This window comes from uncultured Lactobacillus sp. (assembly GCF_947367125.1).
Taxonomy (GTDB): domain Bacteria; phylum Bacillota; class Bacilli; order Lactobacillales; family Lactobacillaceae; genus Lactobacillus.
Map to the genome: position 1 here is coordinate 1 of NZ_CANBCQ010000003.1, position 57,671 is coordinate 57,671.

A 57,671-nucleotide genomic window follows, 5' to 3' on the forward strand; every position below is an offset into this window, starting at 1 on the left:
TCCTACTTTGATTAAATAAATAATTAAAAAATCAATTTACGAGAAAGATCTATTTACACAAAAGATTTGACAGTTTCTTTTTATTACACTGGGGACAACGATAATTATCCTGATTTAATTTTTTCTGTTTATTATTGACCAAATAAGCCTCATTAACAGCTAATACTAATTTTTTATTCAACATGGCTGCATACATATTTCTCACCCATGTTTTATTACGCAAAAAAGAGGCGGAATTTTGTTCCGTCTCTTTTTCTTTAATAAATCTTAACAAATTAGTCTAATTTAAAAAGTAATGCCGAATTTGTCCTAAAGCATCTTGTAATAACAAGCACTTACCTGTTTCTTCAACTACCCGCATCTTATCACGATCAACTTTAAATCCAAATTCATTGGCTATCGCCCATGCATCAGCTGGTTTAAGTTCTGCATATTCTTCATCAAGAAATGCTAACTCTAAGAAATATTTTCCATTCAAGTAATATATACTGGAAGCCAAATCACTTGCCTTGAGATTATCTGCCAACTCAATTAGACTATTTAAATCATCAAAATAATAGGCTTGAGTTTTACGAGATTTCCAATCTGGATGCTCATCATTTTTATCATCTGATTTAAAATTATGGATAGTTGATCCCTGAGACACAGAATTTGAGTCTGTAGTATCTTCATCTAAATCAAAGAAACTTTGTGAGTCCTTGGCATTTGATGATGATTCCTCACCTTTAGGAAAATTACCACCCATCAATTTTCTTAGCTTCTCTGTATCATCTGGCTTAACTTTGGTAATCATTAAATCCAGACCACCATTATTAGGCATTACTTGAAATGACACTGGATCGCCATTAGCAAATTCATGATCCTCGTCGACTTCATCAAGAATCTTATAAAAGAAATCTTGAATTTTTTGTCGATTACCTAATAAATCAAGCATTCCCATACCACGATGAGCCAACTCGGTCTTGTCAATTCGCACCCTAATTGTATTTTTATCAATATGATCTATCTGCACAGGATTTCACCTCCATGAATTAATACATCTATTGTAGCGTATTTTTCATTTAAAACAAAAGTGTTAGTTTCGACAACGTCTTGACTAACACCTTTTATCCATTTTATAAATCTGCAATCTTTTGCGCTTCAGCTAATTCTAATCGACGAACCTTACGTGGCAAGAATCGACGAATTTCATCCTCATTGTAACCCACTTGAAGTCGACGATCATCCATAATAATCGGTCTTCTTAATAAGCTAGGATTTTTTTCTACTAAATCAAGTAACTGATCAATTGACAAATCATCTAAATTAACTTTCAATTGTTGAAAAGCTCTTGAACGGGTAGAAATGATTTCTTCAGTACCATTTTCAGTCATCCGCAAAATCCTTAATAACTCTTTTTTGGATAATGGCTCAGAAAAAATGTTTCTTTCTTTAAATGAAATATCATGCTTTTCAAGCCATGCTCTTGCCTTCCGACATGAAGTACAACTAGGAGACACATATAAATCTACCATAAAAAATCACGCTCCTCAGAAAAAATATTTGTATACGTCTTTTGACTCATAGCTAGTATAACACGCATGCTTCCTTTTTATAAGTGCTCATTTTATCGGTTATCATAACTATTTACTTAATACTAAAGATAAAACGTGAATTATTTGTGAAGATTTCGTTTGTTTTCTATAAATTTATGATAATAACCAAAAAAGAGACCCAACGGTCTCTCTTTTGATTTAAATACTATTGATTAAGTTTTTCCATTAAGTCATTAACTAATTTTTCATTGTCTTCAGCAGTTTCTGAAACGTAACAAGCTTGGTTAGCTAATTCCTTAATGTCAGCAGTATTTAACTTCTTCATCAAACTTCTGATACGCAAGATTGAAGTTGCACTCATTGAGTATTCATCAAGTCCCATTGAAAGCAAAATTGGGAACATGACGTTATCACCAGCAGCTTCACCACACATACCACACCAAATACCATTTTCATGAGCCCCATCAATAGTATGCTTAATTAAACGCAATACTGATGGATTATATGGTTGGTATAAGTATGAAACATTATCATTACCACGGTCAGCAGCCATAGTGTATTGAATCAAATCATTAGTACCAATTGAGAAGAAGTCAACTTCCTTAGCAAATTGATCAGCTAACATAGCTGCAGCTGGTACTTCAATCATCATACCAACTTGTAAGTCATCACCGACTTTAACGCCCTTTTCGATCAACTTGTCTTTTTCTTCGTTTAAGATCTTCTTGGCTTTTCTTAATTCTTGCAAGCTACCGATCATTGGGAACATAATGCCCAATGGACCATAAGCTGATGCACGAAGTAAAGCTCTTAATTGGGTTCTAAAGATTTCTGGGTATTGCATTGAAAGACGAATAGCACGAACACCTAAGAATGGGTTCATTTCTTCTGGCAAGTCCCAGTAATCAAGGTGCTTATCACCACCGATATCACAGGTTCTGATAATAGTTTGCTTACCATTCATGCCTTCAATAACTTCTTTATAGGCATCGAATTGAGCATCTTCAGTTGGGAAGTCATTAGAATCCATGTACAAAAATTCTGTTCTGTACAATCCAATAGCTTCAGCTCCATTATCTTTTACACCTGGCATATCGTTAGGCGTACCAATGTTGGCAGCAATAATGAACTTCTTACCATCTGCAGTAACTGATGGTTCATTCTTAAGCTTAGCCCATTCAGCCTTTTGCTTAAGGAATGCTTCACTCTTTTGCTTATAGTCAGTTACTTGAGCATCACTTGGATCAATAATTGCATCACCATCAAGACCATCGGCAATTAACATATCACCATTCTTAACGTCTTTAGTAATTGAATCAGTACCAACGACAGCTGGTAATTCAAGTGAACGAGCCATAATTGCTGAGTGTGCTGTACGACCACCAATATCAGTGACAAAGCCCTTAACAAATTTCTTATTAAGTTGTGCAGTATCACTTGGAGTTAAGTCGTGAGCAACTACAATTACTTCATGATCAATCGAAGCTGGATTTGGTAATTCCTTGCCAAGAAGGTGTGCCATAATACGTTTTGAAACGTCACGTACATCAGCAGCACGTTCTTGCATATAAGGATTATCTGTCATTCCTTCAAAAATAGCGATGAATTTTTGAGCTGTTTCATCAAGAGCGGCTTCTGCATTGATCTTTGAATCCTTAATTTCATTCTCAATGGCTCCAGTAAATTCTGGGTCATTTAAAATCATTAAGTGAGCCTCAAAAACTTGAGCTTCTTCATCGCCCAAGCTTTCCTTAGCAATATCATGTATCTTTTCAACTTCAGCAGTTGAAGCCTTAATAGCATCCTTGTAACGAGCTACTTCTGCATCAACATCATCAATTGAGGACTTTGAGAATGAAAGATCAGGCTCCACAAGAAGATATGCTGGAGCGATAGCAATACCATCACTTGCAGCAATTCCTTTTAAAGTCTTGGTCATTATTCAGCTAAACCTTCTTTTTTCATAGTGTCAGCAATTGCATCTAATGCATCTTTTTCATCGTCACCTTCAGCAGTGATGGTAACATCAGCGTTTTGGCCAACACCAAGTGACATAACACCCATGATTGACTTCAAGTTTACTGACTTGCCGTTGTATTCCAAGTTAACATCTGAACCAAACTTTGAAGCAGCTTGTACTAAAAGAGTAGCTGGACGTGCATGAATACCTGTTTCTGCAATGATATGAAAATCGCGTTTTTCCATTATAAATATCTCCTTTAAATTGAAAAATTAAACTGGTAATAAATACCCATTCGAGTATTAGATTATCATGTTTTTACAAATTAGACAACTGTAATGTAACAGTTTACATCATTTACTCGTCGGTATTCGTAGCGGTATACACAATGGCACCGCCTCTTTCCGCTCTACCAGTAATGTATTGTCTTTTTCCGTAATTTCTAATAGTTTTTTGAAGATCAAATGCATCTTTAGGCTCCACTTTATATTCCTTCAGTTCACCTGAGACTAATTGATCTAGAATTTTTTGATAATCCAAAAATATCACCACTCTTTTCAAATTTTATAATTTTTTCATCGTTAATTCTACTATTTATATTCAATTTTCAAAAATATTAATATTTTATTCACGATAACATATTTCCTTACAAAAAATAAGCTTTTTCAAGCCTTAGCACTTGACTGCAGAGAGTGCTAATAATATAATCTTGTTACAGTTGAAAAGAAAGGCGGTAATGTATTTGCTTTGCCAAAATTGTCATGAACGGCCCGCTTCCATTCACCTTTTCACTAAGGTAAATGGCCAAAGCCGTGAAATAGATTTATGTCAACACTGTTATCAAGAATTAAAAAATCAACAAGGAAATCAAGGAAATATGAATAATAATAATGAATTTTTTGGCGACTTTGATGATTTATTCAACGCATTAAACGGAAATAACAACAATGCCGCAAACAATAATAATGAAATGAGAGGCAACGATCCTCGCATGCAAATGGGTGGTGGAGTCGGTAACGGTGGTCAAGGCGGCAGAAGCTTGCTTGACCAATATGGTACGGACTTAACCGCACTTGCTAAAAAAGGCAAAATTGACCCGGTAATTGGCCGTGATAAAGAAATTGCTCGTGTCATTGAAATTTTAAATAGAAGAACTAAAAATAATCCTGTTTTAATTGGTGAAGCAGGTGTTGGTAAAACTGCTGTTGTCGAAGGCCTAGCCCAAGAAATTGTCGATGGTTCAGTCCCTGCCAAATTGCAAAACAAACGAATTATTTCATTAAATGTTGTTTCACTTGTTCAGGGAACCGGCATTCGCGGTCAATTTGAACAAAGAATGGAACAATTAATCAAAGAATTACAGCAAAATAACGATATTATTCTCTTTATTGATGAAATTCATGAAATCGTCGGCGCTGGTAACGCTGAAGGCGGCATGGATGCCGGCAATATCATTAAGCCAGCTTTAGCCCGTGGCGAATTACAATTAGTAGGTGCCACCACAATTAAAGAATATCGTGATATTGAAAAGGATTCCGCTTTAGCTAGACGTTTCCAGCCAGTTGAAGTTAGAGAACCATCCATTGATGAAACTATTCGTATCTTAAAAGGTATTCAAAAGCGTTACGAAGACTATCATCACGTTCGCTACACTGATGAAGCTATTGAAGCTGCTGCCAAGCTTTCAGCTCGCTATATTCAAGACAGATTTTTACCAGATAAGGCAATTGACCTTCTTGACGAAGCTGGTTCAAGAATGAACTTAACTATTCCTTACATCGATAAAGACAAGATGCAAGAAAGAATCAATGCAGCTGAACAACTAAAAGAAGAAGCTTTAAAGAATGAAGATTACGAAAAAGCAGCCTACTACCGTGATCAAATCGAAAAATACGAGAAGGTCAAGGATCAAAAAGTAGATCCTGATAAGTCACCAGTTATCACCGATAAGATTATGGATAAAATCGTTGAAGAAAAGACTGGTATTCCTGTTGGCGACATTCAAAAGCAAGAAGAAAATCAATTGCAAAACTTGGCTGAAGACTTAAAGGCTCATGTAATTGGTCAAGATAAGGCTGTTGAAAAAGTTGCACGTGCTATTCGCCGTAACCGGATTGGTTTTAACAAATCTGGTCGTCCAATTGGTTCCTTCCTCTTCGTTGGTCCAACTGGTGTCGGTAAAACTGAATTAGCTAAGCAATTAGCTAAGCAAATGTTTGGCTCATCAGACGCAATGATTCGCTTTGATATGTCTGAATATATGGAGCAATACTCAGTTTCTAAACTAATTGGTTCCGCTCCAGGCTACGTTGGCTATGAAGAAGCCGGTCAATTAACCGAACAAGTTCGTCACAATCCATATAGCCTAATCTTACTTGATGAAATTGAAAAAGCTCATCCAGACGTGTTAAACCTCTTCTTACAAATTCTCGATGATGGTCGCTTAACCGACTCACAAGGTAGAACAGTTTCATTCAAGGATACAATTATCATCATGACCTCTAATGCCGGCCAAGGAATCAAAAATGCTAGCGTTGGTTTCACTGCTGAAAACGAAGATGAAGCAAGTGAATCTGCTAGAAACAACATGAGTCAATTCTTTAAACCAGAATTTTTAAACCGTTTAGATGACGTAATCGAGTTTAATGAATTAACTAAACCTGACCTACTTAAGATCGTTGACTTGATGTTGCAAAACACCAACAACATGGTTAAAGACCAAGGCTTACATATTGATGTAACTGACGCTGCTAAAGATAAACTAGTCGATGATGGCTTCAATCCAGCCCTTGGTGCTCGTCCACTTCGTCGTACTATCCAAGAAGAAATCGAAGATAATGTAGCTGACTTTAAGCTAGATCATCCACAAGCTAAAAACTTAAAAGCCGATGTTACTGATGGTAAAATTGTCATCACAGATGAAGCAAATTAAAATCTAGTAATTTAATTTACAAATTATCAAAAAGATTTCGGAAGTAACTTTTCGAAATCTTTTTTCTTAAAAATAAAAATATGCTCCTCAATTTGAGGTATACTAAATTAGAACAAGTAAAGCTAACAGAAACAGGTGAATTCCATGCATTTAATTGATGTAACCAACAACTACTCTAATTTGGTTCACAGTCAGCTCAATACTACCGATGCTAACTTTGTTAAAGTTTATTCTCTTGGTAATACTTCAGTTATCTATACTGAAAGTAAAGATGCTATCGGTATCGTACTTGAAAACCATGACCGCCGTGTTCGTGAAGATGAAATTGAATTTGTAATCAAGCGTTTAATTAAAAACTATGATTCTTCATACACATTGACTGTAGATAAGAGCCGTCATGTAATCGAAATTCACGTTGACAAGTAATCAAATATTTAAATCAAAAAGAGGACTGACACAAAATCAGTCCTCTTTTCGATTTAAAGTTTTTCAGTTAATTTAACATCTGGATATTTATCGTGGAAGAAGCGCTCAGCAAATTCATTTTCAAACAAGAACAATGGATTACCATAGCGATCTTTTACCAATAAGTTACGACTATTGGACATCCGCGGATCAAGTTGCTCTGGATCAATCCAACGAGCTACCCGACGACCTATACTGTTCATCTCAACTTCAGAATTATATTCATTCTTCATTCTGAATTGGAACACTTCAAACTGCAATTGACCAACAGCACCAAGAATATATTCATCCGTTTGATAATTGCGGTAAAGCTGAATCGCACCTTCTTGAACTAACTGGTTCATCCCTTTATGGAATGACTTCTGCTTCATCACATTCTTAGCAGTTACGCGCATAAATAATTCTGGCGTAAATTCTGGCAATGGTGGATAAACAATCTTGCGTTTGCCCGCATAGATACTATCTCCAATTTGGAAATTACCAGTATCGTACAAACCAACAATGTCACCTGCTACAGCATCAGAAACCTGTACTCGTTCACTTGACATAAATTCTGTAGCATTATTTAAACGAATTGGCTTACCTGTTCTAGCTAAAGTTACATCCAACCCCTTTTTAAACTCACCAGATCCAACACGAACAAAGGCAATTCGATCACGGTGATGAGGATTCATGTTAGCCTGAATCTTAAAAACAAAACCAGAAAATTCTGGATCTTCTGGGCTCAATTCTTCATCCCCATTAACAGTATGACTTTCTGGAGCTGGAGCTAAATCAACAAAACTATTTAAAAATGTTTCTACTCCAAAATTAGTTAAGGCTGAACCAAAGAAGACTGGAGTTTGATCACCCATAGCAATCTTTTCTCGGTCAAACTTGTTACCGGCTTCTTTAATCAAGTCAATCTCATCCAAAGTATCTTGGAATTGCGGATCTTGACTAAGAGGTTCACTATCAGGCAACTTACCACCCTGATCAAGCGGTAAAAAGCGATCCTTATCGTCTTTACGATAAAGTTCAACTCGATTATTAGCGATGTCGTATAATCCCTTCAAGGTTTGACCAGAACCAATTGGCCAATCCATTGCCACTCCTTCAATTCCGAGCAAGTCTTCTAATTCCGCAATTAAGTCTAGTGGTGGACGTCCATCACGGTCTAACTTATTCATAAAAGTAAAAATTGGAATACCACGTTGCTTAACAACCTTGAATAGCTTCTTGGTTTGGGGCTCAATACCCTTAGCTGAGTCAATTACCATGACTGCCGAGTCCACTGCCATTAAAGTACGGTACGTATCTTCTGAGAAGTCTTGGTGACCTGGCGTATCCAAAATATTGATCCGCTTGCCTTGATATTCAAACTGCATTACTGAACTAGTAACAGAAATCCCACGTTTTTTTTCGATTTCCATCCAGTCACTAGTAGCAAAGTTTCCAGTCTTTCTTGCTTTAACTGTACCTGCTTTACGAATTACCCCACCGAACAAAAGCATTTGTTCAGTAATTGTTGTCTTACCTGCATCCGGGTGAGAAATAATTGCAAATGTCCTTCTCTTTTTTACTTTATCTGCCAACTCTTTATCCATTAGTTTTCGCTATCTTCTTCCTTTTTTGATTCATTAATTGATAATAATACTGTCAATAAACGTGACCCTTTTATTCTTCTAGTAGTCAAGGTCATCCCATTTCCAAGATCGACTGTTAGTTTTTCTCCTTTAGCTGGAATAACCTTCAAAGTATTGATCACATATCCTGCTACAGTATCAACATCTTCCATCTCAAGATTTGTACCAAACTGTTCATTAAAATCATCTAACGGCATTTTGCCATAGATAATATATTTATTAGGAGCTATTTGATTAAAAAGGATCTCAGTATGATCAACTTCATCGTCAATATCACCAACAATTTCTTCAATCAAATCTTCAATTGTGGCTAATCCTGTTACTCCACCGTATTCATCAGTCAAAATTGCTAGTTGCCGCTGCGTTTGCTGCATTTCCATCAGCAAATCTCCCAGTTCAGCAGTTTCTGGTGCAAATAAGGGTTCAGTCATTACATCTTGATAATCTAGATTGTTGAAGCCTTTTTGTTTAGCCTTACGTAAAACTGTTCTAATATGAATAATTCCGACAATTTTATCCTTATCACGCTGATAAACCGGAATCCTCGAATATGGTTCACGGAGAATCTCATCAAGATTATCCTGAAAACTTACTTCTCTATCAACCATAAAAGCGTCAGTTCGCGGAACCATTACTTCACGAGCAGTCTTACCTTGAAAGTCTAAAATACCTTCCAACATTGAAAATTCAGTATCATCAATTTTATGACTTTCATGTAAATTAATGATTTCTTTTTCTAAATGATCTTTTGTCCCCTCTTTTTTCTCGCCAGATAATTTATTTTTTAAGCGATCAAACAGAGTTCCCGCTCCAGGATCACTACTCATTTTTATACTCTCTTTCTTAAAAAGTTATCTAAATATAGCTATTATAGCATAGAGCCTGCAGCAATTATGTTAAAATAGCACATAAGACTAGGAGGTTCGCCATGAAAAAAAGTCATGTCTTACTCGTTTTTACATTTCTTTTGCTGATTCCTTATATTTGTAGCTTAACGATCATCGGAATCGGTTATAACGCATTAGTTCTGCACTCAGCTGAAATCTTCCGTACTCTAATCGGCTCACTGGTTGGGGCAATTATCATGTTTGCTGTTAAGGCAACAATCCAGCGACCCGTCGATTTATTAGCTGTTCAAACCAACGACGGCTTATTAAAACAACTATTACGCTTTTTTAGTATTAGACGGCGTTACTGGTTCTTAGCTGCTAACATTATTTTAGATTTCATACTTTGTTTTGCTGCAACATATTTAGTTCGTGCAGTACTAACACTAGATCAAATTGTTGGTAGTTCGATCGGCTTCGTTTTATTAATCATGTTCGTCTCAACCTGCCTTGGCGCTTATGTTGAATACGACAACTTATCAATCGATCCTGAACAACACTAATTATTCACTGGCTTTCAAGTACATTACTTGAGTCAGTTTTTTTGTATCCAGATCAAGATCCCAGGTAATATATGGCGTATCACTATCGCCTAAATTTTCATGTACTTCAATCCCACTAGCAACCACCTTTTTAGTAAAATTAGGGACCGTACTAGTTAATGGTAAGTTGAAAAAGACCAAGGTTTGATTTTCCTCTGCTTCCTCAGCTACTTCAGCTGCTGGCAATTCAAACTTCATCAAGCCTGTTGGCACTTCATCCTCAGCTATATCAGCCAAAACGCCATACCAGTACATAAAACTATCTTCACCTGACACTACTAAGACAGAACGCTTATTTTCTAAATCATGATCAGCTAAAAATTTTTGAAAAGTCTCATCGTTTTCCATTTGTTGATTAGCCTCGATGAAACTTTTTTGCGCATTCATTAAACCTGCTGGAAATGGACGTCCGACAAATAATTTTTGTTTAATATTCTTTTTCATTTTTTCTCCTAATATTCTGCCAATTCATCTAAAACAATGATTTCACCATTCAAAAAAGCATCAATCTCTCCTGACGAGAAACCATGGCTAAACAAATACTTTTTCATTTTAAACTTGCGCTCAGTTTCAGCTAAATTTCTAAACCGCTTATAGGCCTTAATCCCCTGCTTTTTTAAAGCCTCTGTTTGTGTAGCTTCATCTTCTTCGAGATCCATTGTATCAATCATCGCGCCAATAAGATCACTGCTAAAACCGTGAGTCAGTAACTTGATCCGCATTTTACGTTCAAGTTCACGCTGGGAGATTTTTCCTACTTGATGACCCACGGATTTAATCACCCGTTGACCAACTTCAATCCAATCTTCTTCGGCGACTTCATCTAATTCAACTTGACTAATTTCAGGATTAACACCTTTTTGAGTTAATTTGCGCAACAAGCTTTGCGGTCCATCAGAGCCAACTCGCAAATTATTTTTGATAAATAATTTAGCATATTGCTGATCATCAAGATAACCTAACTCATTTAACTGATTAACAGCATTATTAGCCGCCTCATCAGAAATCTCATGTTTTTTCAGGTACTGCAACACTTCAAAAATAGTTCGAGGTTCATAACTCAAAAAATGAGCCGCTAAATCACTAGCTTTAGCATCTGCATCAAACTGTTTGATTTTTTCTACTTGTTCGTCATTTAGTTCCTTGCCTTTTAGCAACACAAATTCTGCCACTGTTTTTTCACTAGCCGAAAAAGCATATTTTTCATCTATAAAAATATTATAGCGACCTAGCCGCCGTTGTGCACTTACTTTGGTTATAATCAACTGCTTCACCTCACATATTTTTCTACATCCATGCTAGCAAATTTTGCTAGAGCTTGCTAAGAACTTTTTTTAGGTAGTACAATAATTAAATGTAATTTAGTTTTTAGTAGAAAGAATTAACAATGAACAGAAAATCTTCTCAAAATAAACAAAAGCGTGAAAAAGACGTTATTATTACAATCAAGCGACTCGGAATTAATGGTGAAGGAATCGGCTATTATAAGAAAAAGATCATCTTCATTCCTGGCGCTTTACCAGACGAAGTAGTTGTAGCTAAAATTATTAAATCATATCCTCACTATCTCCAAGGAGAATTAGTTAGAATCAAGGAAAAAAGCCCCGACCGTGTAGCCTTCCCTGAAGGTGTTGATCCAGAAATTGGTGGTTTGGAATTAGCACATTTATCCTATGATAAGCAGCTAGAATTCAAGAAAAATAATATGCTTGAATCTTTACGCAAATACCATCCACGTAACTACAACAAATATAAGGTTAAAAACACAAGCGCTGCTCCTAATCCATGGCATTATCGCAATAAGGCTCAATATCAGATTGAACAAGACCATGGCAAACTTAAATTAGGTCTTTTTGCACCAAATTCACACCGCTTAATTGATTTGCCAAAAATGCCAACTCAAAGTGAAGATACTCAAAAAACTGAACGTGAAATCAAAGCTCTCATTGAAAAATTGCACGTTCCCGTTGCCAACTACCGGCGCCACTTACCTGGTGTAAAAACTGTAGTAGTTCGTCAATCAGAAGCTACTAAGGAAATTCAAGTAACATTAATTACTATTGGTCATAAGATTAAGAACCTAATTCCGCTGACCAAAGAAATTATGAAACTTGACTATGTTGTTTCCGTTTACCAAAACGAAACCGAATGGCAAAATCCACAAGTTTGGGGTAATAAAACTGAAAAACTTTTGGGCAAGAGCCAAATTACCGAAGAAATCTTAGGCAAAAAGTTTGCCCTATCTCCTCGTGCTTTCTTCCAATTGAACCCAGTTCAAACTGTCAATTTATACTCTGAAGCATTAAAATACTTAGACTTAACCCCTGATCAAATCTTAATTGATGCCTACAGTGGTGTTGGTACTTTAGGAATTTTAGCAGCTGATCGGGTCAAGCAAGTTGTCGGCATTGAAACTATTCCTGAAGCGGTAAAAGATGCTCAACATAATGTTGAGCTCAATCACATCAAGAATGCTGACTATATCCAAGGCAGTGTTGAAAAAGTTTTGCCAGAATTACAAAATAGTGGCGTATCAATTGATGCTTTAATTGTCGATCCACCAAGAACCGGTTTAGCTAAAAGTTTGATTAAGACCCTTCTACGTGTTAAACCTGAGACCTTTGTTTACATCTCATGTAACCCTTCAACTTTAGCACAAGATTTAGTTTTACTTAGTGAAGCTTACGATATTCGCGTGATTCAAAATGTCGATATGTTGCCACAAACTCCACGTTGTGAAGCAATTGCTAAATTAGTTCTTAGAAAAGATCGATAAAATAATAGCCTAGTCGTTTGACTAGGTTATTTTTTTACATAAAAAAGCGACTATCAGACAAATCCTGTCTTTTGATAGCCGCAATTTCAAGTGGATGAGGTAGCTCATCAATTGATAGTCACGATCTTTAGTTGTTTGGTATGTATAAACCAATGGCATTATCGCAACCAACATTAACATTCACTTGTTCGGGTCTTTACATAAAACGTAACTTTTAATGAATTGGAGTTTTTGCGAACAGCCAATGATGATTAATCAAATTATTTTTAATTAAAATATTTATGGCTGACACCTCTACACATAGAGAATCTTTCAAGTTTCCAATAATAATACAATTCTGGAGATAAAAACTTACTTATATTTTATAGTTGTTAACTTTAATTTCTACCTCTTCCACACTATTCATTATATCCGCTGATGAAACCGTTTACAAGAATTAACTCACATATTTGGCTAAAAAACTTTTTACTTGCTGGCGATATTGTCCTGGATACATTGGATAAGACAATGCATGACCAGCAAGCGGAGCCAGCCAGATTTTTTTTGGTGCCGTAGTAGCCGTATAATTTTCCCAGACCATTTTAGTCGGTACAAAATGATCCTTGCCTCCATGAATAAACAAAAATGGTCGTGTATTTTTCTTTAATTGTGCAACGGCAGAAGCATTTTTAAGATAAAAACCATTCTTAACTTTATTAATTCCGCTAACAATATCAATTATCGGAAAACGCGGAAAAGCCTTCATATGAAAAAGATTTTGGGCCTGATATTCAATTTCTTCCTTTACAGTCGAATAGCCGCAATCTTCAATAAAGGCCTTTACTTGTGGCGGAAGAAGCAAACCACTAACCATCATCGCGGTTGCGCCGCCCATACTTTGACCCATAATGACAATTTTGCTGTCTTCTCCATTCTGCTCAATTATCTGATAAATCCAGCGTAAAATATCGTCTTTTTCTACCCAACCATAGCCGATATACTTGCCTTCACTGCGGCCTTGCGCGCGAGCATCTGGGAGTAAAACATTATAGCCAAAATCATAAAACATTTTGGCAAAACCGGCCATACTATCACCATCACTCATGAAGCCGTGCAAGAGAATCACGGTCTTTTTAGCCTGATGATCAAGATATTGAGCAAACAGGATCAACCCATTATTACTTTGTAAAGTTAATTTTTTCTTGGGAAAATCCTTAAACCAAACTTTATCACGGTAAAGTGGATCCTTACCAGATAATTTTTTAGAATCAAGCTTTTTGTTAAATGGCGTCATGGCCATCTTAAAAAAGTATTCTCCTGCTGCCAGCATCCCTGCTCCAGCAATTAAAGCTGAAGACAATAAAAGTTTCTTTTTCATGATTTCAACACTTTCAAATACAACTATCTTATTTTTCATTTTATAATTAAAGTAACAAAAATTTATTCAATTTTAACTTAATTATACTGAAAAATGCGTTTAACAGACTTACTTCAATTAATTGATGACCTAAATTTAAATACTTCTTTTTACTTAAAACATGATGATCAACTACTCATGTGGAGCAAATTAACCATCACTGACGGCAAATGCCTTCTTTATCCCGGTCAAAAAGCAATGACTAAACAAAAACTAATTAAATTAGTCGGCCGGATGCGTGGACGGGGCATCCCTTTATTAATGGTAATCGACCAACAAGAATACCCCATTTTTGGTTTACAAATTCATGAAGATACAAATCAAGTTATTTTGATATGAAAAAAAGAGCATTTCAGCTCTTTTTTATTATTTTTGACGATATTGGCGAATATGCTTCTTAGTCCCTGCAAAATACCAGGTTCCTGCTTCATCATCACTAGTTAATTCTCGACCATCTTCAGGATCAAGCAAAGCAGTATTGAAGACATCCTCATATTGTGTAACAGTTAATTTCTTGCGACGATCCAACATTGCCTGGTCAGCTGCAGGATCAATTTGCTTTTCATAACCAGCAACCAATTTACCACTATAAAATTCAGCCATTGCACCTGAACCATATGAAAATAGACCAACCAAGGAATCTGCAGGTAAATCAGCATTTTCAAGTAAACTAAGTAAACTCATATAAAGTGAAGCAGTGTAGATATTACCTACTCGACTTGATAATTGCTTAGAAGCCGCAAAACTGCGTTCTAGTTTAATCATTGTTGCTTGATCTTGCCCTTCAATCGCAAGATTATTAGCCTTTAAGCCCATCTTGGTAAATGGTAAGTGATAAGTAATTGCATCAAAGTCGCTGGTCTTTAAGCCCTTTTGCTTCTTATAGTCAGTAAAAGTCTTCTTAAAGAAGTCTAAATAAACTTGGGTGGAGTACTTACCATCTACCAAAGCTAGACGAGAATCATTTGGTCGCCAAAAGTCATTAATATCCTCGCTATAAGCTGCATGTCCATCATTCAAAGCTAAAATGCTTGGCTCTGCCTTAATCAGCATAGCTACACTACCAGCACCTTGCGTAACTTCACCAGCTGTATTTACCCCGTAACGAGCAATATCACTCCCAATCACAATTGCAGTTTGGTCAGGATGTACTCGAACAAAGTCACGCGCCATCATCAAGGCTGCAGTTAATCCAAAACAAGCTTCCTTAACTTCAAAGGTTCTAACCTCTGGCTTTAACTGCAAGGCCGTTTTTACAAATAAAGAAGCTGATTTTGATTGATCAATACTGCTCTCAGTTCCGAAAATCAATAATCCGACCTTATCTTTGTCAATCTTATCAATGAACTTTAAGGTTGCATTGATTCCCATTGAGACTGCATCTTGCGTAATATCCGCAATACTCATTTCTCTTTGGCCAATTCCAACTAAAAATTTATTAGGGTCTTGCTTACGCGCATTAGCCAAATCGACCATATCAACATACTTATTTGGCGTAAAAAGCCCGATTTTATCGATACCTACTTGCATTAGTTTTCCTCTCTTATTTTTTTTAACAGTTCTTTAGCATGACTTTCAGAATAATTCTTTTCATTGATCATTGCCTTTAAAAGCTGCTTCTGTTCTTTTTCATCATTAGTCAAAGCAGCCGCAATATTTCGTGCCTGCAATTTCATATGACCAGCTTGAATACCAACTGTTGAAATCGCTAGTAAAGCCGCTAAATTATTGGCTAAAGCCACACTAACAATAATCTCTGCTAAAGTCTTACTAGTAATTTTTTGACCCAGAATTGCAAAACTCTGTTGCACATCACGGCGTGCTTTAATTGAACCACCAACAACCCCGATAGCCATTGGCAAGGTCAATTCTCCTAGTAAATAGCCGTCACTCATCGTCCATTTTGATAGGCTGCGATATTGTCCATCTTGACTAGCTAATACTGCAGTTGCCGCTTCAATTGCGCGATAGTCATTCCCAGTTGCTAATAAAGCCGCATCAGCACCATTCATGATTCCTTTATTATTAGTCACTGCACGGTAAGGATCATCAATGCCGATTTGTCCTAACAAAGCGATTCGCTGGGCAATCTGAATTCCACCAATTGTCTTTGGATCAATTTTTACTTTTGCCGTAGTTAATTGACTTGGATAATTGGACAAAATAGCAAACAATTTTTGCTCAATTCCAGCATAATTCTCTAACTTGGCAGCTAAGAATTCTAGAATTGAGTTGGTTTTATTGGCTCCCATTGCTTCAGCTGGATCAACTAAGACCTTTAAATAAAGCAGATTTTCCTTCTGCACAGCAGTAATTTCTTTGGTACCACCACCATGACGCACTAAACTATCAAATTTTTGATTAGCTAACTTAATTAATTCAGGAAATTTTTGTTCTAACTGCTGCAATGAAAAAGAATTATTTACCTGTAAAACAATTTGACCATAAATTCCTTGCCGCTTGCTTTGAGCAATCACACCGCCATTTTTAGCAAAAATATTGGCTCCATGATTGGCGGCCGCAACCACAGAAGGTTCTTCCACTGCCATTGGTACTAAATATTTTTGCCCATTAACTTCTAAGTTCTGAACTATCCCTAAAGGCAGACGTAATTGTCCGATAACATTTTCACTTAATTCATCTAATCTTTTTAAAACTGCGTCATCAATTTGTTCTAAGGCAATCCCTTCATCTTGTAATAGCTTGCGCCTAGCTTCTGGTTTTAATTGATAAAATTTCATTCCACATTCTCGATTTCATAAGCAATTGCTTGCCCACCACCAATACACAAGGTAACTAAGGCACGCTTGCCTGCTCTATGCTTTAGACCACTAATTGCACTAGCTACTAACCGTGTACCGGTTGCTCCCAAAGGATGGCCTAAGGCAATTGCTCCACCCATGATATTAAGTATATCATCTGGAATTTGTAAATCACGCGCTACTGCAACACTTTGAGCAGCAAAAGCTTCATTTAGTTCCACAATATCATAATCAGCAAAAGTACGATCAGTCTTTTTTAGCAATTTTTTAACTGCATAATAAGGCGTATAACCCATTAACGCTGGATCAAAGCCAGCTTCCGCAAATGCACCTAGCTTAGCAATTGGCGTTAAATTTAATTCTGCCACTTTTTCTTTAGTAGCTAAAATCAGCATACTTGCTCCATCTGTCAAAGGAGATGATGTTCCAGCAGTTACTTGACCATCTGCTTTAAAAACTGGCTTCAACTTGCTTAGTGCTTCTAAAGATGTATCTGGTCGAATTGGCTCATCATGATCTAAACTTTGACCATCAAGCTCCACATCAAGAATTTCTCGATCAAAGAAGCCATCCTCAACTGCTGCAGCTGCCTTTTGATGAGAATGTAAAGCAAATGCATCCATTTCTTGGCGGCTAACATCGTATTTCTCAGCAACATTTTCAGCAGTAATCCCCATGTGCTCACCAGAAAAAGCATCCATTAATCCATCATTAAGCATTGTACTTACCAAATGATCAGCTGGATTATCTTTATTCTCTTTACTTACAAAGTAAGGGGCATTAGTCATACTTTCACTGCCACCTACAGCAACTAGGTCATAATCGCCCATTTCCATTTGTCCTTGAGCTAGCCGCAAAGCCTTAAGGCTAGAGCCACAAACCTCATTAACTGTAACAGCATTTGAATCTTCATTCATCCCTGAAGATAAGGCAACTTGGCGAGCCATATTTTCACCTAAGCCAGTCGCCATCACATTTCCCATAAAAAGCGCTTGAACATCACCCGGCTTAATATTTCCCGCCTTCATCGTTCCTTTTAAGGCCATTATTCCCAAATCAATTGCCGAAACATCCTTAAAAAAACCACGGTACTTGCCAAAAGGTGTTCTCTTGGCTGCAACAATATAAATGTCCTTCATATTTTTTCTCTCCATAAATGTGTATTTTTTAACAAGTATGATCATAGCAAAAAAATATTAAGAAAAACATAAAAAGGACTACGCTATCGCGTAGTCCTTTCCAGCATGAATAAGAATTATTTATTGTTCTTCTTCTCTTCTGCTTCAAATTTTTTGCCCAATTGCATAATATAAGCACGCAATTCTTCTTTGATTTCAGGGTGCTTTAAGCCATATTCAATTGAAGTCTCAAGATAGCCTTCCTTGTTACCAACGTCATGACGTTCACCCTTAAAGACATGAGCAAAGACACGTTGGGTCTTATTCATCGTATCAATTGCATCAGTTAATTGAATTTCACCGCCACGACCTGGCTTTTGGTTAGCCAAAATATCAAAAATCTCTGGTGTTAACAAGTAACGACCGATAATTGCATAATCACTAGGTGCCTTATCAATATCCGGCTTTTCCACAAATGATTTAACATTGATTAAACCAGGCATAATTTCATTTTCTGGTTCAATAACACCATATTTTGAAACTTCTTCATGTGGCACCGGCATAACTGCAATCGTTGAAGCATGCGTCTTGTTATAGCGATCGATTAATTGCTTAGTCAATGGAACTTTGTCATCCATCAAGTCATCGCCCAACATTACTACAAATGGTTCATCACCAACGAAACTGCGAGCACGGAAAATTGCATCCCCTAAACCAGCTGGGTGGGGCTGACGAGTGTAATACAAATTAACTCCCAAATCAGTAATTCCTTCAGTTAAGCGAAGCAGTTCTTTTTTGCCCTTTTCTTCCAAATCTTGTTCAAGTTCTGGATTAGAATCAAAGTGATCTTCAATTGGTCGTTTATTCTTGCCAATTACGATCAAAATATCTTCAATTCCTGACTTCTTTGCTTCTTCAACGATAAACTGGATAGTTGGTTTATCTACAATTGGTAACATTTCCTTAGGTAAAGCCTTAGTTGCAGGTAAGAAACGAGTACCCAATCCGGCTGCGGGAATAACAGCTTTTCTTACTTTCATACAAACACACTTTCTTTTACTATTTACGAATAATTATAGCTAATTTTAATTCATTTAACTACTTTATTTTCGCCTTTTTTCCTGGATGTAGCCACCAATTCGACCAGCTGAATATTCAACTTGACCTACACGATTACGGACAATTGTTGCATTAACACCAACACCCAATAAAAGCAGAACCGCGCCGATATTCAACCATAACATAAAGATAATAAAAGTACCTACAATTCCATAATTTTCCCAAGTAATTGGAAAATGATGCAAATAAAAGCTAAATAAAACTGAAAGTGCTAACCAGCCAATTACAGTTACGAATACGCCTGGCCAAATCACCCTTTTTTTTAGCTTAATATTAGGCAAAACATAATTCAAATACCATAAAATAAGCACCATCACCAAAATTATCACTGGATAGCGATAGCTAAAAATCTTGCTTATCTCATTAAGTGGTAAATGAAAAATTGGACCGAAAAAGTTAAGCAATTGTTGCCCAAAAACCAGTGTCAAACAGATCAGCGTAAAAACAAAAATCATTAAACCGGTAAAAATAAAAGTAATGGCACGCGTCCAAATAAAATTAAGCATTGATAATTTCAATTCTACTTGGTGAACCCCATAAAGACGATTCTCGCCTAATCTAATTGCATTTACTAAGTTAGACAAGGACCAAACGGCAAAGATAATACCAAAAGAAATATACCCTGTCGAAGTCGTCTTCAATAGTGAATTAATAATCGGCATAATAAATTTAGAAACCTGGTCCGGAAAAACTAAATTTATATATTCCGCAATTGGCGCTATATCAATCTGAAATAATGGCAAAATATTTCCGATAATAATAATCATTGGAAAAATCGAAAATAGGATATAGTAGGCAATAATGATCGAACTAGCAAAAATCTCGCCTTGTGACAAAATTGTCCGCAAGGTGAGAAAAAATTGTCCTATTTTAAAACCAATTTGGTTTGCCTGACCTTTTTTCATCCATTAGCCTAGTCATCCATCTCATCAAAATGAGGGATGTATTTTTCTAAACCATCATATGGACGTTGCAAGGTCAAAATCTTAGGACCATCCTTAGTAATAGCAAAGGTGTGTTCAAATTGAGCCGCATTTGAACCATCTGGAGTAGCATAGTATACCCAGTCATCATTTGGATCATCAACAGTTCTTTGATCAATATGCCAGTCGCCACCAGCTTCAACCATTGGTTCACAAGTAATAGTCATCCCTTCACGTAAGCGAAGACCATGACCAGCCTTGCCCCAGTGAGGTACTTCTGGATCTTCGTGAATTGATGGTTGAATTCCGTGACCAATTAATTCACGCACATCACCATAATGATTTTCATCTTCAACATAATGTTGAATAGCAGCACCAATATCACCAATTCTGTTACCTAAAACAGCTTGATCAATGCCGAGATACATTGCTTTTTTGGTAACTTCGATTAATTTTTTATCAGCTTCTGAAATTTCACCTACTGGATAAGTAGTGCATGAATCTGATTCATAACCATTTAAGTTGCAAGTTACATCAACCTTAACAATGTCGCCTTCTTTTAAAATGCGATCTTTTCTTGGTGTTTGGTGGGCAATTTCATCATTGACTGAAATACAAGTACCATACTTGTAGCCTTCAAAGCCTTGTTCTGAAAGACGGCCGCCGCGACTCTTGACAAAGTCTTGGCAGAATTCTTCAATTTCCCAAGTAGAAATTCCAGGCTTAATTACGTCACGCAAACCTTCAAACATCGTTGCAAGAAGATGTCCTGAAGCTTGCATCCCTTTAAGTTCACGAATTGATTTAATTGTAATCAAAATCTTTCTCCTTTTTTGATAAATTTTTTATTTAATTTCAGATATTTCTATTATACCGTTTTAACAATTACTTTTAAAAGATTAGATCAAACTTACTATTTATTCTATTTACCAGTTAAAGAAATTTTTTAAAGTTTCCTAAAACTAAGCGCCTTTACACTAGATTCATGTATAATAAGGTGTCGTATAATGCAGTGAAAGGTATGAAAAATCATGAAAGCAAGAATTGTTTATGCCAGCATGACTGGTAATGACGAAGATATGGCTGATATTTTAGAAGAAGATCTCCAAGACTATGGCTTTGACGTAGAAACGAGCGATGTTGGTTTTACTGATGCTAGCGATTACTTAGATAGTGATCTTTGCATCTTTATCACCTACACTTATGGTGAAGGCACAATGACCGACGAATTAGCTGATTTTTACGGTGAACTAAAGGATTTAGACTTAACTGGCAAGCATTTTGCCGTATTGGGCTCTGGCGATAAGACTTACGGCAAACACTTTTGTGAAAATGTCTTTGACTATGAAAAAGCATTTAAAGCTTGTGGTGCAATTGAAATTACTAAACCAGTTACAATTGAAAATGCACCAGACGATGATGCGATTGATGCAATTGACCAAGCTGCAAATGAAATGGCTGATAAGTTAAATGGCTAATAATAAAAAAGAAGTCACGATGGCTGATCAAGCTCAAATACGACGCTTAGGTCAAAAATTAATTAAACGCCACCGTAATCTATGGGTTTATATGATTTTCGGCTTTGTGGCTGCATTAATCAATACCTTAGTTTTTATGATTTTGCATTCATGGTGGCACAACGTAATGGTAATTTCTAACACGATTGCCTTCATCGTTTCCAACTTAGCATCTTTTTGGTTTAATCAAAAAGCTGTTTTTATCAATAACGTTGATCATGAACACAGCACTTGGCATAAATTAGTCGTATTTTTCACTTACCGCGTGATCAGTTTAATTCCTGATACATTGATTATGTTGGTTGGTCTATCTTGGCTACATTTAAATGCCCTCTTAGTCAAAATTATCGATCAAGTTTTAGTTGGTATCTTTAACTACCTAACTACCAGATCAGTCTTTCAAAAGCAAGAACATACCATGATTGAACGCGCTAAAATGCGTATTCAAGAACAAAAAAATAAAAGAAGCAGTAAAAATTAAGCTGCTTCTCTTTTTTATTCAAAATCTTTCGGTTTGCTCTCGCTAGCTTGATTAAAGTAGTAATAAATATCATCCATAATTCGATCAGCTGCATGGCCATCGCCATATGGATTCTTAGCATTAGCCATCCGCTCATACTCAGCTTTATCTTCTAACAAAGCAAGCATTTCTTCGCGGACCTTATCAACTTCGGTTCCCACCAACTTCAAGGTGCCAGCTTTTACGCCTTCTGGACGTTCTGTTGTATCACGTAAAACTAAAACCGGTTTACCTAGACTAGGTGCTTCTTCTTGAACACCACCCGAATCAGTCATAATAAAGTAAGAACGTTTAGCTAAATTATGAAAATCTACTACATCAAGTGGCTCGATCAAATGGATTCTAGGATCACCACCAAGTACTTCATTTGCTACATTCTGTACTCTAGGTGAAAGATGAACGGGATAAATAATTTCCACATCGGGATGAGAGTCAATTACTTGCCGCATTACCTTAAAGACGCGGCGCATTGGCTCGCCTTGATTTTCTCGGCGGTGCATCGTTACCAAAATCACCTTATTACCAGGAGTAATTGCATCCATTACTTCATGATGATAATCTTTTTGCACGGTTTGCTTTAAGGCATCAATTGCCGTATTACCAGTAACAAAAATAAAATCAGGCCGGTGATTTTCCTTAAGCAAGTTTGCCTTACTTAATTCAGTCGGAGCAAAATACAAATCAGCCAAATCATCAGTCATTTGCCGATTCATTTCTTCTGGATATGGCGAGTACTTATTCCAAGTTCGCAACCCAGCTTCTACGTGACCTAAGGTAGTCTGCTCATAAAAAGTAGCCAATGATGCCGCAAAACTAGTCGTCGTATCACCATGAACCAAAACGATATCAGGCTGTTCTTTCTTAATTACCTTGGATAAATCAATCGTTACCTTAGAAGTAATTTCTGCCAAAGTTTGATTTTGATGCATAATATTAAAGTCATAATCTGGCTTAATTTTAAAAATATCTAGTACTTGATCCAACATCTCACGGTGTTGTGCACTAACGACCGTCACTTCTTCAAAACGGTCGTCTTTTTTTAATTTCAAAACAAGTGGTGCCATTTTGATTGCTTCTGGACGCGTTCCAAAAACAGTCATTACCTTAATTTTCTTCATTAAAAAATCCTCCGCTTAACTTATTTTACTATACCTGATTTTAGACTATCTTGCACCCGCTTTCTGTGTTTTAATGGAAGTATTATATTGAAAGTTGGTCGATGCATTGAACTCATCATTACTATTATTAATTACAACTGGTCTAATTATTTTGATTGGGACGTTTTGCCTTGTTTTTGGCATGGACAAAAATAGACCTGCTAAATCGAGAAAATACTTGCTTTATACTGCACTAATCTGTGTTTTCTTAGTTTGGGGCTTAATTACTGCAATTATGCTCCATCCATTGGGATAAAAAAGAGAAGGTCATTGGCCTTCTCTTTTTTATTATTTGCATATCATGACCCCGGTGAGATTCGAACTCACCTCTACGGTTTAGGAGACCATTGTTCTATCCAGATGAACTACGGGGTCAAACCTAAGATTAACTTTACCAAAAAAAGTGGCAATAGTTAATCTTTTTTTAGAATTGTGGATTAAAAAATGTTTTTGATTGGTTAGTATCGGCAATTTTATCGGCTGCTTTAACAAACGGCATCCAAATCAACAAGGCGATAATCATATTTAAAATACTTAATACAATTGCCCGCCAATCATAATTGCAGGCCAAAAATGAATTAATTATTGGTGGCATAATGCTGGGAACTGCTACCTGAACAGGATTAACCAATCCCATTACGCTGACCCAATATGAAAAAGCTACATTCACTAGTGGCGCTAATACAAACGGAATCAAGTAAACGGGATTCAACACTACCGGCAAGCCAAAAAGAATAGGTTCACCAATGTTAAAAATTCCCGGTGCTAATGAAATCTTAGCAATTGTGCGGTAATCACTACGTTTAGAAAACATCAAAATTGCCACAACCAACATTAAAGTTCCGCCCGCACCACCAAACCATGCAAAAATATCAAATGAGCCTCGTACCCACACATATGGTGGAATGTGCCCGTTACTAATTGCTGTGATATTGTCATTTTGCGCTGTTAGCCAAATTGAATCAAGAATTGGTGATAGCACGCCTAAGCCATTAAGACCAAAGAACCAACAAAGCTGAATTAACAAGGTGATCACAATTACTGTGCCAAAGCCTTGGCCCCATTTTATTAATGGCGTTTGAATTGTGGTTAATAGCCAATTGCCAAAATATTTTCCAGTTAGGCTTTGGAATAAATAATTAACCCCACTTACTCCAAAAATTGCAATCATTGCTGGCAACAGTGAATCAAAAGCAGCCTGTTCTGCATGCGGCAGATTCGATGTTACATGCAACATAATTCTAGCTTTATAACAAGCATAATAAATGGCAAAACCCAATGAGCCAAATAAAATAGCCGTAAATAAACCGGTGGTAGAAAACTGGCTAATATCAAATGCATTATGCAGCGTAACATTATCACCGTGGAATTTAATTTTAGCCACATTAGCAATGCTTAATGCAAAAGACGACAGTGACACAATTGCAGCAGCTAATCTATTTCCCTCAAAAGCCTTTGCCAGTTGGTATCCTAGCGCTAATGCTAAAAAGAAAGCAAACAATGAAAATGTCCCGCGCCAAACTAAGTTGCTGATCGCAACTAATGGCTGCATCGCAAAAGCAAAGGTATGCCAGCCCAAATGGTCACGTGCTGCTTCGACTAAGCTTTTAATTAAAACAGCTAATGAACCTGCCATTGTAATCGGCATCAAGGAGACAAATGCATCCCGCAAAGCAACTAGCCATCTTACTTGACCTAATCTACTGGCTATTGGCAAAACATAGTCCTCTAGCCACCTAACTAAACGAATCATTTCTTTCCTTTCAAGTAATGTGGATGATATCCCTTGTTCTTATTACGTTTCTTTCGCTTTTTAATTTTATTCTTTTTAACAGTCTGCTTAACTGTTTTTTCTTGCGTTTGTTCTTTTTCTTTCTTAGTCTTGGGCTTTTTAGTAGTTAAATGATAACCAGCAAAATAAACGCGCTCTACCTTAAGTTGATCTGCCAATAATTTTTTCAAATCACGCAGATCATGGTCATCACCTAAAGTTACTACATATCCTTCCGCATTCATCCGTCCAGTTCTACCGGCCCGGTGCATATAAGTGTTGGTTTCACTTGGAATATCAAAGTTAATGACATAAGTAACACCAGGAATATCCAAACCACGTGCCGCTAAATCAGTTGCCAAAAGCAGCTTAGTTTTACCTGTAGCCAAATCATTTAAGGCTTTTTCACGGCGCTCTTTACCAAATTCATTAGCCAATAGTTCAAATTTAGTTTTAGTGTGGCCAAAAATTCCTGCAAAACGCATCATCGTTTTATTTGAATCAAAGAACAAAATTCCTTTAAAGTGATCTAACTTAGTCATTCGCTGCAAAAATTCAATTTTATGTTGGTTATCCACTTGTAAGAAATAGTGCTTGGTAGTTGATTCCTGCTCATTTCTCACATCAATTAATAAGAAATTCCGATTAAAAACTGTTTCGGCATCCCGCGTAATTTCAGAGTCAGTTGCCCCAAATAGCAAAATCTGACTATCAGAACCAAGATTTTGCCCTAAAGATGATAGTAATTCCATCTTGGTAAACTCTAAAATATCATCCGCCTCATCAATAATCAATGTCTTGATCTGCCCTACTTTAATTCGACCACTTGAGAAGAAATCAAAAAAACGACCCGGTGTCGCCACAACTACCTCAGGATGCTTCTTTTTCAAATTATCTTCTTGTCTTTTGCGATTTCCCGCACCAACTAAACTCACGCCTTTTAAACCTAAAGCATGTATATAAGGATTAATTGCATGACGAATCTGAACCGCTAATTCAGTTGTCGGTGCAATAATAACTACGCTATTGGCATCGCCTTGGTTAGCTCTTTCCAAACTGGGAATAGCATAAGCTAAAGTTTTACCAGTTCCAGTTTTGGCTAAGCCTACTAAGCTAGCGCCATTGCGAATAGCATCATAACTTTCTTTTTGAATTAAAGTCGGCTTTTCTTTATGCTCTTTAATTAAAACTTGTTTGATTTTTTCTTGATACATTATTGTGTTAATTGCCCATATTTTTGTTTATATTGACCAACGGTTCCGTTATACGCATACATTGTTACATGGCTGTCTAAGCCATTAACATTCTTTACGCGTCCGTTAGTAGTATAGCACCAAAAAGAATATTTTATTTGGTGCCTTATTTCCTGATGACATGAACAGCGTTTGTGAATTAAAATACCCCTGATACTTATGATCAAGTTTAACCATTACCTTTTTTCCACTTGCCTGTAGCATAGCGGCAAAACGTGCCATTGACTGCAAATACTTCGGAGAACGAGTCGTTACTGCTGGCACAACTAAGACCGGCAAAGTCCCAGTATTTTGACCAACTTGTTTGAAAAAGTAACGGTAATGCTGCATCGGGGTTGATTCATTGCTGTAATAAACTTCACTACCAAAAGCCAGCTTAGTCCCCAAAACCTGATCACGATAAGATAAATAATTTTCATCAAAATATGATCGTCCTTGAGTTGCTTTCAAATATATAAAGGAAACGCCATTGGATTGTAATTTATGCAAATCAACATAATCAATATCTTGATTCAGCTCAATCCCAATTGCGCTTGAATTAGCGTCTGGCGGTAAAGTTGTTTGCCGTTTAAAATTGAAAAAGCCAACCAAAAGAAATGCAATCGCCAGAATCAATAAAGTTAAAATTGCTGGCAAAGTATATTTATGTCGAAATCTTTTCATTGACCAAATTCCTCCCTTAATTATTTTAACCGAAAAGCCTATCAATACAAACATTTCCAGTGAATGTGCTAAAATTTAAATAATGTAAACGAAGGGCAACAAATAAATATGAAACGACAAATCTCATTCGGCCAAGCATTGGCCACTGTCGTTGGTTCTGTCATCGGAGCCGGCGTCTTTTTCAAGATTGGCACAATTACTGCACAAACAGGCAGCACTTCAATGACCCTGTTTGTATGGATTTTAGCTGGACTCATTTCAATTGCATCCGGACTGACTGTTTCTGAAATCGCAGCTAGTTTAAAAATCAATGGTGCAATCAAGTATCTCGACTATACTTATGGCCGCGTTTGGGGCTTTCTTTTTGGTTGGGCACAAATGATTGTCTATTTTCCTGCGCAAATTGGGGCATTAAGTTCGATTTTTGGCGTCCAATTTGTTTCTTTGTTTGGAATCAAGGCAAAATATGCTAATTTAATTGCGATTTTGCTGGTTTTATTTCTTTTAGGAATCAATCTAATCGGGACTAAATTTTCTAGCAAAATGCAATCGGTTATTACAATTTTGAAAATTATTCCGATTGCCCTCATTATCATTTGGGGAATGTTCAATTCCGCTAAAATTCCAGCGCCTATTTTTCCGCTAACTGTAGGAGCAGGACATTCTTTTCCAAACGCAATTAGTCAAGGCTTGTTATCTGCCCTATTTGCCTTTGAAGGATGGATTGTCGTAACTAATTTAGCAAACGAGGTTAAAAATCCGGAAAAGGATCTTTCACGAGCAATCATTGTTGGCTTGTCGTTAATCACTTTAATCTATGTGCTAATCAATTATACTTTTATGACCATTTTACCCTTAGGCCAATTGGTTAACAATAATAATGCGGCTTTTGAGGCTTCGATCAAATTATTTGGTCAATTTGGCGGAAAACTGATAACTATCGGCATTTTAATTTCAGTTTATGGAGCAGTTAATGCCTTCATGCTAACGGGGATGCGCACGCCCTATATTTTGGCTCAAGATAATCTTTTGCCATTTTCAAATAAAATTGGCAAGGCTAATATTCATACCGGTGTCCCCGTAATCGGTGCAATCATTGTCGATGCAATTGCGATCATCATGATCCTGCTAGGGAACTTTACCGTCTTAACTGACATGTTGGTTTTCGTCATGTGGACCTTTAACACAATGTTGTCAATTGCAGTAATTATTTTGCGCAAGCGTGAACCTGAATTAAAACGACCTTTCAAAGTGCCATGGTATCCAATTATTCCACTTATTTCGATTATTGGTGGAATCTTTATTGTGGTTTCAACAATTATTAACCAATTTATCCTTTCATCCGTCGGTATTGCCTTGACTCTGTTAGGATTACCAATTTATTATTACATGCAAAAGCAAAATAAAGACGAGTGACCAACACTCGTCTTTATTCGTTTACTATTTATTAGCATAATGTTGAATAACTTCTGGCTTTAATACGCCAACGTAAGGAAGGTTACGATACATATTCAAGAAGTCCAAGCCGTAACCTACTACAAATTCATTGCCAACCTTTGAACCATAATATTCTAGTTCAACGTCAGTAGTTCTTCTTGCTTCTTTATTAAGCATCGCACAACACTTAACACTCTTTGCACCGCGTGCCATAATATGTTCTTTCATAAACTTCAAAGTTAAGCCTGTGTCAACGATATCTTCCACAATTAAAACATCGCGATCTTTCACATCAGTTACTAGGTCTGATACTACTCTAACCTTGCCAGTTGATTCAAAGCCATCACCATAACTAGAAACATCAAGGAAATCTAATTGATGTGCAACGTCCATTTGTCTAGTTAAATCAGTCAAGAAATAAATTGCACCCTTTAAAGCGCCGACAACTACCGGCTTTTTACCAACATAGTCTTCACTTAATTGTTTTCCTAAACGAACGCACATTTCATGAATGTCATCTTCTGTGAATAATTTGTGATCTATAATTTGGTCAATATTGTCGCCTTTTGCCATTTAATCTACCCTTCAATTCATTTACACATTTATAATCCTAATAACCAAAATTATATCATTTTTAAGCAAAAAAAGCGTCACTTTCGGCGCTTTCTCTGCTTAATCAATCTTTCTATTTCTTTAATTGATCTTCTTTTTTTCTTTATCTTTAATTGGTTCAACAATAAACCAACGCATAAATCCTTGCTCGATACTGTCCAAGGTAAATTTATATCCTTCAAGCTCTACAGCTTCGCCCTTCTTTAAGTTAGGATAATGTTCCATCATATAGCCACCGATAGTAATAATATCACTATCTTGAAAAGCTTTTAAATCAGTATGGAAGAAACGTTCAAAATCGTACAAGGTAGTCTTACCTGAAACATGAACATTTCCTTCTTTGTCTTTAATGATGTAATCATCAGAAACATCATCAATTTCATCTTTAACAGAACCGAAGAGCTCTTCATAAATATCCTTATCAGTTACGATTCCACTAGTACCACCATATTCATCAACTACCAACACAATTGGCGTATGCTTAGAGATCATCAAATGTAAGATATCTTGGATTGGCATTGATTCAGGCACCGTAATAATCGTTCTAATAATTCTGGTTACAGGTACATGCCCATCAACTTGGCTTTGTTGGACTATATCATAAGCATAAACGTAACCAACTACATCATCTTTATCATTGTCACGAACAACTGGAAAACGGCTGTAACCTTCTTCAAGATACTTCTTGAGTGCATATTCAATCGTATCAGTTGAATCAAGAACCGACAATCTTGTACGGTCAGTCATGATATCTTTGGCAACTTTATCGTTCAATTCGAAGGCTCTTTCCATATAAGTCAAGTCTTCTTTATCAAGTGAACCGCCATGAACCGCGTTACGTGATAATTTTATGATTTCAGATTGTGAATAAACTTCATTTTCTTCATCTGCTGGATCAAAGCCCATCAGCTTCAAAATACCATTTGAACTAGTATTTAATAGCCAAACAAACGGATAAACTATCGTATGAAAGATATGAAGTAGAGTCACAATTCCCATCATCATTTGTACTGGCTTATCAATTGCGATATTTTTAGGCACAACTTCAGTTAGGACAACTTCCAAATAAGTTAGCAAAACCACGCCTAAGATCGCACTTACCGACTTAATGAGTGATTCATTCATCGGTGTTAGATGAAAAAGATCTTCCAAAATGGTAGCAAACGTATCAGCTGAGAACCAGCCTAAGACTACCCCAACTAAAGTAGTCCCAACCTGAGTAGTTGACAAATACTCATTTAGGTTATGCGTCATATGTAAAGCACGACGCAATTTCTTTTTATTTCCCTGACCCTTAGCCAACATATCTTCAAGCTGACTTGGTCTTGTTTGCACTAACGCGAATTCCGCAGCAACAAAGAATGATGCAACGACAAAAATTAATAATGTTGCAACTAAATTAGTTGCTATTTGAGCTGGACTCAAAGTATTATCACCTTTTTTACAAATATATTACTAAAGCCTATTTTACCATTTATTACTTAAAATAGTGTAGTTTTACACAAGGTATTGTAGGTTTAAGCAATTTATTCAGTTACTTTGTAAATCTCAGCAAATGGAACTCGTTTTGGAATGTATTTTGGATCATTAATTTCAGCATTTTTATCAACGTATCCTAGTGCGATCGCCATTCCTACAGCTTCATCTTCAGGAATTCTAGCATACTTTCTTACTAATTCTGGATATGAAACCATTGAGTGAGCTGGCATAACACCTAACCCACGATTAATTGCCAAAAGCATGATACTTTGTGCAAAAATTCCTAAATCAAAAACAGACCAAGCTGGTGACTTCTTAGGAACAGTTAAAAAGACAATTACAGGCGCATTAAACATTGTCTTATTAGCGTCATTGAATAATTGCAATTTATTTCTAAAGAAAAAGCTTTGCGATGCACCCATCGTAACCATATTGCGACTAGGAAAAGTATCCCAATCTAAAGATAGCATTGAAGCAAAATCTTCGTGAGCAGCTTCTTTATTATTAACTTTATCTAATGAAGCCGCCTTAAATTCATTTAATGCATCCCCCATCAAAACATAAGCACGCCATGGCTGAGAATTGAGCAATGAAGGTGACTGTTGTGCCTTTTTAATGATTTCAGCAATAGTTTTTTCTTGTAATTTTCGATTTGTAAACTTACGAGTTACGTGCTCGTTTTCATAAACATCTTTAAAATTCATTTCTATTTTCAGTCCTTTATCCAAAATAATAACATCCTATATTTAATTATAGTTAAAAACTGCTAAAAAAGCTTAATTATTGTTCAACTTTTTTGCCTTTTCTTGTTTTTTCTTTTCCGCTGTCTGCTTTTTTAAATAAGCGCTCATTGCCAAGTCATTTTTGCGCATAGCAATAAATGCAGTAATGGTCAGGGTCAATCCACCAATACAAATTATAAGTAGGCCTAGTGGAAATAAAAAATCTGCACCATTAGGAATAAATGATGCCTTAACTACCCAACAGCAAATCCCGATTAGCATCAAAATAATGCCCACAACAACAGCTTTAGTATTCGGTCGATATCTTTTCATAAATACCCTTCTTTCTTAATTAATATTCTACCAAAAAAAGCTTAGCTTCACTGCAGAAGCTAAGCTTAAAACTATTAAAATAATCACTAAATTTTATATGAGAGAGGGAAAAATTGATTATTTAAGTTCAATAGTTTGTACTTTTTGAGCATGTTTTACGTCGCCTTTTTCAATTGGCGTGACTGACTTGATCAGGTCCATGTTGGTATAAACAACAATACAACTGTCATCGTAACCCTTATCTAGAATCATTTGGAAATCCATTGTGGCTAAGGGTTGGCCTTTTTCAACTTTATCGCCTTGCTTAACATCTACTGTAAACGGAGCACCTTTTAATTCCACAGTATCAAGACCTAAGTGAATCAAAACCTCTAAGCCTTGTTCAGTCTTAATGCCAATAGCATGTTTAGTTGGAAAAAGTGTAGAAATAGTGCCATCAATTGGAGCATAAATATGATTATCTTTAGGCTTAATAGCATAGCCATCACCTAACATCTTAGTTGAAAAGACATCATCTTTTACATCAGTAATTGGCATAATATCACCATCAACAACAGCATCTACTTCAATTCCCTTATTCTTTTTCTTAAAGAAATTAAACATAATTAATAACCTCTGGATTTCTAAAATTCAAGTAACAATATCAACATAAAGCTTCCGAGTAATAATACTGCTGCAGTAAGTGAAATTGCAACAACTACTCGACTCACACTATCTTGAGTCTTCTTTAAAGACTTTGCTCGATAAAAGCCTAAGATAGCTAGTACGACACACAGCAAGTTGCCAACCAAAAGCTGACTGATCATCTGACTAACCATCAAGAAGCGATAAGTCTGACGATTAACTAAAAATTGTTTACGATTTAACAACATGTAGTAGCCTAGTATGAAGTCAACGATAGCAACAATTGTACTAATCGCAATCATTGGTTGCTTCATAATCATCATTCTAATCGATTGACCAGAAGCACCACTTCGCAGTGCAATCATTGCCCAAAACAATAGTGGTGCAATGAAAAGTACGTATGAATACCAAGTTAAGATTTTTTTGGTATCTAGGTGCATGTTTTCGGTTATTCGATCGATAAAGTCGCCTACTTTTCGTTTACTAACTGCCCACATTGATTTCTACATCCTCTCCTTGGCTCTGTTGCCAAGCTACATATTCACTAATTACCAAATCAATTAAGAAATACGCTGGGGTAAAGGCAACCTTGCCACTCTTAAAGTCAGCATCATCAGTAAAAGCAATTGTTGGAAAATAAATATTATGCTGCACTAACGAAGCTAATTTATTTTGCTTTAAGTTAGTGAATGAAACATATTTAAATTTATCATTCACTAATTCAAGCTTAGTGATTTCTTCATTGATTGTCTTATTATCGCCTGTAAAGGAAATAATGAACAAAACATCACCTTTTTTAGCAAAACGACCTGCTGCTTTTAACTCATCCAATGCCGATGGTAACACAGTTGCATGCTTACCAACAACAAATAACTCATGAGCTAAATATTGAGCGATCAACTCTTGTTGCCAACCAGTAGAATAAATGTAAATTGTACCTGCATTATTCAGATCACGATATAAATTATTAAAATCATGTTGCTTGAAATACTTTAATACATCTAAATTCACTTTACTGAGTTCCCGCGCAAAATTATTTTCAATTTTGATCGGTTTTTGTTTTGATTCAGCCAATTCAACCAAATCAAATTTAAGTTCACTGTAGCCACTTAACCCTAATTTTTTGCACAATCGAAAAATTGCTGATTCGGATACATAAAGTTTTTTAGCTAATTTAGCCAAACTTAACTTGCTACAGTCTTTCGGATTATTTAGAACATATTGAATTATCTGCTTTTCAGAATCATTCAACTTATAACGATTGTCATAGACCATTGATCTCAAATTTGCCATATACCTGTGTCCTTATCACATTATAATTTATATATTAATAATAACACAAGCGCTTTCAAATTATAGCAATTGTTTCATTTGATCAACAACTTGATCGGCATCCAATCCGATAACGATGTCAATTTCATTGTTATCTTTATGTTGTACTTCATAAGAATCTGCAATCTTCTTGAATTCTGAATCTGGAGCAACCTTTTTTGGATCAACGACATGGGTTCTTACTCTAGTTGAGCAAGCAATCACATCTTGGATATTAGCATCGCCACCAAGCAAGTCAACGATAGCAGTAGCTTTTTCAATATAAGGATTATCTGGTTCATTTGAAACTTTAGCTTCAGTTCCTTGTTCCTTCATCAACGTATTCATTTCATCAAGAACTTGAGGAACATCCAAACCAACGATAACTTGGATTGCTTTACCATGGTGAACAACATTAACGGCCTTGTTTGCCTTAAATGCTGCGTCTGAAGCCACCTTATTTGGATCAGCAACAGATACACGCAATCTAGTAGCACATGATGACAATTCAGTAATGTTTGAAGCACCGCCCAATAATTCTAGGTAAGCAGTAGCTCTTGCAATGTAAGGGTCGTTAGCATCCTTACCAGCAGCTTCTGCAGCCTTCTTAGCCTTGTATTCTTTCTTAGAAAGAAGGTGAACATCTTGATCATCTGCTTCACGACCTGGAGTAATGTAATTAAACTTCTCGATCATGATCTTGAAGACAAAGTAAGTAATGATACCGAAGATAATACCAACGATAAATTCCATTACGTAAACTTTCCAGTGGTTTTGCCAAAGTGGAATCCAGTTCATTGATGCAATACCGATCGCACCATCTGACATGAAGCCTCTCAAACCGAAAAGCCACATAACTGTGTTCATCGTAGCTGACATTACTGAGTAAACTACCCAAAGAACCGGAGCAGCAAACAAATAAGTAAAGTCGATAGGTTCAGTAACACCTGCAAAAACTGAAGTCAATGCAGCTGGGATAAGCAAAGCAGAAGTTTGCTTTTTCTTATTCTTCTTAGCAGTTGCGTAAAAGGCAAGACAGATAAATGGTACTAAGAAGATCTTTTCATTACCGTAAAGTTGGAATCCTTCAACAGAAGCGATTTGTGAAAGTGGCTTAGTACTTGCAGCGTATTCGCTTAAGTGCTTCAACCAGTATGGTTGCAAACCACCAGCAACAACAGCTGGACCAAATTGGAATGGAATATATACCAAGTGGTGCAAACCAGTAGGAATCAAGACACGGTTCAAGAATTGGTAAATCCAAATACCGATGAATCCTGAATCAACGATGAAGTGTTGCATACCGATGATTCCCATTTGGACCTTTGGCCAGCCCCAACAAGTAATGACTGCTAATGGAATCATTGCAAAGAATGAAAGGAAGTATACATAAGTTGAACCTTGGAATGTACCAAGCCATTCAGGCAACTTTTTATCAAAGTACTTATTGTGAATCCAAACTACGATAAGAGCAATAACCAATGCACCTAAGATACTAGTATCAAGAGTCTTAATACCAGCAATGTTAGTCAAACCATGGTTAGTAGCGTTGGCTACGATTTGAATCTTATCAAAGTTAGGAATGCCAAAAGCAGCACCCCAGTGGTTAAGAATTGCACCGACAAAGTAGTTGAAAGTCAAGTAACTAATTACGGCTTCCATCGCTGCTCTACCTCTAGCCTTATTAGCCAAACCGATAGGCAAACCTACTGTGAACAAAATACCTTCTTGGTTGAAGACCGTCCAACCACCGGCTGAGATAGTATCCCACACAGAGTTCCAAGTAGTGCCTGGATTAGCTATTGAGCCAAATAATGTTGGGTTATTGAACAAGCTCCCTAGAGCTACAACAATACCCGCAAATGAGAACAGCATAACTGGGACAAACATTGCGGCCCCAAATCGCTGTATTTTCTGCATCATAATCGTTTACCTCTGAAGAAAAAAATTAAATCAATAACTTATTCTTACGTCACACCTACATCTATATCTTTTATTTCATCAGATCCAGTCAATTATAAGGTGTTTATCCAATTGACTTTTCTATTCGTGACTTGCACAAACATTTACTCCTCAAAAATGTTTTAAGATAGAACATTCAGCTGATATCAAGTTCTGAATTTATCTCTATCCTAGTAGCTAGCTTACATTTTATTTATATCATAGTTTCAAGCTTATGTAAGCGTTTTTAAAAATGATGACTTATCATTTCATAAAGTTAAGAGAATATTTCATTTCATGAAATTTATTTCAGGCGGTTAATACTGTATATACCAATTTATATATCCTTTATCGGTCCTTTTACGGTCTATGTTCAACAAAATGCTTTACATGCGAAAATAGTTTGTCAAGAAATTTACTATCGATTTTCACTATTTATATACATAAAATCAACTGCAATATATTTCATTTCGTGAAACGAAACAATTATGTCACCTGTTGATATTTCAATTATGACCAGTTCATCTTACTAAACTGAACCTAGATCCGGTATAATCAATGATAATATTTAATATATAAGGAGGAATTTTTATGGCAATCAAATTCATAGCGCTTGATACTGACGGTACTTTACTTAATTCAAAAGGCCAGATCTTGACTAGTACAAAAAAAGCTGTCAAAGCAGCTTTAGATCAAGGAATAAAAGTTGCATTATGTTCAGGACGCCCGATTGCAGGATTAAAGCATTTTATGAACGAATTGGGAATTATAGGATCTGATCAATACGCGATTACCCTTAACGGAGCAATTACTAGAACGGCTGACGGCAAGACCATGACCGAGGATCTTGTTTCTAATCTGCTTTATCGTAAGATGTATGAGTTTGGCAAAAAGCATCACATTCCGTTCAACGTCGTCTCTCCTGATTCTAAAATTATTACAGGTGACCACGATGTAGATTTAATGGTCTACACCCAGGCTTATGAAAATTCTGCAACATTATATATTCGTGAGCCAGATGAACTTCCTGCTGATTTTGAAGTGGCTAAGGGATGCTTCGCCACTAAAGCTGAACTGCTAGACCAATGGGAAGATAAAATTAGACAAGAATTTGGGCAAGAGCTGTATATTGTTCGTGCTGATGATTGTTTCTTAGAACTACTTCACCCTAATATTAATAAAGGAAACGGATTAAAGGGATTAACTGAAAAACTTGGCATTACTCCAGAAGAGGTCATGGCAATTGGAGACGAAAGAAATGATATTACCATGTTTAACTTTGCTGGGACAGCTGTTTGCATGGGAAATGGCTCTGAAGAAGCAAAAAAACATGCTGATTATGTTACCACTTCTAATGATGAAGATGGCATCAGCAATGCTTTTGAAAAATTTTTATAAACAACCTAAAACAAGTATCTGAGAAATGATTAATCTTTCCTAGATACTTGTTTTATTATTTATTCAAATATTCCCGCAAAGATGGCAAAACTTTCTCCGCTTCAACTCGTCCGACCTCATACACCCGTTGTATTTCTTTTTTATCAGTTTCCAAAGTGCCAATTTCAAGCGAAAACGGTGGACGAATAACAAACGCCTTGCCAGCTTTTTCATCCTTCTCCATTTGGTCAAGTACTGCGTTATAATCTTCAGCTCTTGTGGATAACTTCTCTAGTACTGCTGGATATTCACGCAAAAACACTTTCTCTAGTGGATAAAGTTTACTCTGCTTCTTGCGGTAAGCTTTTGGCTGTGTCGTAATGACTACTTTTTTAGCACAATTTTTCTGCTTCAAAAAATCATACGGAATCGAATCAGATACACCACCATCAAAATAGTAATGTCCACGAATTGCCACTGGATGAGCAAAAAATGGAATCGACGATGACGCTCTGATCCATTCTAAATCGGCATAACCTGCATCATGCAATTGATGATAAACTGGCTCACCTGTTGCCGCATCGGTTGTCACACACCAGAATTCCATCGGATTGTTCATAAATTTTTCTTTATCAAAAACATCCAACTTATCAGGCAAAATATGGTAACAAAAGTTAGCAGCATACAAATTGCCAGAGCGCCGCCATGACTTCCAACTGGCATAATATGGTTTCCCTGCAAACCGCATGTTGTAGCGCAATACTCTTCCCTTTTGCTCCGACTTCAAGTTTACACCAAAGGCAGCACCGGCTGAAACGCCAATTGCTAAATCAAAAGTTACACCATTTTCTAAAAAGACATCAAGTACGCCCGCTGTAAACAATCCACGCATCGCACCGCCTTCAAGTACCAAGCCACTTTTCATATTTTCCTCCATCAAAAAAAGACCTATGCTTTTCACATAGGTCTAATTTATTCTTATTTTTTGATTACTTCAAGCCAGACCATTGCCATTCGGTTACCTCTGGCATATCTTTACCATTATCGCGAATGTATTGGTGGTGCTTTTCAAGCAAATCATCCATATGACTAATGAAGTCCGCATTCTTGCCCTTTAGCTTATCGATGCTTTCTACAGCATCCTTAGCCAAATCGAAGCGGTCAAGATGGTTCAAGACCCGCATATCAAATGGAGTAGTAATATCACCATTTTCTTCGTAGCAGTGAATATGAACATTGTAGCGCTTGCGAGCGAACCAAATTGATTCCATCATGCTCTTGTAGCCGTGCCATGCAAAGATTACTGGCACATTCTTAGGGAAGAGACGGTCGAATTCTTCAGTTGACAAGCCATTCTTGTTGTCCTTTGGATCCATTAGCTTCATGACATCAACTACATTAATGTAGCGAATCTTGAGGTCTGGGAATTGCTTATGCAAAATATCGATCGCTGCCAAAGTTTCAATCGTTGGTTCAGTTTCAGTTGAGGCAAAGACAATATCTGGCTTAGCGCCCTTGTCAGTTGAAGCCCAATCAATGTAGCTTAAGCCCTTGTCGACCAGCTTTTGAGCTTCTTCAATTGAGAACCATTGTGGACGAGGCTGCTTAGAAGTTACCAAAACATTGATGCATTCTCTATCTTTCAAAGCCTTGTCGCCAACTGCCAAAAGCGTATTAGTGTCTGATGGCAAGTACTCATGAACAAGGTCTGGACGATTCTTTTCGTATAAGTGAGTCAAGATGCCTGGATCTTGGTGAGTGTAACCATTGTGGTCTTGTTGGAAGACAGTTGAGGTTGCGACAAAGTTAAGTGATGGGTAGTCATGACGCCAGTATTGTTCCTTAGCTTTTCTTAACCACTTCATGTGTTGGGTAAGCATTGAATCAACTACACGACCAAAGGCTTCGTAAGTTGCGAAGAAGCCATGACGACCAGTCAAAACATAGCCTTCAAGGAAGCCTTCATCTTGGTGTTCTGATAATTGCGAGTCAATTACGCGGCCGCTTGGAGCCAAGTTTTCATCATTTGGCTCATGCACTTCTGGTTCCCATTGACGCTTTTGATCATCAAGCAATTGGAACAAACGGTTTGACTTGGATTCATCTGGACCAAAACCGCGGAAAGTAGTTGGGTTGAGCTTAGCTACTTCATCCAAGTACTTAGCCCATTCAACCATGTCTTGAGCTTCAACTGAACCCGGCTTGTCAAACTTCAAAGCAAACTTGCGGTAGTCTGGCAAGTTAAGGCGCTTAGGATCAAGACCACCGTTAGTAATTGGGTTCATCGCCATTCTGTGGTCGCCCTTAGCCGTGTTTTCAGTTACGATTTCCTTAGGTGAGCCATCTTCATTGAACAATTCTTCTGGCTTGTAGCTTTCAAGCCAATCAGTAAGCATATCAGCGTGTTCCATATCGCCTTGAGCTACTGGGATTGGGATTTGGTGAGCCCGGAATGAGTTTTCAATTGGGTTGCCATCAAGATCCTTCTTAGGACCAGTCCAGCCCTTAGGGCATTGGAAGATAATCATTGGCCAGTGTGGCAAAGTAGCGTCATTGTTTTCACGGGCATGCTTTTGAATAGCCTTAATTTCTTCAATGACTTCATCCATAGTCTTAGCCATTTCTTCGTGAACCTGCATTGGGTCCTTCTCACCGTCAAAACGGCCACCCTTAAAGACTGAAACAAAGTGTGGATCCCAACCCATGCCACGGAAGTATTCAGTCAATTCTTCATCACTCATACGGGAAACAATGGTTGGGTTAGAAATCTTGAAACCATTAATTTGCAAGATTGGCAAAACTGCACCATCTTTGATTGGGTTAATGAACTTGTCGCTAAACCATGAAGCAGCTAATGGACCAGTTTCAGCTTCACCATCACCAATTTCAACAGCGGCAATCACATCTGGATTGTCCAAAACAGCACCAGTACCGTGTGAAAGCGAATAGCCTAATTCCCCACCTTCATGAATTGAACCGGGGGTTTCAGGAGCAGCATGAGATGCCACACCGCCTGGAAAACTAAAACGTTTAAAGAGCTTAGCCATGCCATTTTCATCTTGGGTAATCTCTGGGTAACGCTCAGTATATGAACCATCAAGGTAAGAGTTAGAAACCATTACCTGACCACCGTGACCTGAACCTTCAATATAGAACATGTTCAAATCATACTTCTTCAATACTCTATTCAAGTGAGCATAGATAAAGTTTTGTGGTGCAATGGTGCCCCAGTGACCAATTGGCTTTGGCTTAACATCTTCTGCCACCAATGGAGTTTTAAGAAGAGGATTCTTCATTAAAAACAATTGGCCAACAGATAAGTAGTTGGCTGCGCGCCAATATGCATCAACGCTCTTAAGGTAATCCTTTGAATCGTAATTAACTGCCATCATTATTCTCCTTTAAGCAATTAAGTTTGCTCTTTTATTTGTTCTTTTGTTTACACCTATATGATACCAAATTATTTTAAAAGTTCAACATATTTAATAATTGGGTCCTACCAATTATGGATAAGTATTTATCTTAATCATTGCATCCCTTCATTGCTGCTATATCAGCATTTTGTAGCTTTTGCATCAGTATTTCACTCATTAAATACCGAAAAATACTGATAAATAAATGCAAAACGCTGATAAAATAAATACATAATTATTTATTCATGTTAGATTACTGAATGGAGAGCATGAGATGACCCAAGAAGAAAGATTAACGCAAATCAAACAGTTACTAAAAGAAAAGCACCAGCTTTCAACTCGGCAGATCGCTAATCACTTTCATGTATCTTTTGATACAGCCCGGCGAGATGTGATTTATCTGACAGAAACCGGTCAAGCAATTCGTGTTCATGGCGGTTTGATGGAAATCAATCGCAATAGCATTCCTGACTTTTTAGCTAGAAACCAGGTTCAATCGCCGATCAAAATGAAAATGGCCCGGATGGCAAAAAGATTTGTTCATCCTGGTCATTGCGATTTTATCGGATCATCAACTACCTTGAAGCGACTTTGTCCGCTGCTTAATGGCATGGATATGCAAATTGTAACTAACTCAATCGACAACGCATTAAACTTATTAACCACAGAAATTCCATCAGTTAGATTATTGGGTGGCACTATTAATAAACAGCAACGCTTCATCTCCTCTGAAGCCGCACTTGAAACGCTACGCAAGATTCATTTTAATACCGCATTTATTGGGGCCGGCTGTGTTAGAAAAGATGGGGTTTACACCCCAAGTATGGCAGATTCTAAGGTAGTTGAAACTGCTGCTAGTCGTGCTAATCAAGTTGTGTTAGTTGCCGAAAAGTTTAAATTTGCCAACCTATCTTCCTCCCCGTACATGTCTGTTTCTCTCAATCAGATCGATGTCCTAATTACGGACACCCCATTACCTCAAGAATTAAAGCAATACTTTAATCCTAAAACGCAAATTATATCTGTACTAAAGGAGTGATAGTTATGTTCAGTCTCTTTACCCCAAAGAAGCAAAACGAAAGTCGCGAAGTATATCATGATTTGAAGCAATTCTATAATAGTTTTTTTAGCGATATCTACAATGAAATGAACATCGGTCGTTACCGGCAAATTCGTGATGTGATTGGACTTGTTCTTAATAAGTTTGACAGTAACGACCATCCTCTTGAATATACTAGTAAATTAGTCATGTACATTCAGGCTAGAATTGCGATGAATCACCTTCACTTAACCCGCGAGCAGCAAGACTTAATGAAAAAACTAAGTGATGCTACTAAATATGTAAATCTTTCTTATGTTTATTTAAGCCCCATCACTTCAGCAGAACAATTTATTAATGTTTAAGGAAATTTGTATTGCTCTAGATGAAAAAATTAATCTGAAAAGGCCGAGCAGATGATTTACTCGGCCTTTTTGTGTCATAATTATATAAAAGAAAGATATAGATTTTTACGAGGACATTTTTAATGAATAAATTACCCTTCAAAGTTGTTGCCGTTGACATGGACGGCACCTTTATGCGTGATAATCAGACTTTTGATCACAAACGCTTTAATCGCATCTTAACCCAGCTACACCAAAACGGTGTCCACTTCATCGTTTCCAGTGGTCGACCTTACACTCGTTTGCGCAAAGACTTCGCTGGCTTTCTAGATCGGATTGATATGATTGCTGACAATGGCTCACTTTTACTCCAAGATGATAAAATTATCAGCACTCATCTGCTTACTCCTCAAATCACACTTAAACTAATTAATTTTATTGAGGAACATTATCCTAATAGTTCAGTCATCGTTACGGGAATTAATAATTCTTATACCACCATTGATGCTTCGCCTAATTTTAAGCAAACGATGAATTTTTATTATCCTGATCGAGTTGAAGTGACCGATCTAGCAAAGGCGATTAACCCACATGATCAAATAACTAAAATCACTTTGAGTTACCAGCATGACTTTTCTGCTGAATTTGAAGAAAGATTTAACCAAACTCATGCAGAAAAAATTCACTGTACCTCTAGCGGATTTGGGTTACTAGATATTGTCCCATATAGTGTTAACAAGGGGGCCGCATTAAAATACTTCTTACGCTACTTCAATATTCAACCAGAAGAACTGCTTGCTTTTGGTGATGGGATGAATGATACTGAAATGTTAAAATTAGCCGGTTATAGTTATGCAATGGCTAACGCGGAAGATCAAGTTAAGCAAATTGCTAAGTATGAAGCGCCAAGCAACAATGATGATGGTGTTTTAGAAGTGCTTGATTCATATTTAGCCAAGATAAAGAAATAATATTATAGATAAAACAAAAGTAAGCGAGTTACCTAAAAACTCGCCTACTTTTTTCTACCCTAAGTCAAGTATTATCAGTAACTTAAGTAGAAAAGTTTTATTTACCTAAATTAACAAAACTATTGAAATTCATATAGTGATAATGCACACGCATGTTCGATAATTCAAACGGTGTCCCATCATCTAAAAAGAAAATTCCTTCCATCACACCTACTGGTCCGTTAGGTTTAAGATGCATTTCTTCCTGATCCTCTTCATTTGATGGCTCAACCGTAATGTTTAAAAATGCCTTGGTTACTGTTTTACTTTGCTCATCCTCTAAATAATTAAAGAGTGATTTTTGCAAAGTTTCTGGCTTAAGTTCCGGCATAATCTTGATTGGCAAATAGCCCGTTTCAATCAAAAATGGCTGTTCATCAAGTAGCCGCAAACGCTTGAACTCATACACAAAATCATTTTCACTTAAAAATAAGTCTTCCGCAATTTCCTTAGTAGCTTTAATCACATGAAAATCAAGCAACTTAATTCTTTGTGTTTTGCCAGGCACCTTAAAGGAATCAGTAATCCCTAAATTAGACCCATCATAGCGAAACATTGCTTGATTACGCAAATACAACGGATTAATGAAAGTACCGCTGCCTCTTTTTTTAAAAACTATTCCTTGTTGCGCCAACAACTCTAAGGCCCGCTTCATCGAGGAACGACTTACTTGATAATGCTCTGCCAGACTGCGTTCATCAGGCAGTCGCATCCCCTCATATTGATTATTCAAAATATTCTGCTTAATGTCATGCATGACTGTCCGATAAACATAATCTGCCATTATTCTCGCCCTTGTTCTGCCCTTTTAATACTATCAATAAACCAAGCCGCAAACTTGTCCAAATCAACGTCAGTGGCAATTTCCGCATTTGCATCTGCTTGATTCATAAAATCAATTACACTAGCACCATAAGTAAATTGACCGCGCAATTCAATTTCGACATTAGCTTTTTTCATCGTAAACATCTCTGGATGAAGCAAAATGCCGACTGCCGTTGGATCATAAATCTTGATCCGTGGATCGCCATCTGGTTCACGAATATTTGAAAATAGCGAATATAGCATATTACCAACTGCGCCACATTCTTTAACTCTTTTCATTTGATCAGGCAATAAATGTGCCTTATTACCTATTTCAAGTGGAGCTACTTTAATTGGCAAACCGCTATGAAAGACAACTTGGGCAGCTTCCGGATCACCCGCAATATTATATTCTGCAAGCGGACTATGGTTACCGCGACCAATATTGCCACCCATTATCACAATTTGTTCAATATTTTGCTTTACTTCTGGATATTGCTTAAACAGTAAAGCAAAATCTGTCAGTGGCCCAATGCCCATTAAAGTTACTTTGGCTGGACTATTTTTTATTTCTTCAGCCATCACCGTTGCAGCTAAACCAGGCTTGATCAAACTACGATCTGCCTTTTCAAAATCAAAACCGGCGATTCCCGTCTTGCCGTGAACTGAAGCAGCAGAGATCATTGGTGCAACTAAAGGCTGGTTTGCCCCTACTACTACTGGAACTTTAGTATGTAAAAACTTTTCCAAATTCAAAGTGTTTTGCAAAGTATATTCAAGTGCTACATTACCCCAAGTTGGTACAATCATTCGTACATCTAATTCTTGAGCAAATAGACTGATTGTCATTGCTGCAATATCATCAATACCAGGATCAGTACTAATAATTAAAGGTTTCTTGTTCATAAATCTACCTCATTCTAAGCGTGTTAATTACCTTAATGATACAAAAACCGAACCAATAATTAAAGTGGTTCGGTTTATTACAGAAAAATACAATAATTTTTAAATGCTACTAATCTCTATTCTTCGTCCTTAGGTTTAATTCGTTTAATATGATCATATTTCCGATCGCCTAATACTAACGGAACACGCTCTACTACCGTGTCAGCATACTCTAAACCAAACCAAGAGGCTGGATTAGAAGATAAATTCTGTAGCCATACTCGTGCTTCTACCATAAATTTCTCATAGGTAGTTAGCTTAGTTAACGGACTAATTACGTCATTTACGATAACAAAAGAAAAATCACCTACGTCTCTACCTGGAGTAGTCGTAAATCTTTGCGGCTGTGCTTCGATTGTACCATCCGCAATTAAATCATGCACAATTTGTCTCAAATAAATATTGACGCTAGTTTGCTTCCTAAAGCCTAGATACAATTGAACATTAATTACATTTTTAGTTCCATAAGTATTAACTGCATATTCTGCAGTATATGGTTCATTAGTTACGTTAACTGTCACAAACCAATAGGCTTTAGCTCGCTTAGGTCTTTTATCCAAAATCGAATAAAGCATTTCACGCTTAATGAATTTATTATATTTTACTTTAGCCATATATACTAAATTCGTTGCATAAACCGGATAATCTTCGCAATGACTTAATTCCGTCAACATATTGGTATATTCGTCTAAACGTACATAGGCATTCTTTTCTTCTCGCTTATCACGAATTTTATTACCATAGAACCAAATATACATAATTGCTAGAATAAAGCCAGCAATCAAGACAGTAACATAACCACCATGTAAGAACTTAGTCAAACTAGAGAATAAGAACATCCCTTCAATAAAGGCAAATATTACTAAGAAAAGCCAACGTAGCAGTAACGAAGTTCTCTTTTTGCCTAAATATTCGAACAATAAAATCGTAGTCATCAGCATAGTTACCGTGATCGCTAATCCATATGCAGCTTCCATATGATGAGAGGTTCTAAATAAGAAGACGATCACTACTGTGATGATACAAATCATTTTATTAATGGAAGGAATATAGATTTGTCCTTTTTCATTAGAAGGATAAATAATATTCATTCTTGGTAAAAACTTTAAACTACTTGCCTCAGCAACTAAAGTAAAAGAACCTGTAATTAACGCTTGTGAAGCAATAATAGCTGCAATAGTAGCTAAAGCAATTGCAAATAAACGCCAGCTGCTAGGTACTGCTTCAAAAAATGGATTGAAATCACCATTACCCGCATGATAATTAGCATTGTGTAAAATCCAGACGCCTTGCCCTAAGTAGTTTAAAATTAAGCAAACAAACACATAAGGCCAAGAGCCCATAATATTACTTTTCCCGACATGTCCGACATCTGAATAAAGAGCTTCAGCACCAGTAGTTGCCAAGAAAATTGAACCTAAAATCAAAATGCCAACTTTATTAGCAGGACTAAATAAAATACGCAAAGCATGAATTGGATTGATTGCATCAAGCAGACTCCAATCATGGCTTAAGTTTATAAGTCCAATAAGCCCTAAAAAAGTAAACCAAATGAGCATGATTGGACCAAATGCTTTACCAATCACACTCGTTCCCATTCTTTGAATTGAAAATAGTAAAACCAGGATAACAATAGTAATCAAGATAACCATATCTTGCGACGAAACTGGAATTACATCACCAAAGCGCATATTTTTCAATCCTTCAATTGAAGTTGTAACAGTCACAGCTGGAGTCAATGTCCCATCAGCTAGCAACGCTGCTCCACCAATTAAAGCTGGGATAACTAGCCATTTGGCTCTCTTTCTAACCAATGCATAAAGAGAGAAGATCCCTCCTTCACCATGATTAGTCGCCTTCAAGGCAATTATCACATATTTGACCGTTGTCAATAATGTAACAGTCCAAAAAATCAACGAAATGGAGCCAACAATTAGTTCACGGTTAACATTACTAATCCCCCCATTTTCAGTCACAATCGACTTCATAACATACAAAGGACTAGTTCCAATATCACCATAGACAATGCCGATGGCAATTAATAGACCAGCAAAAGTCATCTTTTGCTTACCCGATATTTTATTCATAAGTTTTTATCCTCTATCTCACTTAAAAATTTAAATTTTAACTAGTATAGATAAAGACTAGATTTTTTGCAATAAAAATATATTTTTTTGTGCAAATAAAAAAGGAGATCATCTCCTTTTTTGTCACTTAGTTTACTTTTTCTTCAATTGTTCCATCGCTATGGGCGATAATTACCTCATCACACATATCTAAGAACAACCCATGTTCAACCACGCCAACCGTATGATCAAGATAGTCAGCTAAACCATGTGGAGCTGGCACTGGATCAGCAGCTAGATCAATAATGTAATTGCCGTAATGTGTCACATAACGTTGATCGCCATTCATGCGCCATTGTGGCTTCAACCCTTCTTGTTCAAAACGCTTAAAGTTTTGTTCACATGAAATTGGCAAAACTTCAACTGGCAAAGGGAAGCCACTTAAGCGATGTACAAGTTTGGATTCATCAACAATCCAGATAATCTTTTTAGAATTGATCGCAACATTTTTCTCTAAAGTTAAGGCGCCGCCACCACCTTTGATTCCGTCTAAATTATCGGCAACACGATCGGCACCATCAACGGTTAAATCAGCTTGATCAATCTCAGCTAATTCACTTACTTTAAAGCCTAAGCTTTCAAGTTGCTTCTTGCTCCGGTTACTAGTAGTGACGATTGCTTTTAACTGCAATCCTTCTTCATTCTTACGTTTACCTAGAGCAGCAATAAAGAAAGCAACGGTTGATCCAGTCCCTACACCTAAAACCATGCCAGACTTAACCATCGCAGCGGCTTTTTCAGCGGCTTCTTTTTTTAAATGGTCTTGTTCTTTTTTATCCATAGTTATTCCTCCATTGCTTGTTTAACTTCCTGTTCAGTCGGAATTGAAGGTTGAGCTCCTAAGCGTTGCACGGCAATTGATGATGCACGGCTAGCAATTTGAGCAGCTTCTTTAAAGTTAGACAAATCATCATTTAAATTACTTGCTAAATAACCAATAAAAGTATCACCAGCACCAGTAGTATCAGCTGCTTCTACTTTATAAGCTGGAACTAGTTCTTCAACATCGGGAGTTGAAATATATGCACCCTTATCACCATATGTAATGACCACATTCTTAATACCAAGCAAGTGCAACTTTTCTGCATTCGTAGCCAAACTTGATTTATCTTTAATCGGGATGCCGGTAAGCTTTGCACTTTCAGTTTCATTTGGCGTAATAATATCAGTATATTGCAAAAGTTCCTTGGGAATTTTGTCAATTGCAGGAGCAGGATTTAAGATCGTAACCTTCTTAGCCTTTTTAGCAATCTTAAAGGCTTCTAGGGTCACTTCGAGCGGCGTTTCAAATTGTGCAATAACGCAATCCCAACTTTGAATCAAATCACTTGCAGCCCGAATGTCCTCAATTGTTAATTCATAATTAGCACCATGGTCAATAATGATGTCATTTTGCCCAGCTTCATTCAAAGTAATATAAGCATGACCAGTCTTAGCTCCCATCGTGGTTTGAACATAGGTTGTATCTACACCATAGCTCTTTAATTGGTGGGTAATGAAATTACCTTCACTATCTTCACCAACCCGATTAATAAAGTAAGTTTCTGCCCCACTTTTAGCTGCAGCAATTGCCTGATTGGCGCCCTTGCCACCACCAGAAGTAGTGATTTCAAGTGCATTAATTGTTTCACCAGGTTGGGGAAAATCTTTGACATGTAATGTCGTATCAACATTACTTGAACCAATAACTACAATTTTCTTCATTTTTGCATCCCTCTTCTAAAACCGAAATTATTCACTATAATTATATCAAAAAAACGTATTCAAAATATTGAACACGCTTTTTTGAAACTCTAATGTAAAATACCGCCGTTAACGAAACCTTTCAATCGCTCTGCTTCCCATTTCAAAGTATCAGCATCATCAACCTGTGAAATTTTATAGCCAACAAAATATGGCGAAGCATAGAAACGAGGAATAATTTTGCAGCAGGTCCCCTGCCCCTTATTAATCGGGTAAAAGAATAAGTTGTAAGAATCCACCCCGTGTGACAAAACTGAGCGGACATATTGGGTTCCTTTTTGAATCAAATCAGCCCAAGTATCGAGATTAGTATTGTCATGCGTTAAGATATTAACTTCTTGATAACCTTGAACGGGACGAGCCGACAAGTTCATTTCTACTGAACCAGAACGACCAACTTCAAAACCCTTAAAATTATCAGCCCCAATATCCTGATAGCCATCTTTATGATAGAGACCAACAATCTGCATATGCGGGTGAGTCAAAGAACCATCGGATTTCGGACCAAAGTTTTTGTACCAAAGCACACTCTTATAACGACCTGACTTATTCATCTTTTGAAAGCATTTAAGTCCGAACTTCATTAATTTTTGGTTATCTTCGCGCGTATAAGTCGAAATATCACCTTGGTGGTCACTTGATTCAATTAAAATCGTCTGATCAGTATCCTGCAAAGTCGGATACTTGTTTTTCAGCCAAATCTTATCGCCATCCTTTTCATAAATATTAACTAAATGTTGCACATCGCAGAAGGGACAACCAGCACCTTGGTTCCCTTGGCGATTACCATAATCATAGTCGTATGGCTTACGCTTACCGATTGAATATTCATATACCAAAGGATTTCTATCCATATTTTTTCTCCCGTTAACTCAAAATATCATACAGTTACTCACATTTTAACAATTTTGCTAGTTAATTGTGAACATTTTTGTTCATAAAACTATCAATAGTACGTCTATCTATGATAAACTACCTTTGTAAATAAAATGCATGATATACATAAGAGGGAGAATCATGAAATTCTACAAAAAATTAGCACTTACTGGTGCTGCAGCCCTTGCTTTAATCGGCTTGAGCGCATGTTCAAATAATAATTCTAGTTCATCTTCTTCATCTAAGAAGATTCCAACTAAGATTAACAAGAAAACCACTGTTACCTTCTGGTACTCACTAACTGGTAACGCCCAAAGCAGCTTACAAAAGTTGACTAAAGATTTTGAGAAAAAGAATCCTAACATTATCATTAAATTGCAAAGCCAAGGTGGTAACTATTCTGATTTACAATCTAAGCTTGTTTCAGGACTTCAATCACCAAAAGACTTGCCAACAATTACCCAAGCTTATCCAGGCTGGCTTTATAATGCTGCTAAGAATAATATGCTGGTTAACTTAACCCCATATGTTAAGAATTCTGAAATTGGCTGGGGTTCATATGCTAAGAGTGGCATTAAGCAGGCCCTTTGGGATGGTGCCAACATTAACGGCAAGCAGTATGGTGTCCCATTTAACAAATCAGTTGAAGTTCTTTTCTACAATAAAACTTTGCTTGATAAATATGGCGTTAAGGTTCCAACTAATATGAGTGAGCTTGCTTCAGTATCTGCTAAGATCTACCGTGAAAGTCACCACAAGGTACGCGGTGTCAGCTTTGATGCACTTAACAACTACTACATGATGCAAATGAAGGAAACTTACGGTAAAGACTTCAACAAGAACTTGAACTTTGCTGCTAAGGATTCAGTCAAGGCTATTAACTACTATGCAGACGGTGTTAAGGCTGGCTACTTCATGCAAGCTGGTACTGAAAAATACATGTCTACCCCATTCAACAATGGCCGCGTAGCTATGTTCATCGGTTCAACTGCCAATGAAGCTTACCTTAAGCAAGGACTTAAGAAGGGCTACACTTACGGCGTAGCTGCTCGTCCAAGTACAATGAATGTCCAACAAGGTACTGATATCTACATGTTCAAAAAAGCAACCGCAATGCAAAAATCAGCTGCCTTTAAGTACCTTAAGTTCTTAACTTCTAAGTCATCACAACTTTACTGGGCTAAGCAAACTGGTTATATGCCAGTTAACACAGCAGCTATCAATGATACGACTTATCAAGCTGCTAAGAACAGCAAGATCCCAGCAATTATTGCTAAGACTTCTAAGAATCTCTACTTCTTGCCAGTAACCAAGAATGCTACTGCCGCTTATGACCAAGTTAATGCAAATATGCAAACTATTTTGGCTAAGGCATCTAAGAAGCAATCATGGACTAGTGATATCAAGACTGGTAAAAATAAGCTTGATGCTGCTTGGAAGCAATAATTTAAAATTTTATGCCAACCAAAAAGAAGTTCGATTGCGAACTTCTTTTTTGGTTTAATCATTTACTAGAAATGGATATTGAATTTGATCATTATCGGTTACATTCAACTTATAACGGGCCCGATACAAAGCTTTTTCCACAGCTAATTGCCCAGCTGTAGTTGCCATTGCAATTGAATATGATTTATGTGGCGAATTAATCAAAATCTGACTAATTGAGTGTTTAATATATGATTGAATCAAGATAACATAATTTGATTCCTTACATGCCCGCAAAACATTTGAAGCTTGCTTCATTTCAATGATTCTAGCTACCCCATTATGAGCTTCAATTACTTTTGCTAAATTAGAAGTTAAGCTCTTATCACCGACAACGACAGTAACTCTCTTTTTATCAAGATCAAAATCAATGCGTGAAGTATACTCTTCACTTTGCTTTTCAGTTGACTGCTTTTCCTTTTTCTCCAGCTGATGCAATAACGATTTATGTTTGCCCTTTGTTTTATGCTTTACTGGACTTTTAGTCTTATTTACTGTCTCTTTTTCAGGGATGGTAACTTCTTCTTCAGCGTAACGCCATCTAATTCTGATAAAAGATGGATCACTTGCCCGCCAAACAACACTAATCAGATCATTTTCATGCAAATTAAAGTGGCTAATAGTATTTAAATCAAGATATAAAATTGCTTTTTCTGGATTTACTTGCCCCAAACTCTTGCCATTAGAATCTTTCTTAATATAGAGACCAAAAGAATCCTTATGAATTACAGCTGGACCAAATTCGATGATTTCTTCACCTGGAGCAAAGGGTTCAGGATGATGTTCGACCTTAATAATTGGCCGATTGCCACTATCATTTAAATGATCTAGCAAGGTAACTGTATCGCCATTTTCTAGCTTTTCAATTCGTGTTAAATGCTCATTGAAATATTGCACAGAATGACCATTTTCATCCACTGCCTCAGACCCTAATAATTTACGCCTAATTTGATATTGTTTTTCTTCAGGCTCAGCCACTGGAATTATCTTTTTGACCATTGGCTTAGGAAGTGGCGTTACGGCTGCATATTTATTTTTATTCTTTAACACTGTTGGGCTTAATGCCTTAGCTGCAGTTTCTTTAGCCTTTTCTTTTGCTGGGACCTTTTCTTCATGCTCATTTTCTACATTATCAACTGATTTTTCATCATTTTTAGAATTAGTAGCTATTTCATTCTTTTCAGCTTTTAACTCCCGCTTCTCTTCACCATGTGGCGGATTTCCTAAAACGGCTTGATTATATATTTTACTAATAATTTTCAAAGCAATCATCGACTGATTCAATGATTGGAGATCATCACCTGTAGCCTGCATTAATTCAATAATATCTTTTCTGTAATCAATCTTCATATATTTTCCTTCTTATCTTTAAATATGACCATTATACAAAAAAATTTAATGTTAATCTAATTCTTTATTGACACTTATATTATTTTTCTTTCAAAGCATTTATCAATTAATTTCCACTCAAAAAAAGCAGATCGTCCATTTAGTGGCATGAACGATTTGCTTTTTTATTTTATCTATCTTTATTTTTTCGCATTTCGCCTTCAAAAAGAGCTGCTAATTTGGCTAAACTCTTATGATCAGGATAACGCTGAACTAACTGTTCAATTTTAGTAGTGGCTAATTTTTTTACTTCTTCAGCTGAACCCATTTTTTCCAAAAAATCTGCGAGATCTCCTGAACGGGCCAACAGTTTGCGTTCGCTTCTGCTTTCTGCCAAAAATGCTTGGTCAATCTTACGTAACTTTAGACTACCATCAGCATTAAAATGATATCCACCCCACATATGCTGCTTAATCGGTTGCATCGGTTCACTATCAACGTAACATAATTTTCCTACCATGTGATGCGTCTCTGTAATCCCTAACGTAACTGGATCATAAATATCAACATAATTAAAAATTTTTTCTCGCATTTTAGCTACCCGGCGCCGTTCAATTGGCGTCAGCAATAGCCAAATATTGGTTCCCTCATACAAATAAGCAGCTGCAATTGCTTCTGGATGATGGCAATTAGCCAAGGCAAACTGAGCATTAATTGATCCCAAGGAATGACCATAAAGATAAATTGGCCTGCCTTTAAACTGATTAATCGTCTGATTCAATAAGTGAGCCGCCGATTTTAATTGACTAGGAATTGCCCGCTTTTGCGCAAGCAGTGCCTTCAAAATTGGTAAATTAGTTCTAATCCATTCATCACGCCAAGTTTGTGGCGTACCTTTTTTAAAACCATATGAGCCCTTAAATAAAATGGTGATTTCATTCGGGTTCGAAATAACAAAAGCACGCATCCCATCCTCGGCATAAACACTGCGACAAACAGTACCAAGATGATACTGACCTATTTTAACACTATCACCTAGTTGCAATTCTTCATAGGACTTTTTAGTTAATTCAACTCGTTCACGATCGGTTAACTGTGCATTTACACTCATAATTTTCCTTAAATAAAAAACTAACTCTTACTACTATAGTAGCATTAGTTAGTTTTTTGAGATAATTTAAACAATTTAGCTAATCAAATTTTTTCTGTAAATAGTTAGCAATTGTTGATAAGCAGAAACATACAATAAAGTACATAATCGCAATAATTACATACATTGGAATCAGATAAGTTGTATTCTGACTGTAAATAATCTGTGCATGGTATAACAATTCTGGCAAAACAATAATTGTTGCTAATGACGTATCCTTAACTAATGACACGAATTGTGACAACAAGGCCGGAATCATATTATGCAAAGCTTGTGGCAAAATCACATGATACATCGCTTGACCATAGGTCATCCCGTTTGAGCGAGCACCTTCCATTTGACCTGGATCAACTGACCCAATCCCTGAACGAACAATTTCTGCGAGCATTGCTCCTTCAAAGATCACCAAAGCTGCAATCGACGCCGTAGTTGGATTAGTTACGATCCCTAGCTGTGGCAAACCAAAATAAGTAAAGAAGATAATCAACAATAATGGCAAATTACGGATAATATCGATCACAAAGCCAACAATCGCTGAAACATATTTAATCTTCATATAGCGAACCAATCCTAAGATCAAGCCAACTATAAAGCTAAGTGCAATTGAAATTAACGATACATAGATCGTTACCCAAAGTCCTTGTAATAAGAAGCGGATATCAACCCATGAATATGCATGAATAAAAGTTTCCATTTTCTATCCCCTTCCTATTAATTAGCTAATTTCTTTTCCAAGTGTCGCATGTAGTAACTTAGCGGCAAAGTTAAGATCAAATAAAATAGCCCGACAATGATATAAGTATCAATTGTTTGGAAAGTTGAAAATGCAATCAATTGCGCTTGATACATTAAGTCAAAACCAGCAACGAAGGCTAAAACTGAAGAGTTCTTTACCAAGTTGATAAACTGATTACCTAATGGTGGGATCACAATCTTCATTGCTTGTGGCAAAATAACATACCGCATTGCTTGTGTATAAGTCATCCCATTCGAACGGGCACCTTCCATTTGACCACTACCGATAGAATTTATCCCGGCCCGAACCGTTTCAGCAATAAAAGCTGAAGTATACAAGGTCAAACCAATTGTTCCGGCTTGAAAGCCTGATAATTTAACAATATATCTTGGCACAATAAGATAGAAGATCATTACAATAACCAGTAATGGAATATTTCTAAAAACTGCTATATAAATTTTAGCAATTATCTGACCAAATTTTGGCGGTGCCACTTCTAGTAAAGCAAAGAACACTCCCAAAATTAAACTGAAGATTAAAGCAATAATACTACACAAAATAGTATTCCAAAAACCTGTTAAAAAACTTCCCCAGTTGTTAGTAATAATTTGCCACATTATTTCAAAACTCCTTTCAGACTAAAGCCAGGAATTCCAGCAAACCATTTTTTAATTAAACGGTCATATGTACCATTTTTTTCAAGTTCATTTAAAGCTTGATCAATGTGATCTGCCATTTGCTTTTGTCCCTTGTTAACCGCAATACCGTAAGGTGCGTTACTATAAACGCCCCCAACTAGCTTATAACCAGGATTTTCTTGGGCAATACCGGCTAACAAACCATTATCCGTCGTTAAGGCTGCACCTTGACCGGCTTTTAAAGCAGACATCGCTTGACCATAGTCATCATATTGCAAAACCCGTGCCTTAGGTGCATATTTATGGACATCATCAACGGCCGTAGTTCCTTTAACTGCTAAAACAGTTTTGCCTTCCAAGTCCTTAACATTCTTAATCTTGCTATTATCAGGCACTAGTAAAGATGAACCTGCTGGGAAATATGGTTTAGAAAAAGTTACTTGCTTAGCCCGCTCTGGCGTAATAGTCATTGTAGCCAAAACTGCATCCACATTACCATTCTTTAGTAATGGAATTCTGGTATTAGCAGTAGTAGTTACGAAATCCGTTTTGGCATCTTTGCCTAACATTTGCTTAGTCAAAGCCTTAGCTAAATCAATTTCAAAGCCTTCAATATGACCCGTTTTTACATTAGTTAAACCAAATAATCTAGTATCTGCTCTAACGCCCCAAACAATTGTCTTACTTTCTTTTACCTTTTGATAAACGTTGCTGCTAGCGTGCTTACCGCAAGCAGTTAAAGCCAGCATCAAGACTAGCAACAAAGGGATGAAAATAAATCTTTTTATCTTCTTCATTGTGCGTCACCTTAATCTTTAGAAATAACCTTGCTTAAGAATTGACGCGCACGTTCAGTATCTGGATGAGCAAAGAATTCTTCTGGCTTGCGATCTTCTAAAATATGGCCCTTATCAAAGAAAATTAACCGGTTGCTTACCTTCTTGGCAAACCCCATTTCATGAGTAACTACAACCATAGTAATTCCTTGTTCAGCAACGTATCCCATAACTTCCAAAACATCTTCAATCATTTCTGGGTCAAGAGCACTAGTTGGTTCATCAAATAAAATTACCTTAGGGCGCATGGCTAGTGAACGAGCAATCGCTACTCTTTGTTTTTGCCCACCTGATAATTGACGTGGATAAGAGTCAATTTTATCTGCCATGCCCACTTTTTCAAGGTATTGCATTGCTACCTTACGATTTTCATCATCAGGACGCTTAAGCACAATTTTAGGTGCAAGCATTACATTCTCTAGTACAGTGTGGTTATTGTAGAGATTAAAGTGTTGGAACACCATACCAACATTTTTTCGAATCTTATTAATATCGGTCTTTTTATCAGCTAAGTCGTGCCCAGTTACAATTAATTGACCACTATTAATTGGCTCCAAGCCATTCATGGTTCTAATTAAAGTACTCTTACCTGAACCAGATGGACCAATAATTGAAACCACTTGGCCTTCATCAATCTTTAAGTTAATATCTTTCAATGCATGGAGCTTTCCATAGTACTTATCAACATGCTTAAATTCAATAATTGCTGTCATGGTTTCTACCTTTCTTTCATTTACACAATATATTTATTCTACCTTTTTTCGGAATAAAACTAAACTGTTTTCATGAGCAAAAATAGGATATTCATATAACAATCTATTATTTTCATTCGTATTTTTTGCAATCTTTAACAAATTTTATCCCTAAAAAAGCGGTTTCCATACCTACTTACGAATCTATCTAATATTTACTCAATTTCACTTTCAGGATAAAGAAAAAGCCCATCATCCCCTCTAGTTTGGGACGAAAGGCTTTTTTCCGCGGTACCACCCACATTGTCTAAATATAGACCAACTCATGAAGCACCAACATGCTTCACCGGCGTGGTAACGTACCGGAGACGTCTCGACCTACTATAAGAATTGTTAGTTCGGTGAGCTGCTAAAAGTGTTTTTCAATAGTTCAGGGTCTGCTGGCTTTTCACTAACACCAACTCACTGCTAAGAATAAACTACCTACTTGTCTTTTTCATAGCCTTTTAATTTATTTATATGTATTTAACATTATTTTTCAAGAAAATGCAAGGGAAAATAATTTCAATCGCAAATGTATCCGTTTTTAATCAAAATAAATGCTGTTAATATTCGGAAAATAGCTTAGAATATTAGTGATACCTAGAAAATTAAAGGAGTTTGATATGGGAAAGCTTGAAAAACCCGTTATTATTGGAATTGCTGGTGGTTCTGGTAGTGGGAAAACAACAATCGCACACGAAATTGCCGATAACATCGATGATCAAGATCGAATTATGATCATGACGCAGGATTCTTACTACAAAGACAATACTGGCGTATCAATGGAAGAAAGAATGAAGATCAACTACGATCATCCTGATGCTTTCGATATGCCACTACTTGAGGCACAATTAAATCAATTGATGCACAGAAAGCCAATTGAAATGCCAACTTATGACTTCACTGCTCATACCCGTAGTGATGAAACTATTCACGTCGAACCAGCTGATATCATTATTCTAGAAGGAATTTTGGTACTCTTTAACGAAGATATCCGCAATTTAATGGACATCAAGGTTTACGTTGATACTGATGATGATATCCGTTTTATTCGTCGACTTGAACGTGATATGAAAGAACGCGGCCGCTCACTTGATTCAGTTATTAATCAATACTTGGGCACGGTTAAGCCAATGTACAATCAATTTATTGAACCAACTAAGCGTTACGCCGACATCATCGTTCCTGAAGGCGGCGAAAACGATGTGGCTATCGATATGTTAACTACTAAGTTGCAATCAGTTTTAAGTGAATAATTATCAAGATATAACAAACAGGCGAGCTAGGAATTAATACCTAACTTGCCTGTTTTAATGTACTAAATTATTTTAGTTTTTCTTATTATCATCCTGTGCATTAGTTGCATCCAAAATACGGTTATATTTCTTAGCAAAGAATACCAAAAGCAAAACACTGGCAATAACATAAATAACCGCTGCAATATAGTAAGCATTAGCATAACCATCTTGCGTATTAAACAAGTAAAATTCAGTGAAGAGACCATCAATAACTCCCACGATGGCATAGGCAATTTGAACTACACCAGTAAAGGCTGGACGCAAGTCCTTGTCGACAATAACCATCTAAACTTCTTGTTGAACCGGCATCGTGGCATTGGCTAAACCTGTTCTCAAGAAAAGCAGAATTCCGACAATGACGGATAAGAAGGCTCCGCTACCTAACCGGCGACCATTAGCTAACAAAAG

56 protein-coding genes, 1 tRNA gene, 3 pseudogenes and 1 other annotated feature (1 of these 61 running past the window's edge) are annotated in these 57,671 nt (G+C 36.7%); of the genes and pseudogenes, 15 read left to right on the forward strand and 45 right to left on the reverse strand.

What is annotated here, in order from left to right:
* Positions 1-76 precede the first annotated feature (76 nt).
* The 6 genes and pseudogenes from Q0Y84_RS01480 to Q0Y84_RS01505 form a co-directional block, all read right to left on the reverse strand.
* Positions 77-196: pseudogene (locus Q0Y84_RS01480) on the reverse strand (competence protein); the annotation flags it as partial.
* Between the two features lie 84 nt (positions 197-280).
* Positions 281-1,012 carry an adaptor protein MecA gene (locus Q0Y84_RS01485; protein WP_297950101.1) on the reverse strand — a complete coding sequence of 244 codons (732 nt, stop codon included), beginning with the start codon at positions 1,010-1,012 and terminating at the stop codon, positions 281-283.
* Positions 1,013-1,115: 103 nt separating this feature from the next.
* Positions 1,116-1,514: a transcriptional regulator Spx gene (gene spx, locus Q0Y84_RS01490; RefSeq protein WP_297950103.1), complete on the reverse strand. Its 399-nt coding sequence runs from the start codon at positions 1,512-1,514 to the stop codon at positions 1,116-1,118.
* A 226-nt stretch (positions 1,515-1,740) separates the two neighbouring features.
* The gene (ptsP, locus tag Q0Y84_RS01495; RefSeq protein WP_297950105.1) at positions 1,741-3,474 is read right to left on the reverse strand and encodes a phosphoenolpyruvate--protein phosphotransferase; all 1,734 of its coding nucleotides are present in this window, start codon (positions 3,472-3,474) and stop codon (positions 1,741-1,743) included.
* Positions 3,474-3,740: a phosphocarrier protein HPr gene (locus tag Q0Y84_RS01500; protein ID WP_005718606.1), complete on the reverse strand. Its 267-nt coding sequence runs from the start codon at positions 3,738-3,740 to the stop codon at positions 3,474-3,476. The genes ptsP and Q0Y84_RS01500 overlap by 1 nt, the downstream gene beginning before the upstream one ends.
* Before the next feature lie 112 nt (positions 3,741-3,852).
* Complete coding sequence (locus Q0Y84_RS01505) at positions 3,853-4,035, reverse strand: hypothetical protein (RefSeq protein WP_187364794.1); 183 nt, start codon at positions 4,033-4,035, stop codon at positions 3,853-3,855.
* 202 nt (positions 4,036-4,237) lie between these two features.
* On the opposite strand from Q0Y84_RS01505, the gene Q0Y84_RS01510 reads away from it, so the two are divergent.
* Complete coding sequence (locus Q0Y84_RS01510) at positions 4,238-6,427, forward strand: ATP-dependent Clp protease ATP-binding subunit (protein ID WP_297950338.1); 2,190 nt, start codon at positions 4,238-4,240, stop codon at positions 6,425-6,427.
* A gap of 144 nt (positions 6,428-6,571) precedes the next feature.
* Positions 6,572-6,853, forward strand: coding sequence for a DUF1827 family protein (locus tag Q0Y84_RS01515; RefSeq protein WP_297950160.1), 282 nt, complete (start codon positions 6,572-6,574; stop codon positions 6,851-6,853).
* A 53-nt stretch (positions 6,854-6,906) separates the two neighbouring features.
* On the opposite strand, the gene Q0Y84_RS01520 is transcribed toward Q0Y84_RS01515, so the two are convergent.
* Entirely contained in the window at positions 6,907-8,478 is a 1,572-nt protein-coding gene (locus tag Q0Y84_RS01520) for a peptide chain release factor 3 (RefSeq protein ID WP_297950162.1), read from the reverse strand.
* On the reverse strand, positions 8,478-9,344 hold the full coding sequence (locus Q0Y84_RS01525; protein WP_297950164.1) for a hemolysin family protein: 867 nt from the start codon (positions 9,342-9,344) through the stop codon (positions 8,478-8,480). Before Q0Y84_RS01525 ends, Q0Y84_RS01520 begins: the two co-directional genes overlap by 1 nt.
* Before the next feature lie 101 nt (positions 9,345-9,445).
* Here Q0Y84_RS01525 and Q0Y84_RS01530 point away from each other — a divergent pair, with 101 nt between their 5' ends.
* Complete coding sequence (locus tag Q0Y84_RS01530) at positions 9,446-9,907, forward strand: hypothetical protein (RefSeq protein WP_297950166.1); 462 nt, start codon at positions 9,446-9,448, stop codon at positions 9,905-9,907.
* On the opposite strand, the gene Q0Y84_RS01535 is transcribed toward Q0Y84_RS01530, so the two are convergent.
* On the reverse strand, positions 9,908-10,390 hold the full coding sequence (locus tag Q0Y84_RS01535; RefSeq protein ID WP_297950168.1) for a hypothetical protein: 483 nt from the start codon (positions 10,388-10,390) through the stop codon (positions 9,908-9,910). It abuts the gene before it with no gap.
* A gap of 8 nt (positions 10,391-10,398) precedes the next feature.
* Positions 10,399-11,211, reverse strand: coding sequence for a recombination regulator RecX (recX, locus tag Q0Y84_RS01540; RefSeq protein WP_297950170.1), 813 nt, complete (start codon positions 11,209-11,211; stop codon positions 10,399-10,401).
* Positions 11,212-11,333: 122 nt separating this feature from the next.
* On the opposite strand from recX, the gene rlmD reads away from it, so the two are divergent.
* Positions 11,334-12,722, forward strand: coding sequence for a 23S rRNA (uracil(1939)-C(5))-methyltransferase RlmD (gene rlmD, locus Q0Y84_RS01545; RefSeq protein WP_297950172.1), 1,389 nt, complete (start codon positions 11,334-11,336; stop codon positions 12,720-12,722).
* Between the two features lie 436 nt (positions 12,723-13,158).
* Here rlmD and Q0Y84_RS01550 read toward each other — a convergent pair whose 3' ends face one another.
* On the reverse strand, positions 13,159-14,079 hold the full coding sequence (locus tag Q0Y84_RS01550; protein WP_297950174.1) for an alpha/beta hydrolase: 921 nt from the start codon (positions 14,077-14,079) through the stop codon (positions 13,159-13,161).
* Positions 14,080-14,172: 93 nt separating this feature from the next.
* Here Q0Y84_RS01550 and Q0Y84_RS01555 point away from each other — a divergent pair, with 93 nt between their 5' ends.
* Positions 14,173-14,457, forward strand: a complete 285-nt coding sequence (locus Q0Y84_RS01555) for a hypothetical protein (protein WP_297950176.1) — start codon at positions 14,173-14,175, stop codon at positions 14,455-14,457.
* A 27-nt stretch (positions 14,458-14,484) separates the two neighbouring features.
* Here Q0Y84_RS01555 and Q0Y84_RS01560 read toward each other — a convergent pair whose 3' ends face one another.
* From Q0Y84_RS01560 to map, 6 genes are all read right to left on the reverse strand, one after another.
* Positions 14,485-15,648, reverse strand: coding sequence for a hydroxymethylglutaryl-CoA synthase (locus Q0Y84_RS01560; protein ID WP_297950178.1), 1,164 nt, complete (start codon positions 15,646-15,648; stop codon positions 14,485-14,487).
* Positions 15,648-16,859 carry a hydroxymethylglutaryl-CoA reductase, degradative gene (locus Q0Y84_RS01565; protein ID WP_297950180.1) on the reverse strand — a complete coding sequence of 404 codons (1,212 nt, stop codon included), beginning with the start codon at positions 16,857-16,859 and terminating at the stop codon, positions 15,648-15,650. Before Q0Y84_RS01565 ends, Q0Y84_RS01560 begins: the two co-directional genes overlap by 1 nt.
* Positions 16,856-18,019, reverse strand: coding sequence for a thiolase family protein (locus Q0Y84_RS01570; RefSeq protein WP_297950182.1), 1,164 nt, complete (start codon positions 18,017-18,019; stop codon positions 16,856-16,858). The genes Q0Y84_RS01565 and Q0Y84_RS01570 overlap by 4 nt, the downstream gene beginning before the upstream one ends.
* Before the next feature lie 116 nt (positions 18,020-18,135).
* Positions 18,136-19,038, reverse strand: a complete 903-nt coding sequence (gene galU / locus Q0Y84_RS01575; RefSeq protein WP_297950184.1) for a UTP--glucose-1-phosphate uridylyltransferase GalU — start codon at positions 19,036-19,038, stop codon at positions 18,136-18,138.
* A gap of 63 nt (positions 19,039-19,101) precedes the next feature.
* Positions 19,102-20,022 (reverse strand): YihY/virulence factor BrkB family protein, encoded by a 921-nt coding sequence (locus Q0Y84_RS01580; protein ID WP_297950186.1) that lies wholly within the window; start codon positions 20,020-20,022, stop codon positions 19,102-19,104.
* 8 nt (positions 20,023-20,030) lie between these two features.
* On the reverse strand, positions 20,031-20,858 hold the full coding sequence (gene map / locus Q0Y84_RS01585; protein ID WP_297950188.1) for a type I methionyl aminopeptidase: 828 nt from the start codon (positions 20,856-20,858) through the stop codon (positions 20,031-20,033).
* A gap of 213 nt (positions 20,859-21,071) precedes the next feature.
* On the opposite strand from map, the gene Q0Y84_RS01590 reads away from it, so the two are divergent.
* Positions 21,072-21,518, forward strand: coding sequence for a flavodoxin (locus Q0Y84_RS01590; protein WP_297950190.1), 447 nt, complete (start codon positions 21,072-21,074; stop codon positions 21,516-21,518).
* On the forward strand, positions 21,511-22,038 hold the full coding sequence (locus tag Q0Y84_RS01595) for a GtrA family protein (RefSeq protein ID WP_297950192.1): 528 nt from the start codon (positions 21,511-21,513) through the stop codon (positions 22,036-22,038). Before Q0Y84_RS01590 ends, Q0Y84_RS01595 begins: the two co-directional genes overlap by 8 nt.
* Before the next feature lie 14 nt (positions 22,039-22,052).
* Here Q0Y84_RS01595 and wecB read toward each other — a convergent pair whose 3' ends face one another.
* Positions 22,053-23,195: a UDP-N-acetylglucosamine 2-epimerase (non-hydrolyzing) gene (wecB, locus tag Q0Y84_RS01600; protein ID WP_297950194.1), complete on the reverse strand. Its 1,143-nt coding sequence runs from the start codon at positions 23,193-23,195 to the stop codon at positions 22,053-22,055.
* 106 nt (positions 23,196-23,301) lie between these two features.
* Between wecB and Q0Y84_RS01605 the strand changes: the two genes are divergently transcribed.
* The gene (locus Q0Y84_RS01605; protein WP_297950340.1) at positions 23,302-23,490 is read left to right on the forward strand and encodes a hypothetical protein; all 189 of its coding nucleotides are present in this window, start codon (positions 23,302-23,304) and stop codon (positions 23,488-23,490) included.
* Between the two features lie 46 nt (positions 23,491-23,536).
* On the opposite strand, the gene Q0Y84_RS01610 is transcribed toward Q0Y84_RS01605, so the two are convergent.
* From Q0Y84_RS01610 to Q0Y84_RS01625, 4 genes and pseudogenes are all read right to left on the reverse strand, one after another.
* Positions 23,537-23,609 (reverse strand) — tRNA-Arg (locus tag Q0Y84_RS01610).
* A 49-nt stretch (positions 23,610-23,658) separates the two neighbouring features.
* Positions 23,659-24,987: a PTS transporter subunit EIIC gene (locus Q0Y84_RS01615; RefSeq protein WP_297950196.1), complete on the reverse strand. Its 1,329-nt coding sequence runs from the start codon at positions 24,985-24,987 to the stop codon at positions 23,659-23,661.
* On the reverse strand, positions 24,984-26,219 hold the full coding sequence (locus Q0Y84_RS01620; protein ID WP_297950198.1) for a DEAD/DEAH box helicase: 1,236 nt from the start codon (positions 26,217-26,219) through the stop codon (positions 24,984-24,986). The genes Q0Y84_RS01615 and Q0Y84_RS01620 overlap by 4 nt, the downstream gene beginning before the upstream one ends.
* A pseudogene (locus Q0Y84_RS01625) lies at positions 26,219-26,921 on the reverse strand (GH25 family lysozyme). Before Q0Y84_RS01625 ends, Q0Y84_RS01620 begins: the two are co-directional and overlap by 1 nt.
* Before the next feature lie 108 nt (positions 26,922-27,029).
* Here Q0Y84_RS01625 and Q0Y84_RS01630 point away from each other — a divergent pair.
* Positions 27,030-28,337: an amino acid permease gene (locus Q0Y84_RS01630; RefSeq protein ID WP_297950200.1), complete on the forward strand. Its 1,308-nt coding sequence runs from the start codon at positions 27,030-27,032 to the stop codon at positions 28,335-28,337.
* Positions 28,338-28,361: 24 nt separating this feature from the next.
* Here the strand turns inward: Q0Y84_RS01630 and hpt are convergent, their stop codons facing one another.
* The 8 genes from hpt to Q0Y84_RS01670 all read right to left on the reverse strand — a co-directional run bounded on the left by hpt (position 28,362) and on the right by Q0Y84_RS01670 (position 35,362).
* Positions 28,362-28,931: a hypoxanthine phosphoribosyltransferase gene (gene hpt, locus Q0Y84_RS01635; RefSeq protein ID WP_297950203.1), complete on the reverse strand. Its 570-nt coding sequence runs from the start codon at positions 28,929-28,931 to the stop codon at positions 28,362-28,364.
* 120 nt (positions 28,932-29,051) lie between these two features.
* Positions 29,052-30,395: a hemolysin family protein gene (locus Q0Y84_RS01640; RefSeq protein ID WP_297950205.1), complete on the reverse strand. Its 1,344-nt coding sequence runs from the start codon at positions 30,393-30,395 to the stop codon at positions 29,052-29,054.
* A 101-nt stretch (positions 30,396-30,496) separates the two neighbouring features.
* Positions 30,497-31,153, reverse strand: a complete 657-nt coding sequence (locus Q0Y84_RS01645) for a nitroreductase (RefSeq protein WP_297950208.1) — start codon at positions 31,151-31,153, stop codon at positions 30,497-30,499.
* 72 nt (positions 31,154-31,225) lie between these two features.
* A complete protein-coding gene (locus tag Q0Y84_RS01650) occupies positions 31,226-31,504 on the reverse strand; it encodes a hypothetical protein (protein WP_297950210.1) in 279 nt (92 codons plus the stop codon).
* A 117-nt stretch (positions 31,505-31,621) separates the two neighbouring features.
* A complete protein-coding gene (locus tag Q0Y84_RS01655; protein ID WP_297950211.1) occupies positions 31,622-32,107 on the reverse strand; it encodes a PTS glucose transporter subunit IIA in 486 nt (161 codons plus the stop codon).
* A 20-nt stretch (positions 32,108-32,127) separates the two neighbouring features.
* Positions 32,128-32,625 (reverse strand): hypothetical protein, encoded by a 498-nt coding sequence (locus Q0Y84_RS01660; RefSeq protein WP_297950213.1) that lies wholly within the window; start codon positions 32,623-32,625, stop codon positions 32,128-32,130.
* Positions 32,612-33,421 carry a MurR/RpiR family transcriptional regulator gene (locus tag Q0Y84_RS01665; protein ID WP_297950215.1) on the reverse strand — a complete coding sequence of 270 codons (810 nt, stop codon included), beginning with the start codon at positions 33,419-33,421 and terminating at the stop codon, positions 32,612-32,614. The genes Q0Y84_RS01660 and Q0Y84_RS01665 overlap by 14 nt, the downstream gene beginning before the upstream one ends.
* 60 nt (positions 33,422-33,481) lie before the next feature.
* A complete protein-coding gene (locus Q0Y84_RS01670) occupies positions 33,482-35,362 on the reverse strand; it encodes an alpha-glucoside-specific PTS transporter subunit IIBC (RefSeq protein WP_297950217.1) in 1,881 nt (626 codons plus the stop codon).
* A 609-nt stretch (positions 35,363-35,971) separates the two neighbouring features.
* Between Q0Y84_RS01670 and Q0Y84_RS01675 the strand changes: the two genes are divergently transcribed.
* On the forward strand, positions 35,972-36,778 hold the full coding sequence (locus Q0Y84_RS01675) for a Cof-type HAD-IIB family hydrolase (protein ID WP_297950219.1): 807 nt from the start codon (positions 35,972-35,974) through the stop codon (positions 36,776-36,778).
* Positions 36,779-36,833: 55 nt separating this feature from the next.
* Here Q0Y84_RS01675 and Q0Y84_RS01680 read toward each other — a convergent pair whose 3' ends face one another.
* Together Q0Y84_RS01680 and Q0Y84_RS01685 are read right to left on the reverse strand one after the other, a co-directional pair.
* Positions 36,834-37,682 (reverse strand): patatin family protein, encoded by an 849-nt coding sequence (locus tag Q0Y84_RS01680; RefSeq protein ID WP_297950221.1) that lies wholly within the window; start codon positions 37,680-37,682, stop codon positions 36,834-36,836.
* 64 nt (positions 37,683-37,746) lie between these two features.
* On the reverse strand, positions 37,747-40,146 hold the full coding sequence (locus tag Q0Y84_RS01685; protein WP_297950236.1) for a phosphoketolase family protein: 2,400 nt from the start codon (positions 40,144-40,146) through the stop codon (positions 37,747-37,749).
* Positions 40,147-40,444: 298 nt separating this feature from the next.
* On the opposite strand from Q0Y84_RS01685, the gene Q0Y84_RS01690 reads away from it, so the two are divergent.
* From Q0Y84_RS01690 to Q0Y84_RS01700, 3 genes are all read left to right on the forward strand, one after another.
* Positions 40,445-41,209 (forward strand): DeoR/GlpR family DNA-binding transcription regulator, encoded by a 765-nt coding sequence (locus Q0Y84_RS01690; protein ID WP_297950238.1) that lies wholly within the window; start codon positions 40,445-40,447, stop codon positions 41,207-41,209.
* Between the two features lie 5 nt (positions 41,210-41,214).
* Positions 41,215-41,574 (forward strand): bacteriocin immunity protein, encoded by a 360-nt coding sequence (locus tag Q0Y84_RS01695; protein WP_297950241.1) that lies wholly within the window; start codon positions 41,215-41,217, stop codon positions 41,572-41,574.
* 122 nt (positions 41,575-41,696) lie between these two features.
* On the forward strand, positions 41,697-42,524 hold the full coding sequence (locus tag Q0Y84_RS01700; RefSeq protein WP_297950244.1) for a Cof-type HAD-IIB family hydrolase: 828 nt from the start codon (positions 41,697-41,699) through the stop codon (positions 42,522-42,524).
* A 97-nt stretch (positions 42,525-42,621) separates the two neighbouring features.
* On the opposite strand, the gene Q0Y84_RS01705 is transcribed toward Q0Y84_RS01700, so the two are convergent.
* From Q0Y84_RS01705 to Q0Y84_RS01730, 6 genes are all read right to left on the reverse strand, one after another.
* Positions 42,622-43,347 (reverse strand): GntR family transcriptional regulator, encoded by a 726-nt coding sequence (locus tag Q0Y84_RS01705; RefSeq protein WP_297950247.1) that lies wholly within the window; start codon positions 43,345-43,347, stop codon positions 42,622-42,624.
* Positions 43,347-44,273 (reverse strand): nucleoside hydrolase, encoded by a 927-nt coding sequence (locus Q0Y84_RS01710; protein WP_297950249.1) that lies wholly within the window; start codon positions 44,271-44,273, stop codon positions 43,347-43,349. Before Q0Y84_RS01710 ends, Q0Y84_RS01705 begins: the two co-directional genes overlap by 1 nt.
* Before the next feature lie 116 nt (positions 44,274-44,389).
* Positions 44,390-46,399 (reverse strand): KUP/HAK/KT family potassium transporter, encoded by a 2,010-nt coding sequence (locus Q0Y84_RS01715; RefSeq protein WP_297950251.1) that lies wholly within the window; start codon positions 46,397-46,399, stop codon positions 44,390-44,392.
* A 127-nt stretch (positions 46,400-46,526) separates the two neighbouring features.
* The gene (rpiA, locus tag Q0Y84_RS01720; protein WP_297950253.1) at positions 46,527-47,219 is read right to left on the reverse strand and encodes a ribose-5-phosphate isomerase RpiA; all 693 of its coding nucleotides are present in this window, start codon (positions 47,217-47,219) and stop codon (positions 46,527-46,529) included.
* Between the two features lie 2 nt (positions 47,220-47,221).
* Positions 47,222-48,142: a ribokinase gene (gene rbsK / locus Q0Y84_RS01725; protein WP_297950255.1), complete on the reverse strand. Its 921-nt coding sequence runs from the start codon at positions 48,140-48,142 to the stop codon at positions 47,222-47,224.
* Between the two features lie 89 nt (positions 48,143-48,231).
* Positions 48,232-49,035 carry a DUF4931 domain-containing protein gene (locus Q0Y84_RS01730; protein WP_297950257.1) on the reverse strand — a complete coding sequence of 268 codons (804 nt, stop codon included), beginning with the start codon at positions 49,033-49,035 and terminating at the stop codon, positions 48,232-48,234.
* A gap of 163 nt (positions 49,036-49,198) precedes the next feature.
* Here Q0Y84_RS01730 and Q0Y84_RS01735 point away from each other — a divergent pair, with 163 nt between their 5' ends.
* Positions 49,199-50,503: an extracellular solute-binding protein gene (locus Q0Y84_RS01735; RefSeq protein WP_297950259.1), complete on the forward strand. Its 1,305-nt coding sequence runs from the start codon at positions 49,199-49,201 to the stop codon at positions 50,501-50,503.
* A gap of 54 nt (positions 50,504-50,557) precedes the next feature.
* Here Q0Y84_RS01735 and Q0Y84_RS01740 read toward each other — a convergent pair whose 3' ends face one another.
* The 6 genes from Q0Y84_RS01740 to Q0Y84_RS01765 all read right to left on the reverse strand — a co-directional run bounded on the left by Q0Y84_RS01740 (position 50,558) and on the right by Q0Y84_RS01765 (position 55,944).
* A complete protein-coding gene (locus Q0Y84_RS01740; protein WP_297950261.1) occupies positions 50,558-51,892 on the reverse strand; it encodes a hypothetical protein in 1,335 nt (444 codons plus the stop codon).
* A 169-nt stretch (positions 51,893-52,061) separates the two neighbouring features.
* Positions 52,062-52,982 (reverse strand): hypothetical protein, encoded by a 921-nt coding sequence (locus Q0Y84_RS01745; RefSeq protein WP_297950263.1) that lies wholly within the window; start codon positions 52,980-52,982, stop codon positions 52,062-52,064.
* A 79-nt stretch (positions 52,983-53,061) separates the two neighbouring features.
* Positions 53,062-53,715 carry an amino acid ABC transporter permease gene (locus Q0Y84_RS01750; RefSeq protein ID WP_297950265.1) on the reverse strand — a complete coding sequence of 218 codons (654 nt, stop codon included), beginning with the start codon at positions 53,713-53,715 and terminating at the stop codon, positions 53,062-53,064.
* 17 nt (positions 53,716-53,732) lie between these two features.
* A complete protein-coding gene (locus Q0Y84_RS01755) occupies positions 53,733-54,374 on the reverse strand; it encodes an amino acid ABC transporter permease (RefSeq protein ID WP_297950268.1) in 642 nt (213 codons plus the stop codon).
* Positions 54,374-55,192, reverse strand: coding sequence for a transporter substrate-binding domain-containing protein (locus Q0Y84_RS01760; RefSeq protein ID WP_297950270.1), 819 nt, complete (start codon positions 55,190-55,192; stop codon positions 54,374-54,376). The genes Q0Y84_RS01755 and Q0Y84_RS01760 overlap by 1 nt, the downstream gene beginning before the upstream one ends.
* An 11-nt stretch (positions 55,193-55,203) precedes the next feature.
* Positions 55,204-55,944 (reverse strand): amino acid ABC transporter ATP-binding protein, encoded by a 741-nt coding sequence (locus Q0Y84_RS01765; protein WP_297950272.1) that lies wholly within the window; start codon positions 55,942-55,944, stop codon positions 55,204-55,206.
* A gap of 243 nt (positions 55,945-56,187) precedes the next feature.
* Positions 56,188-56,432, reverse strand: a binding site (T-box leader).
* Positions 56,433-56,588: 156 nt separating this feature from the next.
* Between Q0Y84_RS01765 and udk the strand changes: the two genes are divergently transcribed.
* The gene (gene udk / locus Q0Y84_RS01770) at positions 56,589-57,221 is read left to right on the forward strand and encodes a uridine kinase (RefSeq protein ID WP_198564962.1); all 633 of its coding nucleotides are present in this window, start codon (positions 56,589-56,591) and stop codon (positions 57,219-57,221) included.
* Positions 57,222-57,293: 72 nt separating this feature from the next.
* On the opposite strand, the pseudogene Q0Y84_RS01775 reads toward udk, so the two are convergent.
* Positions 57,294-57,671 (reverse strand): annotated as a pseudogene (locus Q0Y84_RS01775) (MFS transporter); it runs 1,004 nt beyond the window's last position.

Bases quoted from the DNA above. Each gene is read 5' to 3' on its own strand.
- Q0Y84_RS01740 (WP_297950261.1), bottom strand. From the start codon at position 51,892: ATGAAGATTGATTACAGAAAAGATATTATTGAATTAATGCAGGCTACA.
- Q0Y84_RS01595 (WP_297950192.1), top strand. From the start codon at position 21,511: ATGGCTAATAATAAAAAAGAAGTCACGATGGCTGATCAAGCTCAAATA.
- Q0Y84_RS01715 (WP_297950251.1), bottom strand. From the start codon at position 46,399: ATGAATAAAATATCGGGTAAGCAAAAGATGACTTTTGCTGGTCTATTA.
- Q0Y84_RS01570 (WP_297950182.1), bottom strand. From the start codon at position 18,019: ATGAAGGACATTTATATTGTTGCAGCCAAGAGAACACCTTTTGGCAAG.
- Q0Y84_RS01550 (WP_297950174.1), bottom strand. From the start codon at position 14,079: ATGAAAAAGAAACTTTTATTGTCTTCAGCTTTAATTGCTGGAGCAGGG.
- Q0Y84_RS01760 (WP_297950270.1), bottom strand. From the start codon at position 55,192: ATGAAGAAGATAAAAAGATTTATTTTCATCCCTTTGTTGCTAGTCTTG.
- Q0Y84_RS01615 (WP_297950196.1), bottom strand. From the start codon at position 24,987: ATGATTCGTTTAGTTAGGTGGCTAGAGGACTATGTTTTGCCAATAGCC.
- Q0Y84_RS01630 (WP_297950200.1), top strand. From the start codon at position 27,030: ATGAAACGACAAATCTCATTCGGCCAAGCATTGGCCACTGTCGTTGGT.
- Q0Y84_RS01750 (WP_297950265.1), bottom strand. From the start codon at position 53,715: ATGGAAACTTTTATTCATGCATATTCATGGGTTGATATCCGCTTCTTA.
- Q0Y84_RS01745 (WP_297950263.1), bottom strand. From the start codon at position 52,982: ATGAGTGTAAATGCACAGTTAACCGATCGTGAACGAGTTGAATTAACT.
- Q0Y84_RS01670 (WP_297950217.1), bottom strand. From the start codon at position 35,362: ATGATGCAGAAAATACAGCGATTTGGGGCCGCAATGTTTGTCCCAGTT.
- Q0Y84_RS01700 (WP_297950244.1), top strand. From the start codon at position 41,697: ATGAATAAATTACCCTTCAAAGTTGTTGCCGTTGACATGGACGGCACC.
- rbsK (WP_297950255.1), bottom strand. From the start codon at position 48,142: ATGAAGAAAATTGTAGTTATTGGTTCAAGTAATGTTGATACGACATTA.
- rlmD (WP_297950172.1), top strand. From the start codon at position 11,334: ATGAACAGAAAATCTTCTCAAAATAAACAAAAGCGTGAAAAAGACGTT.
- Q0Y84_RS01645 (WP_297950208.1), bottom strand. From the start codon at position 31,153: ATGAATTTTAAAGATGTTTATGAAAACGAGCACGTAACTCGTAAGTTT.
- Q0Y84_RS01525 (WP_297950164.1), bottom strand. From the start codon at position 9,344: ATGAGTAGTGATCCTGGAGCGGGAACTCTGTTTGATCGCTTAAAAAAT.
- Q0Y84_RS01730 (WP_297950257.1), bottom strand. From the start codon at position 49,035: ATGGATAGAAATCCTTTGGTATATGAATATTCAATCGGTAAGCGTAAG.
- Q0Y84_RS01555 (WP_297950176.1), top strand. From the start codon at position 14,173: ATGCGTTTAACAGACTTACTTCAATTAATTGATGACCTAAATTTAAAT.
- Q0Y84_RS01530 (WP_297950166.1), top strand. From the start codon at position 9,446: ATGAAAAAAAGTCATGTCTTACTCGTTTTTACATTTCTTTTGCTGATT.
- Q0Y84_RS01650 (WP_297950210.1), bottom strand. From the start codon at position 31,504: ATGAAAAGATATCGACCGAATACTAAAGCTGTTGTTGTGGGCATTATT.
- Q0Y84_RS01665 (WP_297950215.1), bottom strand. From the start codon at position 33,421: ATGGCAAATTTGAGATCAATGGTCTATGACAATCGTTATAAGTTGAAT.
- ptsP (WP_297950105.1), bottom strand. From the start codon at position 3,474: ATGACCAAGACTTTAAAAGGAATTGCTGCAAGTGATGGTATTGCTATC.
- Q0Y84_RS01675 (WP_297950219.1), top strand. From the start codon at position 35,972: ATGGCAATCAAATTCATAGCGCTTGATACTGACGGTACTTTACTTAAT.
- hpt (WP_297950203.1), bottom strand. From the start codon at position 28,931: ATGGCAAAAGGCGACAATATTGACCAAATTATAGATCACAAATTATTC.
- Q0Y84_RS01580 (WP_297950186.1), bottom strand. From the start codon at position 20,022: ATGAAAAAAGGTCAGGCAAACCAAATTGGTTTTAAAATAGGACAATTT.
- Q0Y84_RS01695 (WP_297950241.1), top strand. From the start codon at position 41,215: ATGTTCAGTCTCTTTACCCCAAAGAAGCAAAACGAAAGTCGCGAAGTA.
- Q0Y84_RS01685 (WP_297950236.1), bottom strand. From the start codon at position 40,146: ATGGCAGTTAATTACGATTCAAAGGATTACCTTAAGAGCGTTGATGCA.
- Q0Y84_RS01690 (WP_297950238.1), top strand. From the start codon at position 40,445: ATGACCCAAGAAGAAAGATTAACGCAAATCAAACAGTTACTAAAAGAA.
- galU (WP_297950184.1), bottom strand. From the start codon at position 19,038: ATGAAAGTAAGAAAAGCTGTTATTCCCGCAGCCGGATTGGGTACTCGT.
- udk (WP_198564962.1), top strand. From the start codon at position 56,589: ATGGGAAAGCTTGAAAAACCCGTTATTATTGGAATTGCTGGTGGTTCT.
- Q0Y84_RS01680 (WP_297950221.1), bottom strand. From the start codon at position 37,682: ATGAAAAGTGGCTTGGTACTTGAAGGCGGTGCGATGCGTGGATTGTTT.
- Q0Y84_RS01710 (WP_297950249.1), bottom strand. From the start codon at position 44,273: ATGAACAAGAAACCTTTAATTATTAGTACTGATCCTGGTATTGATGAT.
- Q0Y84_RS01660 (WP_297950213.1), bottom strand. From the start codon at position 32,625: ATGTGGGCAGTTAGTAAACGAAAAGTAGGCGACTTTATCGATCGAATA.
- Q0Y84_RS01500 (WP_005718606.1), bottom strand. From the start codon at position 3,740: ATGGAAAAACGCGATTTTCATATCATTGCAGAAACAGGTATTCATGCA.
- Q0Y84_RS01765 (WP_297950272.1), bottom strand. From the start codon at position 55,944: ATGACAGCAATTATTGAATTTAAGCATGTTGATAAGTACTATGGAAAG.
- Q0Y84_RS01520 (WP_297950162.1), bottom strand. From the start codon at position 8,478: ATGGATAAAGAGTTGGCAGATAAAGTAAAAAAGAGAAGGACATTTGCA.
- Q0Y84_RS01515 (WP_297950160.1), top strand. From the start codon at position 6,572: ATGCATTTAATTGATGTAACCAACAACTACTCTAATTTGGTTCACAGT.
- Q0Y84_RS01735 (WP_297950259.1), top strand. From the start codon at position 49,199: ATGAAATTCTACAAAAAATTAGCACTTACTGGTGCTGCAGCCCTTGCT.
- Q0Y84_RS01655 (WP_297950211.1), bottom strand. From the start codon at position 32,107: ATGTTTAATTTCTTTAAGAAAAAGAATAAGGGAATTGAAGTAGATGCT.
- Q0Y84_RS01755 (WP_297950268.1), bottom strand. From the start codon at position 54,374: ATGTGGCAAATTATTACTAACAACTGGGGAAGTTTTTTAACAGGTTTT.
- Q0Y84_RS01535 (WP_297950168.1), bottom strand. From the start codon at position 10,390: ATGAAAAAGAATATTAAACAAAAATTATTTGTCGGACGTCCATTTCCA.
- Q0Y84_RS01560 (WP_297950178.1), bottom strand. From the start codon at position 15,648: ATGCAAGTAGGTATCGATAAAATCGGGCTTTTTACGCCAAATAAGTAT.
- Q0Y84_RS01590 (WP_297950190.1), top strand. From the start codon at position 21,072: ATGAAAGCAAGAATTGTTTATGCCAGCATGACTGGTAATGACGAAGAT.
- spx (WP_297950103.1), bottom strand. From the start codon at position 1,514: ATGGTAGATTTATATGTGTCTCCTAGTTGTACTTCATGTCGGAAGGCA.
- Q0Y84_RS01565 (WP_297950180.1), bottom strand. From the start codon at position 16,859: ATGAAATTTTATCAATTAAAACCAGAAGCTAGGCGCAAGCTATTACAA.
- wecB (WP_297950194.1), bottom strand. From the start codon at position 23,195: ATGAAGAAAATTAAGGTAATGACTGTTTTTGGAACGCGTCCAGAAGCA.
- rpiA (WP_297950253.1), bottom strand. From the start codon at position 47,219: ATGGATAAAAAAGAACAAGACCATTTAAAAAAAGAAGCCGCTGAAAAA.
- Q0Y84_RS01620 (WP_297950198.1), bottom strand. From the start codon at position 26,219: ATGTATCAAGAAAAAATCAAACAAGTTTTAATTAAAGAGCATAAAGAA.
- Q0Y84_RS01705 (WP_297950247.1), bottom strand. From the start codon at position 43,347: ATGGCAGATTATGTTTATCGGACAGTCATGCATGACATTAAGCAGAAT.